At 63.9% G+C, this 55,987-nt stretch carries 52 protein-coding genes and 1 tRNA gene (2 of these 53 only partly in view); 29 read left to right on the top strand and 24 right to left on the bottom strand.

Going from position 1 to position 55,987, the window contains the following annotated elements:
- Window positions 1-498, top strand: the 3' portion of a protein-coding gene (locus ACYG9Z_RS15950; RefSeq protein WP_023752494.1) for an MATE family efflux transporter. The gene continues 906 nt to the left of window position 1, outside the view; 498 of the gene's 1,404 nt are visible here — the last part of the coding sequence; its start codon lies beyond the left edge, outside the window; it ends in the stop codon at window positions 496-498.
- Window positions 499-673: 175 nt separating this feature from the next.
- On the opposite strand, the gene ACYG9Z_RS15955 is transcribed toward ACYG9Z_RS15950, so the two are convergent.
- Genes ACYG9Z_RS15955 through ACYG9Z_RS15975 form a run of 5 tightly spaced genes read right to left on the bottom strand, consistent with a single transcriptional unit; the run spans window position 674 to window position 5,382 of the window.
- Window positions 674-1,594, bottom strand: a complete 921-nt coding sequence (locus ACYG9Z_RS15955; RefSeq protein ID WP_023752493.1) for a phosphorylase family protein — start codon at window positions 1,592-1,594, stop codon at window positions 674-676.
- A 14-nt stretch (window positions 1,595-1,608) separates the two neighbouring features.
- Window positions 1,609-2,400, bottom strand: coding sequence for an ABC transporter permease (locus ACYG9Z_RS15960; protein ID WP_023703703.1), 792 nt, complete (start codon window positions 2,398-2,400; stop codon window positions 1,609-1,611).
- On the bottom strand, window positions 2,393-3,280 hold the full coding sequence (locus ACYG9Z_RS15965) for an ABC transporter permease (protein ID WP_023752492.1): 888 nt from the start codon (window positions 3,278-3,280) through the stop codon (window positions 2,393-2,395). The genes ACYG9Z_RS15960 and ACYG9Z_RS15965 overlap by 8 nt, the downstream gene beginning before the upstream one ends.
- Window positions 3,277-4,314 carry an ABC transporter ATP-binding protein gene (locus ACYG9Z_RS15970; RefSeq protein WP_023700444.1) on the bottom strand — a complete coding sequence of 346 codons (1,038 nt, stop codon included), beginning with the start codon at window positions 4,312-4,314 and terminating at the stop codon, window positions 3,277-3,279. The genes ACYG9Z_RS15965 and ACYG9Z_RS15970 overlap by 4 nt, the downstream gene beginning before the upstream one ends.
- Window positions 4,315-4,341: 27 nt before the next feature.
- Window positions 4,342-5,382 carry an ABC transporter substrate-binding protein gene (locus tag ACYG9Z_RS15975; RefSeq protein ID WP_023829337.1) on the bottom strand — a complete coding sequence of 347 codons (1,041 nt, stop codon included), beginning with the start codon at window positions 5,380-5,382 and terminating at the stop codon, window positions 4,342-4,344.
- Window positions 5,383-5,577: 195 nt separating this feature from the next.
- On the opposite strand from ACYG9Z_RS15975, the gene ACYG9Z_RS15980 reads away from it, so the two are divergent.
- Window positions 5,578-6,576 (top strand): LacI family DNA-binding transcriptional regulator, encoded by a 999-nt coding sequence (locus tag ACYG9Z_RS15980; protein WP_023752490.1) that lies wholly within the window; start codon window positions 5,578-5,580, stop codon window positions 6,574-6,576.
- Between the two features lie 173 nt (window positions 6,577-6,749).
- Here the strand turns inward: ACYG9Z_RS15980 and ACYG9Z_RS15985 are convergent, their stop codons facing one another.
- The 8 genes from ACYG9Z_RS15985 to speB form a co-directional block, all read right to left on the bottom strand.
- Window positions 6,750-7,553, bottom strand: a complete 804-nt coding sequence (locus tag ACYG9Z_RS15985) for an ABC transporter permease (protein WP_023752489.1) — start codon at window positions 7,551-7,553, stop codon at window positions 6,750-6,752.
- Complete coding sequence (locus tag ACYG9Z_RS15990) at window positions 7,550-8,404, bottom strand: ABC transporter permease (protein WP_023671273.1); 855 nt, start codon at window positions 8,402-8,404, stop codon at window positions 7,550-7,552. The genes ACYG9Z_RS15985 and ACYG9Z_RS15990 overlap by 4 nt, the downstream gene beginning before the upstream one ends.
- Entirely contained in the window at window positions 8,401-9,438 is a 1,038-nt protein-coding gene (locus ACYG9Z_RS15995) for an ABC transporter ATP-binding protein (protein WP_023671274.1), read from the bottom strand. The genes ACYG9Z_RS15990 and ACYG9Z_RS15995 overlap by 4 nt, the downstream gene beginning before the upstream one ends.
- Before the next feature lie 77 nt (window positions 9,439-9,515).
- Window positions 9,516-10,604, bottom strand: a complete 1,089-nt coding sequence (locus ACYG9Z_RS16000; protein WP_023671275.1) for an ABC transporter substrate-binding protein — start codon at window positions 10,602-10,604, stop codon at window positions 9,516-9,518.
- A 64-nt stretch (window positions 10,605-10,668) separates the two neighbouring features.
- Window positions 10,669-11,316: an amino acid ABC transporter permease gene (locus ACYG9Z_RS16005; protein WP_023711356.1), complete on the bottom strand. Its 648-nt coding sequence runs from the start codon at window positions 11,314-11,316 to the stop codon at window positions 10,669-10,671.
- A complete protein-coding gene (locus ACYG9Z_RS16010; protein ID WP_023752488.1) occupies window positions 11,313-11,969 on the bottom strand; it encodes an amino acid ABC transporter permease in 657 nt (218 codons plus the stop codon). Before ACYG9Z_RS16010 ends, ACYG9Z_RS16005 begins: the two co-directional genes overlap by 4 nt.
- 6 nt (window positions 11,970-11,975) lie before the next feature.
- Window positions 11,976-12,770, bottom strand: a complete 795-nt coding sequence (locus ACYG9Z_RS16015; RefSeq protein WP_023752487.1) for a transporter substrate-binding domain-containing protein — start codon at window positions 12,768-12,770, stop codon at window positions 11,976-11,978.
- Between the two features lie 83 nt (window positions 12,771-12,853).
- The gene (gene speB / locus ACYG9Z_RS16020; RefSeq protein WP_023695895.1) at window positions 12,854-13,915 is read right to left on the bottom strand and encodes an agmatinase; all 1,062 of its coding nucleotides are present in this window, start codon (window positions 13,913-13,915) and stop codon (window positions 12,854-12,856) included.
- Window positions 13,916-14,120: 205 nt separating this feature from the next.
- Here speB and gcvA point away from each other — a divergent pair, with 205 nt between their 5' ends.
- From gcvA to ACYG9Z_RS16060, 8 genes are all read left to right on the top strand, one after another.
- Window positions 14,121-15,089 carry a transcriptional regulator GcvA gene (gene gcvA / locus ACYG9Z_RS16025; RefSeq protein ID WP_023671280.1) on the top strand — a complete coding sequence of 323 codons (969 nt, stop codon included), beginning with the start codon at window positions 14,121-14,123 and terminating at the stop codon, window positions 15,087-15,089.
- Between the two features lie 169 nt (window positions 15,090-15,258).
- Window positions 15,259-16,563 carry a nicotinate phosphoribosyltransferase gene (gene pncB / locus ACYG9Z_RS16030; RefSeq protein ID WP_023671281.1) on the top strand — a complete coding sequence of 435 codons (1,305 nt, stop codon included), beginning with the start codon at window positions 15,259-15,261 and terminating at the stop codon, window positions 16,561-16,563.
- 191 nt (window positions 16,564-16,754) lie between these two features.
- Window positions 16,755-18,197: a hypothetical protein gene (locus ACYG9Z_RS16035; protein WP_023752486.1), complete on the top strand. Its 1,443-nt coding sequence runs from the start codon at window positions 16,755-16,757 to the stop codon at window positions 18,195-18,197.
- Window positions 18,198-18,349: 152 nt separating this feature from the next.
- The gene (locus ACYG9Z_RS16040; protein ID WP_023671283.1) at window positions 18,350-19,654 is read left to right on the top strand and encodes an ABC transporter substrate-binding protein; all 1,305 of its coding nucleotides are present in this window, start codon (window positions 18,350-18,352) and stop codon (window positions 19,652-19,654) included.
- A gap of 159 nt (window positions 19,655-19,813) precedes the next feature.
- Window positions 19,814-20,695 carry a branched-chain amino acid ABC transporter permease gene (locus ACYG9Z_RS16045; RefSeq protein ID WP_023671284.1) on the top strand — a complete coding sequence of 294 codons (882 nt, stop codon included), beginning with the start codon at window positions 19,814-19,816 and terminating at the stop codon, window positions 20,693-20,695.
- The gene (locus tag ACYG9Z_RS16050; protein WP_023752485.1) at window positions 20,692-21,654 is read left to right on the top strand and encodes a branched-chain amino acid ABC transporter permease; all 963 of its coding nucleotides are present in this window, start codon (window positions 20,692-20,694) and stop codon (window positions 21,652-21,654) included. Before ACYG9Z_RS16045 ends, ACYG9Z_RS16050 begins: the two co-directional genes overlap by 4 nt.
- On the top strand, window positions 21,651-22,376 hold the full coding sequence (locus tag ACYG9Z_RS16055) for an ABC transporter ATP-binding protein (protein ID WP_023752484.1): 726 nt from the start codon (window positions 21,651-21,653) through the stop codon (window positions 22,374-22,376). Before ACYG9Z_RS16050 ends, ACYG9Z_RS16055 begins: the two co-directional genes overlap by 4 nt.
- Window positions 22,373-23,110, top strand: coding sequence for an ABC transporter ATP-binding protein (locus ACYG9Z_RS16060; protein WP_460222833.1), 738 nt, complete (start codon window positions 22,373-22,375; stop codon window positions 23,108-23,110). Before ACYG9Z_RS16055 ends, ACYG9Z_RS16060 begins: the two co-directional genes overlap by 4 nt.
- Here ACYG9Z_RS16060 and ACYG9Z_RS16065 read toward each other — a convergent pair whose 3' ends face one another.
- On the bottom strand, window positions 23,111-24,478 hold the full coding sequence (locus ACYG9Z_RS16065) for a sodium:proton antiporter (protein WP_050586861.1): 1,368 nt from the start codon (window positions 24,476-24,478) through the stop codon (window positions 23,111-23,113).
- Between the two features lie 85 nt (window positions 24,479-24,563).
- Window positions 24,564-25,178 (bottom strand): bifunctional nicotinamidase/pyrazinamidase, encoded by a 615-nt coding sequence (pncA, locus tag ACYG9Z_RS16070; RefSeq protein ID WP_023695900.1) that lies wholly within the window; start codon window positions 25,176-25,178, stop codon window positions 24,564-24,566.
- A gap of 282 nt (window positions 25,179-25,460) precedes the next feature.
- On the opposite strand from pncA, the gene ACYG9Z_RS16075 reads away from it, so the two are divergent.
- Genes ACYG9Z_RS16075 through ACYG9Z_RS16100 form a run of 6 tightly spaced genes read left to right on the top strand, consistent with a single transcriptional unit; the run spans window position 25,461 to window position 32,756 of the window.
- Complete coding sequence (locus ACYG9Z_RS16075; RefSeq protein ID WP_023745842.1) at window positions 25,461-26,324, top strand: FAD binding domain-containing protein; 864 nt, start codon at window positions 25,461-25,463, stop codon at window positions 26,322-26,324.
- An 11-nt stretch (window positions 26,325-26,335) separates the two neighbouring features.
- Complete coding sequence (locus tag ACYG9Z_RS16080) at window positions 26,336-29,299, top strand: molybdopterin-dependent oxidoreductase (protein WP_031244161.1); 2,964 nt, start codon at window positions 26,336-26,338, stop codon at window positions 29,297-29,299.
- On the top strand, window positions 29,296-30,837 hold the full coding sequence (locus ACYG9Z_RS16085) for a hypothetical protein (RefSeq protein ID WP_023739686.1): 1,542 nt from the start codon (window positions 29,296-29,298) through the stop codon (window positions 30,835-30,837). Before ACYG9Z_RS16080 ends, ACYG9Z_RS16085 begins: the two co-directional genes overlap by 4 nt.
- Window positions 30,837-31,721 (top strand): UPF0280 family protein, encoded by an 885-nt coding sequence (locus tag ACYG9Z_RS16090; RefSeq protein WP_023683556.1) that lies wholly within the window; start codon window positions 30,837-30,839, stop codon window positions 31,719-31,721. Before ACYG9Z_RS16085 ends, ACYG9Z_RS16090 begins: the two co-directional genes overlap by 1 nt.
- The gene (locus ACYG9Z_RS16095; protein ID WP_023683555.1) at window positions 31,714-32,298 is read left to right on the top strand and encodes an amino acid synthesis family protein; all 585 of its coding nucleotides are present in this window, start codon (window positions 31,714-31,716) and stop codon (window positions 32,296-32,298) included. The genes ACYG9Z_RS16090 and ACYG9Z_RS16095 overlap by 8 nt, the downstream gene beginning before the upstream one ends.
- Window positions 32,295-32,756 carry a MarR family winged helix-turn-helix transcriptional regulator gene (locus ACYG9Z_RS16100; RefSeq protein ID WP_023671294.1) on the top strand — a complete coding sequence of 154 codons (462 nt, stop codon included), beginning with the start codon at window positions 32,295-32,297 and terminating at the stop codon, window positions 32,754-32,756. Before ACYG9Z_RS16095 ends, ACYG9Z_RS16100 begins: the two co-directional genes overlap by 4 nt.
- A 4-nt stretch (window positions 32,757-32,760) precedes the next feature.
- Here ACYG9Z_RS16100 and ACYG9Z_RS16105 read toward each other — a convergent pair whose 3' ends face one another.
- Window positions 32,761-33,876 carry an aminomethyltransferase family protein gene (locus ACYG9Z_RS16105; protein ID WP_023752483.1) on the bottom strand — a complete coding sequence of 372 codons (1,116 nt, stop codon included), beginning with the start codon at window positions 33,874-33,876 and terminating at the stop codon, window positions 32,761-32,763.
- Between the two features lie 70 nt (window positions 33,877-33,946).
- Window positions 33,947-34,717 carry an ABC transporter substrate-binding protein gene (locus tag ACYG9Z_RS16110; RefSeq protein WP_023752482.1) on the bottom strand — a complete coding sequence of 257 codons (771 nt, stop codon included), beginning with the start codon at window positions 34,715-34,717 and terminating at the stop codon, window positions 33,947-33,949.
- Between the two features lie 254 nt (window positions 34,718-34,971).
- Between ACYG9Z_RS16110 and ACYG9Z_RS16115 the strand changes: the two genes are divergently transcribed.
- Window positions 34,972-35,862, top strand: coding sequence for an SGNH/GDSL hydrolase family protein (locus ACYG9Z_RS16115; RefSeq protein ID WP_023752481.1), 891 nt, complete (start codon window positions 34,972-34,974; stop codon window positions 35,860-35,862).
- A gap of 22 nt (window positions 35,863-35,884) precedes the next feature.
- Here the strand turns inward: ACYG9Z_RS16115 and ACYG9Z_RS16120 are convergent, their stop codons facing one another.
- Together ACYG9Z_RS16120 and ACYG9Z_RS16125 are read right to left on the bottom strand one after the other, a co-directional pair.
- Window positions 35,885-37,567 carry a hydantoinase B/oxoprolinase family protein gene (locus tag ACYG9Z_RS16120; protein WP_023752480.1) on the bottom strand — a complete coding sequence of 561 codons (1,683 nt, stop codon included), beginning with the start codon at window positions 37,565-37,567 and terminating at the stop codon, window positions 35,885-35,887.
- Between the two features lies 1 nt (window position 37,568).
- Window positions 37,569-39,653 carry a hydantoinase/oxoprolinase family protein gene (locus ACYG9Z_RS16125; protein ID WP_023752479.1) on the bottom strand — a complete coding sequence of 695 codons (2,085 nt, stop codon included), beginning with the start codon at window positions 39,651-39,653 and terminating at the stop codon, window positions 37,569-37,571.
- Window positions 39,654-39,873: 220 nt separating this feature from the next.
- Here ACYG9Z_RS16125 and ACYG9Z_RS16130 point away from each other — a divergent pair, with 220 nt between their 5' ends.
- The 5 genes from ACYG9Z_RS16130 (at window position 39,874) to ACYG9Z_RS16150 (ending at window position 46,582) form a co-directional block, all read left to right on the top strand.
- The gene (locus ACYG9Z_RS16130) at window positions 39,874-40,701 is read left to right on the top strand and encodes a ferredoxin--NADP reductase (RefSeq protein WP_023752478.1); all 828 of its coding nucleotides are present in this window, start codon (window positions 39,874-39,876) and stop codon (window positions 40,699-40,701) included.
- 217 nt (window positions 40,702-40,918) lie between these two features.
- On the top strand, window positions 40,919-41,968 hold the full coding sequence (deoC, locus tag ACYG9Z_RS16135) for a deoxyribose-phosphate aldolase (protein ID WP_031244160.1): 1,050 nt from the start codon (window positions 40,919-40,921) through the stop codon (window positions 41,966-41,968).
- Between the two features lie 225 nt (window positions 41,969-42,193).
- A complete protein-coding gene (locus ACYG9Z_RS16140; RefSeq protein ID WP_023752476.1) occupies window positions 42,194-44,566 on the top strand; it encodes an aldehyde dehydrogenase family protein in 2,373 nt (790 codons plus the stop codon).
- A 292-nt stretch (window positions 44,567-44,858) separates the two neighbouring features.
- Entirely contained in the window at window positions 44,859-45,590 is a 732-nt protein-coding gene (locus tag ACYG9Z_RS16145; RefSeq protein WP_023695912.1) for an SDR family oxidoreductase, read from the top strand.
- A 146-nt stretch (window positions 45,591-45,736) separates the two neighbouring features.
- The gene (locus tag ACYG9Z_RS16150) at window positions 45,737-46,582 is read left to right on the top strand and encodes a fumarylacetoacetate hydrolase family protein (protein ID WP_023752475.1); all 846 of its coding nucleotides are present in this window, start codon (window positions 45,737-45,739) and stop codon (window positions 46,580-46,582) included.
- An 81-nt stretch (window positions 46,583-46,663) separates the two neighbouring features.
- On the opposite strand, the gene ACYG9Z_RS16155 is transcribed toward ACYG9Z_RS16150, so the two are convergent.
- Together ACYG9Z_RS16155 and ACYG9Z_RS16160 are read right to left on the bottom strand one after the other, a co-directional pair.
- Window positions 46,664-47,683 (bottom strand): LLM class flavin-dependent oxidoreductase, encoded by a 1,020-nt coding sequence (locus tag ACYG9Z_RS16155; RefSeq protein WP_023745836.1) that lies wholly within the window; start codon window positions 47,681-47,683, stop codon window positions 46,664-46,666.
- Between the two features lie 82 nt (window positions 47,684-47,765).
- Window positions 47,766-47,963 carry a hypothetical protein gene (locus ACYG9Z_RS16160; protein WP_155923261.1) on the bottom strand — a complete coding sequence of 66 codons (198 nt, stop codon included), beginning with the start codon at window positions 47,961-47,963 and terminating at the stop codon, window positions 47,766-47,768.
- 60 nt (window positions 47,964-48,023) lie between these two features.
- Here ACYG9Z_RS16160 and msuE point away from each other — a divergent pair, with 60 nt between their 5' ends.
- The 5 genes from msuE to ACYG9Z_RS16185 are packed head-to-tail and all read left to right on the top strand — an operon-like array spanning window position 48,024 to window position 52,719.
- Window positions 48,024-48,581, top strand: coding sequence for an FMN reductase (msuE, locus tag ACYG9Z_RS16165; protein ID WP_023683545.1), 558 nt, complete (start codon window positions 48,024-48,026; stop codon window positions 48,579-48,581).
- Between the two features lie 58 nt (window positions 48,582-48,639).
- Complete coding sequence (locus tag ACYG9Z_RS16170; protein WP_023683544.1) at window positions 48,640-50,016, top strand: LLM class flavin-dependent oxidoreductase; 1,377 nt, start codon at window positions 48,640-48,642, stop codon at window positions 50,014-50,016.
- A 24-nt stretch (window positions 50,017-50,040) separates the two neighbouring features.
- Window positions 50,041-50,889: an ABC transporter permease gene (locus tag ACYG9Z_RS16175; RefSeq protein WP_023711343.1), complete on the top strand. Its 849-nt coding sequence runs from the start codon at window positions 50,041-50,043 to the stop codon at window positions 50,887-50,889.
- A 42-nt stretch (window positions 50,890-50,931) separates the two neighbouring features.
- On the top strand, window positions 50,932-51,930 hold the full coding sequence (locus ACYG9Z_RS16180; protein WP_023732650.1) for an ABC transporter substrate-binding protein: 999 nt from the start codon (window positions 50,932-50,934) through the stop codon (window positions 51,928-51,930).
- Window positions 51,931-51,954: 24 nt separating this feature from the next.
- Entirely contained in the window at window positions 51,955-52,719 is a 765-nt protein-coding gene (locus ACYG9Z_RS16185) for an ABC transporter ATP-binding protein (protein WP_023671311.1), read from the top strand.
- Window positions 52,720-52,767: 48 nt separating this feature from the next.
- On the opposite strand, the gene ACYG9Z_RS16190 is transcribed toward ACYG9Z_RS16185, so the two are convergent.
- The 3 genes from ACYG9Z_RS16190 to ACYG9Z_RS16200 all read right to left on the bottom strand — a co-directional run bounded on the left by ACYG9Z_RS16190 (window position 52,768) and on the right by ACYG9Z_RS16200 (window position 53,901).
- Window positions 52,768-53,103 (bottom strand): hypothetical protein, encoded by a 336-nt coding sequence (locus ACYG9Z_RS16190; protein ID WP_245259937.1) that lies wholly within the window; start codon window positions 53,101-53,103, stop codon window positions 52,768-52,770.
- A gap of 156 nt (window positions 53,104-53,259) precedes the next feature.
- Window positions 53,260-53,335: transfer RNA gene (locus tag ACYG9Z_RS16195), tRNA-Ala, on the bottom strand.
- A gap of 173 nt (window positions 53,336-53,508) precedes the next feature.
- Window positions 53,509-53,901: a TIGR02300 family protein gene (locus ACYG9Z_RS16200; RefSeq protein WP_023683538.1), complete on the bottom strand. Its 393-nt coding sequence runs from the start codon at window positions 53,899-53,901 to the stop codon at window positions 53,509-53,511.
- Window positions 53,902-54,107: 206 nt separating this feature from the next.
- On the opposite strand from ACYG9Z_RS16200, the gene aroA reads away from it, so the two are divergent.
- Both aroA and cmk read left to right on the top strand, forming a co-directional pair.
- Window positions 54,108-55,466 carry a 3-phosphoshikimate 1-carboxyvinyltransferase gene (aroA, locus tag ACYG9Z_RS16205; RefSeq protein WP_023671314.1) on the top strand — a complete coding sequence of 453 codons (1,359 nt, stop codon included), beginning with the start codon at window positions 54,108-54,110 and terminating at the stop codon, window positions 55,464-55,466.
- Between the two features lie 240 nt (window positions 55,467-55,706).
- On the top strand, window positions 55,707-55,987 hold the 5' end (the start) of the coding sequence (gene cmk / locus ACYG9Z_RS16210) for a (d)CMP kinase (RefSeq protein WP_023752474.1). It continues 364 nt past the right edge of the window; 281 of the gene's 645 nt are visible here — the first part of the coding sequence; its start codon is at window positions 55,707-55,709; the stop codon falls past the right edge of the window.

Below are 55,987 nucleotides of genomic sequence, written 5' to 3' on the forward strand. Positions count from 1 at the left end.
CTCAACCAGGCCGTCACCGTGCGCGTCGGGCTGGCCCACGGCGCCGGCAATCCGGCAGGCGTTTCGCGCGCCGGCTGGACCGCCTTCGTCATCGGCGTCTCGTCCATGGCGCTGATGGCGCTGGTGATGGTGCTGTGGCCGCATCTGTTGATCAGCGCCTTCATCGACATGACCGCCCCGGCCAACGCCAGGGTGATCGCGCTGGCCGTGTCGTTCCTGGCCTTTGCCGCGTTGTTCCAGATCTTCGACGGCGCGCAGGCTGTTGCCGCCGGCATGCTGCGCGGCCTGCACGACACCAAGGTGCCGATGATCTATGCCGCGATCGGCTATTGGGGCATCGGCCTGCCGCTCGGCGTGCTGCTCGCCTTCCATTTCGGCCTGCACGGCGTCGGCATCTGGATCGGCCTGGCCTCGGGGCTCGCCGTGGTGGCGGTGCTGCTGCTCGCGCGCTGGCTGCGGCGGGACCGCATCGCACCGCCGCTCGTCTTCAGCCATTGAAGACGCACCAAGCGGTCCGCCAACTGCCCGAAGCATTCACTGCAGAGCAGATGTCTGGTTGTCGCCTTTTGGACCGGAAGCGGCCGAACGCTTCGGGCGTGGGATCTTCAAAAGCGGACTCTCAGTTCGACGCGAGCATCGTTGCGAGTGAACGATCCCAGACTCTCGCTGCTTTTCAGAACCGGGTAGAACGCTCTGCCGGTTGGGGCGACTTCAAGCCGTGGCAAGAGCATTCCGGATTGGCCGGAAGTCGCGCCGCGGTCTCCAGCGCAACCCGCGAGGCTGTCATAGAGAGGCTCGGCAGCACGTGCTCCTGCAGCAATTTCTGGCGCTCGCGGTCCATATAGTCGTTGAAGCCGGCCGTGACGAACGCCAGGGGCACGAAACAGGCGCCGATCTCGCGCGATAAGGTGGCCTCAGGGGCGATCGAGTGGTTGAGCACGTCCGCTCCCATGTGTCGATACGCCAGAGCTTCGGCGGGAGTTGTCAGTCGCGGCCCGTAGCAGTGGGCAGCCACCAGCTGCTGCTCGATGCCATGGACGCGGCATCCGGCTGGCCAATGGCGCCGGGCGGTCTCGGCCAACAATGCCGCACATCTTGGACATACGATCTGCTTGCCCGAGCAGTCGAAGCTCTGGCGGCCAGGCAGAAGTGAAAACGGGGTCTGCGACAGTTCGATGATATCGGCGTTTACGACTATGTCGCCGGGCTGGATCGCCTTGTTGACGGCGCCAACGGTCGAGCAGGCCAGCACTTGCCTTACACCCGCTTTCATCAAGACCCAGAACGCGCGGCGATGACAGGAATGGTCGATATGGTCTCGGGGATTGCCGTGCGAATACATGCACAGGGCACGTTTCGTTTTGCCCTCGACGGTAATAGATGCATCGAATTCGAGCAGTTTCCAATTGTCGCTGGGACCGAAAGGGGTTTCGAAACTCATGTCTCGTTGCAAGGTGCGGACGCCATCGACTTCGACATCTTCCGGAAAGGCGAGACCCCAATTCGCCGAGCCGGTGATGATCGCCAACCCCACCTGGGGTATGTCCGTTGAATGATCCGCCAGATCGTCGGCTGCATGATGATTGTTGGGCATGTTTCCAATCTCGGTCAGGATTTTTGGCGAAGGGTCACGACGAGGACAACGACCACGACGATGACGGTCCACAAGGTCGAAATCGCCGCAATGGTCGGGTCGATCTGATCGCGCAGCGACAGGAACATGAGCTTCGGCAGCGTGCTGTTTTGACCACTCGCGACGAAGATCGAAATGACGGATTCATCGAGCGAGGTCAGGAAGGCCATCAGCGTGGCCGACAACAGACTTATCCGAAGTTGGGGGACAATTATTCCGCCAATGGCTCTTGCCCAGTTTGCGCCCAGGCTGCGCGCCGCCTGAACCTGGTTCCAGTCAAAGCGGGCCAAGGCGGGCACCAACACAATGCAGGCGACCGGAATGGCCAGCACCACATGTCCGACCAGGACACCGAACAGCGTTCCGACCAGACGTTGGGCCGCCAGAACAAAGAAGAGACCAATCGCGAGCAGGATTCCCGGCACGATAGAAGGGGTTAGCAGAATACCCTGAATGGCAATGGCGGCCTTTCCGCCGAGCCGATTTATCGAAATGCAGGCCAGCAGCCCCAGGGGCACTGCGATCATCGCCGTCAATGTGCCAAGGATCAGGCTCGTCCTGAGTGCGGCCATCCATGCCGCCGAACCGAAGAAAGCCTCGTACCAGCGCAACGAGTATGCGCGCGGCGGGAACTCCAAAAGATTGGACGCCGAAAAAGAGAGCGGCACGACGACGAGCGTCGGCAGCATCAGGAACGCCATAACGAGCGCGCAAAAGCTCCACAGGAGGATGCGGGCCAGCCTGCTATCTGGATAGGCTTCAAGCATGGGCTGTGCCGATGCTGCGTCCGGCAATCAGCCGCCGCGCAGCCAGGAACATCACCCCCACCAACGCCATTAGTACGAGGAGCAGGATGCCCAGGACGCTCGCCGAGCCCCAATCCTGGAAGGTCGATAGCGTGCGCTCGATCCGGGTGGAAAGAGGGTTTACCTTGCCGCCGCCAAGCACCGCGGGCGTGATGAAGAACCCTATGGTGTAAATGAAGACGATGATCGAACCCGAGAAGATGCCGCCGGCCGAAAGCGGCAGAATGACCGTGCGGATCGTTTGTCCGAGCGTAGCGCCCATGCTCGCCGACGCGCGAACGAGGTTTGCATCGATATCGCGCATCGCCGCATAAACGGGGAGCAGGAAGAGCGGCAGCATGTAGTGAACCATGCCGATGAGCGTTCCCGTTAAGTTGTAGACCAGCGGCAAGGGCTCAGCTGTCAGGCCTGAACCGGTCAAAGCCGCGTTGATCAGGCCATCGCGTCGCAACAGAACGAGCCAGCCATAGGTGCGCACCAGAATGGAGGTCCACAACGGCAGCATGACGAAGGCCATCAGCAAATTGGCCACCCTTGGTCTGGTGCTGGCCAGGGCGAGCGCCAAGGGGGTACCGAGTAGGATGCAGATCGCCAGCGTGCCCACGGACAGCTCAAGGGTGGTGACGAGTGCCGACCATGTCAGTCCGGTCGAAAGCACTTTCTCGTAGTTGCCGACGGTGTATTCACCCGCTGTGGTGAGGAAGGATTGCCGGATAATCCAGACGATGGGCAGGATCGCCGCCAGCCCAACGATCAAAAGCGCGGGCACTGAAAGCGACAGGAAGAACCGCCGCTCGCGTCGTGCGTCTGCCGCGAGCGCAGGATCGGTGATGACGGTCACGCTCCTGCTCCCGGTATCGCGTGAACTTTCGCTGCCGGTGCATATGCGGTCACTCGCTGACCGGTCGCAAGCTCGCCGCAGCCGCTGGCCATCGCCGCCGGAACGCAGACAAGAATCTCTTGCCCGCCGTCAAGTGCCAGCGTCAAAAGCCAGTTCTCGCCGCGAAACGCCTTGGCGCGCAGCGTTCCCTCGAGCGCCACCCCGTCTCGCCCGACGAGCTTCGCATCAAGATGGAAACTTTCGGCGCGGATCATCAGAGCTTCGCTTGATGCATCGGCGCCGTCTATTCTGCGCACCGCGCCCGGGGCCACAATGTTGGCCTCACCCATGAACTCCGCGACAAAGCGGGTCGATGGACGATCATAAATCCGCTGTGGCGTGTCGATCTGCTGAATACGGCCGGAATTCATCACCGCGACCCGGTCTGACATGATCAGTGCTTCGCGCTGGTCATGCGTCACATAAATCGTGGTGATCCCCAGATCGTCGTGCAGACGCCGGATCTCGTACTGCATGGTTTCGCGCAAATTCTTGTCGAGCGCCGACAACGGCTCGTCCATCAGCATCACGCGCGGCTCGAAGACGATCGCCCGCGCTAACGCAACCCGCTGGCGCTGGCCGCCGGACAATGCGGCAATGTTGCGCTCCGCCAAACCTTCGAGCTTCACGCGGTCCAAAGTGTCGAGCGCCCGCTGGCGGGCGTCGGCTTTCGGTACCTTGCGCAGCACCAGCGGATACTCAACATTTGCCAGAACGTTCATGTGGGGAAACAGGGCGTAGTTCTGGAAGACTATGCCGATGTTGCGCCTGTTCGGGGCCAGGCGGGTAATGTCGCGATCGCCCAACAGAAGTCTACCGGAATCCGGCCGGACAAAGCCGGCCAGAGCCATGAGCAGCGTGGTCTTGCCCGATCCCGATGGCCCCAGCAGCGTGAGGAATTCGCCAGCCCGAATATCGAGCGAGACATCGTCCAGCGCGACGTAAGATCCATAGGTCTTGCGCACGCTGTCGATGGTGATCGGGAGCGACTTCATCATGTGCTCAAGCCTTAGAGCTGAGACTCAGCGGGCCATCATCTCATCGAAGGCTTTTTGGGCAGCCTCGCCATTCCTGACCCACCATTCTGAATTCGAAAACACCGAAGTGCCGGCATTTTCAGGCGCGGTCGCCAGCGTCTTGAGACGGTCCTCGGGGATAAGGCCACCCTCATAGCCAGCAGGATTGACCGGGCCATAGGCTATGAAGTCGGTCAGCTTCGCCACGCGCGCGGGCTGTGTCATCGCTGCGATGAGCTTCATAGCTGCTTCCTTGTTCGGCGCCCCTTTCGGCACCGCAAGACAGTCGGTGCCAATGACGGAACCCTTGAACGTGTAGTCGGCCGCGCCGCCATCTGCTTTTACGGTTTGGGCCCGCCCGTTCCAGGTAACGACCAAATCCGCCTCACCATCTTTCAGCAACTGCGCCGACTGCGCTCCCGAGGTCCACCAAACGGCGACATTTGGCTTGAGTGCTTCGAGCCGCTTGATAGCGCGATCCAGACCCTCTGGCGTGCTGAGAACGGGATAGACGTCCGCCGGTGCTACGCCATCGGAGAGCAGCGCGATCTCGATCGAGTCCTGGGCATTGGCACGCAGCGCACGACGGCCGGGGAATTTGGCAACGTCCCAGAACTCCGCCCATGTCTTCGGCGGGTTTTCGCCATAGGTCTTGGTGTTCCACGACAAGACGGTGCCATAGGAGTCGAATGGATAGCAGTAGTCGGACTTTGCGCCGTCCGGCACGGCCTTTGGGTCGATGATCGTGTAGTCGAGCGGCTCCAGCAGCGACTGTGCGGCGGCCTGCGCGCCCTCCGGTGAGCCCAGGTGAATGACGTCGGTTGTGACCGCGCCCGAGGTAACCTGCATCTTCAGGGCGGCCAAGCCGTCGCTGAGGGTCTCCTCGCGGACAGCATAGCCAAGCTCTTTTGCAGCGGGGGCCCACATGGCTTCCTTCATGGCGTTGCCATAATCGCCGCCCGCGGTCGTGATGGTGACTGATTGGGCATAGACCGGCACGGCGGCCGAGAATGCGAATGCCGTCAATGAAATGCGTAACCAAGACATAGGTTCTCCTCCCTAGAATTTGTTGAGACGCGCTAAAAATGGCCAATTATTGCCAATCGTAACGTTACGATTGCATCCAATTGCAGGAGAGTCAAGCTGCTTTAGCGAGAGCTTGGATTGACCGTGAGGTGGAATTCGGTCACGTAGTGGAAGGCAGCAAATCAGCCGGCGCTTTCGCAAATGAGGTCGGGCGACATGACCAACCTGAAACAGATCGCGGCGGAACTTTCCCTTTCGGTGACCACCGTATCCCGCGCGCTGAAGGATGGGCCGGAGGTTCATCCCGCCACCATCGCTCGCGTCAAGGAAGTGGCGCAGCGGGTCGGCTATGTGCCAAATCATCATGGCTTCGCGCTCAAAACTGGCCGCACGCTGACGATGACAGCAATCTACCCGATGGAAACACAAGATCATCTGTCCGATCTGTTGAAGCTTCCGTTAATCGAAGGCATGACGCTGGCGGCGCGGCAAGCGGGTTATAGTCTATCCATCTACTCCACCACGCCCGATGATGACCCCATCGAGAGTGTGCAGCGACAGCTTCAGGCGGGCAGCACAGACGGACTGATTATCACGCGCATGGTCTCGGGTGATCCACGCGTTAAGCTATTGCTGGATAGAGGCATGCCATTCGTCGCGTTTGGAAGAACTGACCTGGATACAGCATATCCTTATGTCGACATCGACAATGAACAGATTGCCTACGAGGCGACCCGGCGGCTCATGGACAAGGGCTGCCGACGCATTGCGCTGCAACTTCTCGTTCCGGGCGACCAGGCGAGTGCCATGCGTCTTTCCGGGTATGGAAGGGCAATGGCCGAGGCTGGTATTCCGATCGACCAGTCGCTGATCGGTCATGGAATGTTCACCATGGAATCGAGCGCAGCCTGGTTCGATCGCATGCTGGCCTGGTCAGATCCGCCGACGGGCTTGGCTTGCGCCAACGAACTGGGCCTTCTGGGGGCACTACACGCTCTTGGCAGAAGAGGTCTCGCGCCCGGGAGTGACATCCACATTGTCACTCGGGACAGCACGCGGCTGTCACGTTTCTTGCCTGCGAAGATCGGCGTTCATTTCGTGGACATAGCGGGTGTCGGACGCAAACTTGTCGAAGTCCTGGAGAGCCGGATCGTCAATCCCCTCGGGCCGGTGAAGACAGTCTTGTTCAAAGGTGAGTTCGACCCTGGCGACTAGTCGGGCGAAGAAGTCAGTTGTCCGCTTTCGAGGAGCACTTAGGTTCACCCCTGAGTCCGAGATGAGGCGCGAAGCTGCCGCCTGCGCGAGGGTGCACTCAGCACCTTCATGGCATTGGTGGTCTGAGCAGCGATCGAGGGGTGCTGTACTGGTGCTGTTACAAATGAATGCGCTCAGCTCCCGTCCGACGACATCGCGCCGAGCAGCCTGCGTATATCGCCGAACCTGGCGATCGAGCCGAACACCAGTGCCGCCACCGCCACGAAGAACACCGACACCGAAGCCATGGTCGGCGTGTAGCCATAGCGCAGCGCGTTGAAGATCTTGATGGGCAGCGTCTCGGTGGTGAAGCCGATCGTCATGTAGGCGACGATGTATTCGTTGAGCGACAAGACGAAGGCGAAGGCGTAGCCCGAGACGAGGTAGGGCAGGATCAGCGGCAGCACCACGGTCTTCAGCAACGTGCGGTCGTCCGCGCCCATGGTGGCGGCGGCCTCTACCAGCGAGCGGTCGATCGAGGCAAAGCCCAGCGACAGCGTCACCAGCGGCAGCGTCACGAAGAAGATAGCGTGGCTGATGATGGCGGTGAAGAACTGGCCGAACAGCCCGACCGTCGCCCAGAAGGAGAGGAAGCCAAGCGCGGTGATGACCGGCGGCAGGATGAAGGGGGCAAGCCCCAGCACCTGAAAGATGTTTGCCCAGGGCGCGATGCGCCGCCACAGGAACCAGGCCAGCGGCAGCGCCACCGCCACGGCAATCGCCGCCGAGCAGACGGCCAGCGTCACCGAATGGATCAGCGCCAGGCGCCATTCCGGATCGGTGAAGATCTGGGCGTACCAGGCGAGCGAGAAGCCGACCGGCGGGAAGCTGAGCTCCTGCCGCGAATTCACCGACACGCCGGCGACGACGATCAGCGGCGCCGCCAGAAACAAAGCGACGATGGTGAAATAGACACGGCGCAGCAAGGTCGCGGTCATAGGGCGTTCTCCCTTCGTCCGACGAGCAGCGTCAGTCCGACCAGCGCCAGCGAGATCAGCACCAGGAACACCGCCATTGCGGCCGCGAACGGCATGTTGGACTGGTAGATCGCCTGGTCGGTGATCAGCACCGACAGCGTCCAGTGCTGCGGCCGTCCCAGAATCTGCGGCAAAAGATACGAGCCGAGGGCGAACACGAAGACCATGATCAGTGTCGCCACAATGGTGTTGCGCAATGCCGGCGCGACGACGTTGAAGAAGGCGCGGATCGGCGAGGCGCCGAGCGTGCGCGCTGCCTCGAGCAATGTCGGGTCGAGGCGCACGAGGGCGGGGTACAGCACCAGGATCGTATAGGGCAGCGCCTGGTAGACCATGCCGGTCAGCACCGCGCCAAAGGTCGGCAGCAGCGCCACCGGCTTGTCCATCAGCCCGATCGCCACGAACAAATTGGTGATGCCGGCGGTGCGCGAAAACAGCGTCGACCAGGCAAAGCCGATAATGACTTCCGACAGCGACAGCACCGACAGGAGGCCGACCAGCCACAGCGTCTGCACGCGGCGCGGCCGGCGGGTCAAAAGGTAGGTGAAGGGAAAGGCGATGGCCACGCAGCAGACGGCGACCAGCACCGCCAGCAGCAGCGAAAAGCCGAGCACGCCGCCGAAGAACACCGACAGGAAGCGGGCGTAATTGTCGAACACGAAGTCCGGCGTGTAGAAACCGGACGGGTTGCGTTTGAAGAAGCTGACCGCGATCATCGTCGAGAACGGCACGACGAAGAAGACGACCAGCATCAGCGCCGGAAAGAACAGCGGCGTGTAGTCGGCTATCGACTTCGGGGCTTCGCGTCTCATGCGCCGAGCACCACGCAGCTTGCCGGCGGCAATGTTACGCCGACCTTGGCGCCGACCGGCACGTCATGCCGCTCGCGCGGCGTCGTCACCGCAATGATGCTGGTGCCGCCGACGTCGACGAAGGTCTCGATGGTGCCGCCGAGATCGCGCACGAAACTCACCTCGCCGGTGATGGCCGAGCCGCCGGGGCTGCCGAGATGCACATCCTCGGGGCGGACCGATACAGAAGCTTTGGTCTGACCCGCCGGCATGGCAAGACCTGGAATGGCTGTGCCCAGAATGGTGGTGCGCCCGGTGCTGTCGATCTCGGCCGGCAGCAGATTGGTGATGCCGATGAAGTCCGCGACGAAGGCGTCGGCCGGCTTGCGGTAGATCTCGATTGGCGGCGCCGCCTGCAGGATCCTGCCGTGGCCCATGACGACGACCAGGTCGGCCATGGTCATGGCTTCGCGCTGGTCGTGGGTGACGACGATGGTGGTGATGCCCAACCGCTGCTGCAACTGGCGCAGTTCTACCTGCATGGCCTCGCGCAGTTTGGCGTCGAGCGCCGACAGCGGCTCGTCGAGCAGGAACAGTTTCGGCGACAGCGCCAAGGCCCGCGCAATTGCCACGCGCTGGCGCTGACCGCCCGATAGTTTGGCCACCGGACGGTCGGCAAAGCCGGTCAGATGGATGAGGCCCAGCAACTCGTCGACGCGTTTCTTCTGCTCCTCCTTCGAGGCGCCGCGAATGCGCAGCGCATAGGCGATGTTGTCGCCGACGGAGAGATGCGGAAACAGCGCCAGCGACTGGAACACCATGCCGAGATTGCGCTTGTGCGTCGGCAAAGGCGTGATGTCCTCGCCGTCGAGCACGATGGCGCCGCTGGTCGGCTCCTCCAGTCCGGCAATCATGCGCAGCAGCGTGGTCTTGCCGCAGCCCGACGGGCCGAGCAGACACACGAACGTGCCATGCGGCACGTTGAGCTGGACATTGTCGACGGCGGCGAAGTTGCCGAATTTTTTGGTGACGGCGTTGATGTCTAGTCCGGACATGCTCATCCCTTGGAGGGTTTGCTAAGGGGCCGCCGGACTATGCCGGCGGCCGCTGTGGTTCAGACGGATCGAACGGCTCAGCCGACGATCAGCTCGGTCCACTTCTGGTTGATCCAGTCGGCCTTCGACGTATAGAGGTCGTAGCGCGGGATGATCGGATCGATATCCGACGACACGGCTGCGAACTCTTCCGGCTTGAGGTCGAGCACCTCTTTCTTCAGCGTCGGCGTGGTTCCGACCTTGCGCGACATCAGGCCCTGCATCGACGGCTGGCTCATATAGTCGATGAAGGCATGCGCCTCGTCGACCTTGGTCGAGGCGCGCGACAGCACCCAATTGCCGGAATCCTGGATGCCGCCTTCCTTCGGGAAGGTCGAGCGGACATGGAAGCCGTCGGCGACCGCGAGGCCGGTGACGTCGTGATAATACTGGCCCATCGGGATCTCGCCCGACTTCAGCGCCTGCTCGAACTGCGCCTCGTCGCGATACCACAGCCGGACATTCGGCTTGAGCTCGGCGAGCTTTTCGAATGCCTTGTTCAGTCCGTCCTCGGTGTCGAGCGCATTGGTGCCGCCCATGAAGGTCTTTGCCGTCACTTCGAGCAGGAACGAGTTCGAGGCAAGTGCCAGAAGGCCAAGCTTGTCCTCATTGGCCTTGTCCCACAGCGTCTCCCATGAGGTCGGCGCATCTTTGTAGACATCGGTGTTGGAGACCAGCGTGATCCACCAGGCGACGGCGCCGATGCCGGCGACCCGGCCATCCGGATATTTGTTGACGAAGCGCGGCAAGAGGTCGTTGTAGTGCTTGAACTTCGACGTATCGAGCGGCGTCCATAATTCGGTCGACTGGCCCTTCAGCGTCGAGGTCTGCGACATCATCGAAAGGTCGGCCGGCGCCTGGCCTGCCTTGGACGCCTGTTCGAGCTGCACCAGCCAGGCTTCGCCGGTCGGCTCGGCGACCGATTCCACTGCAATGCCGGTGGCCTTGGTAAAATCTGGGAAGACGTGCTCGTCAAAGGATTTCTTGAAATAGCCGCCATAGACGCCGACCTTCAGCGACTTGTCCTGCGCGCGCAGGATCGACGGCATGGCGAGCACGCCGGCTGTAGCGAGGCCCGCACCAAGCACGCCGCGCCGTGTCAGGGATTTTCCGATCAGTCTGTTCATCTGGTTTCTCCTCAGTTGATGCCGTTCCCGGCAGGTTCCCTTCACGCACTGTCGCCCCCTGGCGTCAGTGGGCCGCCGCTCGTTGTTCGAGCGTACGGGCGTATTGCGTCAGTGGAAAGCACATGACGAAGAAGATCAGCGCCACCAGCCCGTAGACCTTGAACGGTTCGAAGGTGGCGTTGTTGATGGCGTTGGAGGTTCTGACCAGCTCCTCGAAGCCGATGATCGAGGTCAGCGCCGTCGATTTGATCAACTGCACCAGGAAGCCGACGATCGGCGCCCTTGTGATCGAGAACGCCTGCGGCAGGATGATCAGCCTGAGCTCCTGCAGGCGGTGCAGGCCGAGGCTGGCGCCGGCATCCCACTGTCCCAGCGGCAGCGCATCGACGCCGCTGCGCCAGATCTCGGCCAGATAGGCGCTGGCGAAGAAGGTCAGGCCGAGCACCGCTGCCGTCCATGGCTCGATGCGCAGGCCGAGCATCGGCAGGCCGAAGAACATCAGGAACAGCTGCATCAACAGCGGCGTTCCCTGGAACAGGGCGATGTAGCCGGAAGCGACCCGCTGGCTCCATTTATTCTCTGCGATCCTGAAGAACAGCACGATCAGCCCGACCAGCGCCCCGCCGACGAAGGCGGCCAGCGACAACAGCACCGTCCAGCGGGCGGCGAGCAGCAGATTGCGAACGATGTCCCAGAGGGTGAATTCGATCATGTGACACCTGCCCCCAATACGCGGCGCCCGCCTGTGACCAGCAGCCGGCGCAAGGCCATGGACAGGACGAGGTAGACCAGGGTCACGACGAAATAGGTTTCGAAGGAGCGGAAGGTGCGGGCTTGCAGCATGTCGGCCTCATAGGTCAGCTCGCGCACGGCGATCTGCGACACCACGGCCGATTCCAGCATCATGATGACGATCTGGCTGGTCAGCGCCGGATAGATCACCTTGAGCGCCTGCGGCAGCACGATCTTGACAAACACCTGGCGTGGCCGAAGCCCGAGTGCCAAGGCGGCTTCCGTCTGTCCGCCGGGCACGGCATCGAGACCGGCGCCGACGATTTCAATGGTGTAGGCCGCCATGTTGAGCGTCATTGCCAACATGGCTGCCAGGATCGGATCGAGCCTTATGCCGAGGCTGGGCAGTCCGAAGAAGATGAAGAACAGCTGCACCAGGAACGGCGTGTTGCGCATCACCTCGACATACACCGCGATGGCGCGCTTCACGAATACCGGGCCGTTGCGCCGGCCGGCAGCGCCCATGATGCTGAGCAGCGTGCCCACGAGCGTGGTCACGACGATCAACAGGATCGTCGTGGCCGCGCCGCGCGCGATGTCGCCCACAGCGCCTGGGAGCCAGGCAAAGGCCACGAGAACTCAATCCTTGAGGTTGTCGGGATTGAGCGGCGTCTTCAGCCAGGCCTTCGAGCTCTCATCGAGCTTGCCGTCGGCCAGCATCTTGGCAACCGCATCATTGACCGCCGTCTTCAGCCGGTCCTCTTTCTTGTTGAGGCCGATATGCGAAGGCGAGGTCAGAAGCTGGAACTTCTGCTCCGGCTTCAGCGCGTCCTGCTTGGCCAGCACCTGGGCGCCGACATCATTGCCGACCACCATCAGCTGGGTCTGGCCCGAGATGAAGGCCTGGATGACGGAATTGTAGTTGTCGAAGCGCTTGATGTCGGCCGATGCCGGCGCCGCTTCGGTCAGCGACGTATCCTCCAGCGTGCCGCGATTGACGGCGATCGACTTGTCGGCGAGATCTTCCTTGCCTTTGATCGAAAGCGCTGCCGGACCGATGACGGCGATGTAATAGGGCGCATAGGCGGCGGCGAAATCGATGACCTCCTCGCGCTCCTTGGAATAGCCGACGCTCATCAGGATATCGACGCGCTTGTCGGTGAGATACGGGATGCGGTTCTGGCCGGTGACGCTGACCAGATTGAGCTTCACCTTGAGTGAATCGGCGATCGCCTGCGCGACGTCGACGTCGTAACCCTTGATGCTCATATCGGCGCTGGCCGAGGAGAAGGGCGGAAAGTCGGAGAAGATGCCGACATTGATGGCGCCGGCCTTGGTGATGTCGTCGACGGCGTCGGCATTGGCCTGGGCGGCGAAGCCGAGGCCGGCGAGCATCAGCGCGGCGGCGATGGTTGATTTCATTTGGATTGTCATTGGTATTCGCCTTCTGGAAGCTTGTTTGTTTTGGAAACGGCCGCCGGCTCCAGCGCGGCGGCCGCCTTTGCATGTGAAATCCGTCAGGCCCCCTTGCCGGTGATCGCCGGGCTGAACACCATCAGGCTCAGGATCTCGAAAAGGACCTGGGCGCCGACATGGGCGGTGTTGGTGGTCGCGTCATATTGCGGCGCCACCTCGACGACGTCGCCGCCGACGATGTTGAGGCCTTTCAAGCCGCGCAGCAGTTCGAGCACTTCGCGCGTCGTCAGGCCGCCGATTTCCGGCGTGCCGGTGCCTGGCGCGAAGGCCGGATCGACACTGTCGACGTCGAAGGAAATGTAGGTCGGGCCGTCGCCGACTATTCTGCGCGCCTTCTCGATGATGGCCGGGATGCCGAGACCCGTCACCTCTTCGGCATGCACGACCGTCATGCCGGATTCATAGGTGAACTCCCACAGATACTCCGCCGAGCCGCGGATGCCGATCTGGATGGTGCGGGTGGGGTCGAGCACGCCGTCCAGCACCGCGTTGCGGAACGGTCCGCCATGATGGAACTTGGTCATGTCGAACAGCCCGCTTGTGTCGCAATGGGCGTCGATATGGATCATGCCGACCGGCGCCTTCTTGCCGACCGCCTTCAGGATCGGATGGCTGATCGAGTGGTCGCCGCCGACCGAAAGCGGCAGCACGCCGGCATCGACGATCTGGTTGGTGCGGCGCTCGATGTCTTCGTGGCTGACCTCCAGCCGGTAGCGGCTGCGGAACGGCGTATCGCCGATGTCGGCGACGCGCAGCTCATGCGTCGGCGCGCATTCCAGCACATGATTGTAAGGGCCGATGCGCTCGATGGCGCGCAGCGCCCTTGGCCCGAAGCGCGAGCCGGGCCGGTTGGTGACGCCGAGATCCATCGGCACGCCGATGATCGCCACCTGCAAATCGCCGAAATCCGGATTGTCGGCAGCGATTTCACGGTAGGGCGCGGCGAGGAAGGTCGGGATGCCGGCATAGGGCGCGAGTCGGGTGCCGCTCTTGGAGAAGATCTTGTCGGCGACCTTGCGGAACTTCGGGTCGAACATCTCGCCGCCATGGCTCTCGCCATATTTGCGGCGCAGCGCGTCGAGCTTGCCTCTGTCATAACCCATGTCGGTCTCCTCCTGCCGGGCTGGTGCATGCGGCAGCGTCTGCAAACACCATCATCCGGCCGGGTCGCTGTCCCGCTGGCTGCCTGTAGATTTCACGTCATTAATGCTGTTGACCTGCCAAAGTGTCCGGCAGCCGCATTGAAAAATCAATTGATATTGTTACGGTGCTGATTGTGAGAAAATCTCACAGAGTATCCGGTTGCGCATGGCCAAGCGTCTGCCCCCCTTGAATCCCTTGCGCGCCTTCGAGGCGACGGCGCGGCATGCCTCGCTGACCAAGGCGGCGAGTGAGCTCAACGTCACCCACGGCGCGATCAGCCACCAGATCAAGGCGCTCGAGCAATCACTCGGAGTAAAACTGTTCGAACGCACCGGACAGCGGGTAAAGCTCACCCCGCACGGCGCCGAATTGCTGCCGGCGGTCTCGACCGCCTTCGACGGCATCGCCGCCGCCACCCAGCGCATGACCAGGCCAGCCAGCGCCGGTACACTGTCGGTGTCCTGCGTGCCGGCGCTGCTGCTTCTATGGATGACGCCGCGGCTCGGCAGCTTCATGGCGCAATACCCCGACATCAGGCTGACGCTGATCCCGTCCAACGACCCCAAGGACATCCGCGCCCCACAGGTCGATGTCTGCGTGCTCTATGGCGACGGCAGCTGGACCGATTGCTGGATGCGCAAATGGTCGGGCCTCGAACTGTTCCCGGTGGTCAGTCCGACGCTGATCAACAACCGGCCGCTCCGCATCTGCCGGGATCTTGCTGGCCATGTCATCCTGCATGGCGATGATGGCCGCGAATGGCACACCTGGCTGGCCGCCGCCGATGGGCTCGACCTCGAACGTGGCCGCCGCCACCATCTCGGCGACGCCCGTACGGCGATCGAAGCCGCGGTGCACGGACATGGCGTGGCGCTCGGCGATTCCGTCACCGCCAGCATGCTGCTCGCCAGGGGCCTGCTGGTGGCGCCGTTCAGCCTGTCGGTGCCGGCAGTCGACGATTTCTACGTCGTCTGCCGCAACGAGATGCGTTCGGCGCCGATCGTGCAATTGTTCGTCGACTGGCTGTTTGCCGAAAAGGAACAGGCCGACAGCCGGGCCGACGCGCCGGTGGCCGGCCGCATCGGCAGCCGCCGGAAGCGTCCGGCGCTGCGGGTGGTGGGCGCCAAGAGTTGAGGCTGGACCGGAGCGACTGCTTTTTGTCGGGCCAGCCCGGAAAGCGGGAAGCGCTTTCAAAAATTCAATGCTACTAAGCTCTTGCCAGGCAATTCCAGGAAACGAGTGCGGCGGTTTTCCGTCCGGAATTGCGTAAGACAGACGTGAGCAGCGAAGGCGACGGCAGGACATGGCAAGAACCGATATAGCGCGGCGCGTTTACAACCACACCTGGAAGCTGGACCCGATCGTCCGCAGCCTGCTCGACACCGATTTCTACAAGCTTCTGATGCTGCAGATGATCTGGGGCATGTACCCCAAGGTCGACGCCACCTTTTCGCTGATCAACCGCACTACCTCGGTGCGGCTTGCCGACGACATCGACGAAGGCGAATTGCGCGACCAGCTCGACCATGCTCGCACGCTGCGCTTCTCCAAGAAGGAGATGATCTGGCTTGGCGGTAACAATTTCTATGGCCGCAAGCAGATCTTCGAGCCGGAATTCCTCGGCTGGCTGGAAGGTTTTCGGCTGCCCGACTACGAGCTGTCCAAGCGCGACGGTCAGTACGAGCTCTCCTTCAGCGGTCCCTGGATGTACACCACCCTGTGGGAAATCCCGGCGCTGGCGATCATCAATGAGCTTCGTTCCCGCGCCGCCATGCGCGCCTTCGGTCCCTTCGCGCTTGACGTGCTCTATGCACGCGCCAAGGGGAAGATGTGGGCCAAGACCGAACGCTTGAAGGCGCTGCCCGGCATCCGCATCTCCGATTTCGGCACCCGCCGCCGCCATTCCTTCCTGTGGCAGCGCTGGTGCGTCGAGGCGCTCAAGGAAGGCATCGGCGAAGCCTTCACCGGCACCTCGAACGTGCTGCTGGCGATGGACAACGACCTCGAAGCGCTCGGCACCAACGCGCATGAATTGCCGATGGTTTTTGCCGCCCTTGCCAAGTCGGAAAAGGAATTGAAGGAATCGCCCTACAAGGTGCTGCAGGACTGGCAGCGCTATTACGGCGGCAACCTGCTGATCGTGCTGCCCGACGCTTTCGGCACCGCATCCTTCCTGCGCGACGCCCCGGACTGGGTCGCCGACTGGACCGGCTTCCGCCCCGACAGCGCGCCGCCGATCGAAGGCGGCGAAAAAATCATCGACTGGTGGCGCGAGAAGGGCAAGGACCCCAGGCAGAAGCTGCTGATCTTCTCCGACGGTCTCGAGGTCGAAACCATCGAGGAGACCTACAGGCACTTCAAGGGCAAGGTGCGCATGTCCTTCGGCTGGGGCACCAACCTCACCAACGATTTCGAAGGCTGCGCGCCGACCGAAACCAACAGCCTCGATGCGATATCGCTGGTCTGCAAGGTGACGGAGGCCAATGGCCGGCCGGCGGTGAAGCTGTCGGACAATCCGGCGAAAGCGACGGGCGACAAGAAGGAGATCGAGCGCTATCTCCGGATTTTTGGGGCGAAGGATCGCGTGGAGCAGCTGGTCAAGGTTTGAGGGTCGGCGGGTGCCTTGCTGGACGAAATGGAAATCGCGATAGCGTGAGTTCCCGCCCACCCCCCTCTGTCCTGCCGGACATCTCCCCCGCAAGGGGGGAGATTACCCCGTCATCTCCGCCTTCGCTAATCTCCGACGTTGCAAAGGAAGCGCCGGCAGGGCAACTGCCAATCTCCCCCCTTGAGGGGGAGATGTCCGGCAGGACAGAGGGGGGCGTCGTAGAGCGCGGCTGTCACCGGCCAACCCTTATCACCACCACCCTCACACTCCTCCCCACCCCCGCCCTCGCGCACGCCTCCGACCGCGGTCACGTCCTCCTCCTGCCGACCGGCTACTACATCGCCGGCGGCGCGCTCGCCGTCGCGGTAAGCTTCCTCGTTCTCGCCCTGCTGCCACCCGCAACCCTCCACCGCTTCTGGCGCCGCCGCCTGCCGCTCTTCCCATTCGCCGACACCCCTCGCACAATCATCAGCGTCATCTCCTTTGCCGGCTTCGCAACGCTCAACGCCGCCGGCCTGTTCGGCAGCCGCGATCCGCTCTCCAATCCGCTGCCGCTAACCATCTGGACGCTGCTCTGGGTCGGCCTTGCCATCGCGCAAGGCCTGTTCGGCGATCTCTGGTCGTGGCTGAATCCATGGTATGGCCCGCGGCGGATCGAAAGCCGCCTGTTCAAGCTTCGTGGCGGTGAGGGACAGAAATCGCGTTTGCCTTCATGGCTCGGCCGCTGGCCGGCCGTTATCCTGTTCTTCGCCTTCGCCTGGTTCGAACTGATCTATCCGGCGCCCGACGACCCGGCGCGGCTGGCCTATGCCGCCGGCCTCTACTGGTTGCTTACCTTCATCGCCATGCTCGCCTTTGGCTACCGCGATTGGAGCCGGCGCGGCGAATTCCTGACGATCTTTTTCGCCATGGTGGCTCGTTTCGCCATCGTCGAGCGCGATGAACACGGTCGCCTCGCTCTCTGCTGGCCGGGCTCAAAACTGCTCGGCGCAGCGCCCCTGCCGGCAAGCGGTATCGCTTTCCTGCTGCTCAGCCTGTCATCGGTGTCCTTCGACGGCCTGTCGAAAACCTTCTTCTGGCTCGGCCTGTTCGGCATCAACCCGCTGGAATATCCCGGCCGCACCGCGCTCATCGGCATAAGCAGCTTTGGCCTCGTGCTGACCTTCGTCCTGCTCGCGGCGGCATTCCTGGTGGCCGTCATACTCGGCCAGCGCCTTGCCGGCAGCCGACATTCCCACGGCGAGGCCGCCGGGCTGCTGGTCTGGTCGATCGTACCGATCGCGCTCGCCTATCATGTCGCGCACTATCTGACGGCGCTGCTGGTCGACGGCCAGTATGCGATTGCCGCTTTGTCCGACCCGTTCGCGCTGGGATGGAACCTGTTCGGCGCCGCCGAAATGCAGATCGAGGCCGGCCTCGTCGCCGGGGCCCACTCCGCCTGGTGGCTGTGGAACCTGCAGGCCGGCATCATCATCGCCGGGCACATGCTGGCGGTGCTCGTTGCCCATGGACTGGCCTGGCGACTGCACCAGGCGCCATCGCGCGCCGCCCTCAGCCAGTTGCCGCTCACCATGCTGATGATTGCCTACACGATCTTCGGCCTGTGGTTGCTTGCCACGCCGACGGCCGGATGAGACAAGCTGATCCACATGCCTTTGCGGAAAGCCCGCTTGCAAGCTCTGTGCTTTGGTGATTTAGTTTGTACACATGCAATTTCTGCCCCTCCTGCAAGGGAGTGGCCTTGCCTCGTTACAGACAGTCAAAACTCAAAAACAGGGGAACTGCCGTGACTGACAAGAATGGGTTTTTCGATCTCTCCAAATCCACCCTTAGCCGCCGCACCGCGCTGAAAGGTCTCGCCGCCGGCGCCGGGCTGACGCTCGCGCCCGGCTTCGTCCGCTACAGCCAGGCGCAGAGTTCGGCGCCAATCAAGATCGGCTTCCAGTCGCACCGCACCGGCATCGGCGCCGCCTATGGCCGCTGGTATGAAAAGACCAGTGCCGCCGCGGTCAAGGCGATCAACGACGCCGGCGGCATCAATGGCCGACCTGTCGAACTGGTGATCGAGGATGACGGCACCGATCCCGGCCGTGGCGCCGAGGTGGTCGGCAAGTTCGCCACCCAGCACAAGACCGACATCGTCTTCGGCACGCTGTTCTCGCATGTGGTGATCGGCTCGGCGCCGGCCGCCGGCGAAAACAAGATCCCTTATTTCGTCGTCAGCGAAGGCCACCACGTCGCTTCGACCAAGCTCAACCGCTATGTCTTCCAGCCTGGCATCACCGATGTGAAGAGCCAGATCCAGTCGATGGCGCCATGGATCGCGGCCAATGCCGGCAAGAAGGTGACGCAGATCTTCCCCGATTTCGCCTTCGGCTACGACCATCGCGACTACCTGCCGCCGGCGCTGAAGGCGCAAGGCGCCGAGGTCATCGCCCAGATCGCCATCCCGCCGACAGAGTCATCTTTCACGAAATACTTCCCGCAGATCCCGGCCGAGACCGAAGTCATCTACCACGTGATGGTCGGCCCGGCCGTGCTCACCTTCGTCAAGGAACTCGGCGAGTTCTACGGCTCCAACCGGCCGCAACTGTTCGGCTTCATCGATTCGCTCGAAGCCACCGACATCAACAGCCCCGGCCTCGAATTTTTGGACGGCAGCCATTTCTGGGAAGGTTCGCCGCGCTATGCGCAGGCCAATGACTCGGCCGCCCAGAAAGCCTACCGCGCCGCTGTCGGCATCGACGACAATGGGGCTGCCGTCGGCGACCCCAAGGACGTCTCCACCGCCGCCCACATGTTCGGCTGCTGGGAGACGCTCTATGTCGTTAAGAAGGCGATGGAAGATGCCGGCTACAAGGGCCCGGAAGACCGCGCCAAGCTGGTCGAGGCGACCGAGGCTCTGACCGAATTCGCCGAAGGCCCGGAGCATCCGCAAGGCCCCAAGACCTTCAACGGCAAGATCCACCAGTGTTTTGGCATCCAGAACATCTCCAAGGTCGAAGGCGGCAAGATGAAGGTCGTCCACAAGACCAAGATCGAGGACGGGCTTTACGAGGCCGAAGGGGATTATACGACGCAGGCGCTGTGAGGCGCCTTACCCTCCCCCTTGTGGGGAGGGTCGGCACGCAAGCTTCGCACTTTTGCGAAGCTTGCGAGACGGGGTGGGGGTCGCGACGGCCCGTGCCCAACCCCCACCCGACCGCTGCGCGGTCACCCTCCCCACAAGGGGAGGGTAAGGGCGCCCTGAATGCATTTCGGACCCCACCTCCTCCTCGCCGCCCTCGAAGGCCTTGTCACCTCCGCCGTGTTGGCGCTGACGGCGCTTGGGCTGTCGCTGGTGTTCGGCGTCATGCGCGTCGTCAACGTCGCCCATGGCGAGTTCTTCATGCTGGGCGCGGTGCTGGCCTGGGCGATCTCGACGGCGATACCCGGCCATCCCACGCTCGGCTTCCTGGCGGCGCTGGTGATTGCGCCGCTGATCGTCGGCGCCATTGCGCTGGTAGCCGAGCGGCTTGTGCTGCGCCGGCTCAATTACAATCCGGAAGCCACCATCGTCGCCACGATCGGCATGCTTTACATCATCCAGCAGCTGGCGTTGAGCTTCTATGGCCCGGAAGCGCGCCCGGTGGAGCCGCCCTTCAGCTACCGCATCCTTTTGCCCTGGTTCGGCTATTCCGGCTACAAGCTGTCGATCATTGCCGCTTCGGCCCTTCTGCTCATCGCCACCTGGCTGGTGCTGACGCGCACCAAGATCGGCCTCATCATGCGCGCCACCCAATATGACAGCGAGACGGCGCAGGCCTTCGGCATTCCGGTCGACCGCGTCTATGCCGGCGTCTTCGGGCTCGGCGCCATGCTGGCGGCCATCGCCGCCGTGCTGATCGTGCCGATCAGTCAGGCGCATTATCTGATGGGACAGGACCCGCTGCTGTTGTCCTTCATCGTCGTCATCATCGGCGGCCTCGGCTCGCTGCGCGGCACCGTCGTCGCCGCCGTGCTGATCGGCCTGTCCGACGGCATCATCTCGGTGTTCTTTTCGCCGACTTTGGCCAAGATCATCGCCACGCTGCTGGTGGCCATGGTGCTGGTATTCCGGCCGCAGGGCCTGTTCGGGCAGGCGTCGCGATGAGCGAAGCTTCGCCGGCAAAAGCCTATGCATTGCATCTCGGCGTCATCGCGCTACTGTTTGCGCTGAGCTTCGTCCTGCCCGACTACCATCATGGCCTGCTGGCCCGCATCATGGTGCTGGCGGTGTTCGCCATGGGCTACAACATGCTGTTCGGCTATGTCGGCCTGCTCAGCCTCGGCCACGCCATGTTCTTCGCCGCCGGGCTCTATGGCGCTGGTCTCGCGGTCATCCATCTCGGCTGGAGCGTGCCTTTGGCTTTCCTCGCCGGCATCGCCTGCGGCGCGCTGCTGGCACTGGTGATCGGCCTGCTGGCGCTGCGCACCACCGGCGTCGCCTTCATGATCGTCACCATGATGTTCGCGCAGGTGTTTTACCTCGTCATCCTCTATTTCGCCGCCTGGACCGGCGGCGACCAGGGTCTGGTCGTGCCGCAGCCGGCGCGGGTTCTGGCCTTCGGCGCGACATCGCTCGACCTAACCAACCCGACCGTGCGCTACATGAGCGCGCTGGCGCTGTTCTCGGTCGTGCTGCTGATCACCCTCGCCATCGTCCGCTCCCGCTATGGCCGCGTGCTGGTCGCGGTGCGCGAGAACGAGGAGCGCACGAAAATGCTGGGCTACGACACCTTCTCCAACAAGCTGATCGCCGTCGTCGTCTCCGGCACCATCTGCGCCGCCTCGGGTGCGGCCTATGCGCTGCTGTTCGGCTATGTCGGCTCGAGCTTTGCCTCGGTGCAGTATTCCATCCTGCCGGTGCTCTGGGTGCTGCTCGGCGGCGCCGCCACGACGCTGGGCGCGCTGCTCGGCACGGTGTTCATGTACTATGTCATCGACACCGCCAGCGGCTACACCTCCGCCTATCTCCTGATCGTCGGTATTGCGCTCATCCTGCTGGTGCTGTTTTTCCCCAAAGGCATTCTGGGCACCATCCGCCAGCGCTGGCTCGGGTGGCTCCCATGATGCCGTTGCTGACCACCAAAGGCCTGGCGCGCAGTTTCGGCGGCCTGCGCGCCGTCGACGGTGTCGATTTTCAGCTGATGCCGGGCGAGATCCGCGCCGTCATCGGCCCCAATGGCGCCGGCAAAACCACCTTCGTCAGCCTGGTCAGCGGCCGCATTCAGCCATCGTCCGGCATGATCGTCTTCGACGGCGCCGACATCACCAGCCAGCCGGCCTATCTCAGGGTGCGCCGGGGCATCGCCTACACCTTCCAGATCACCAGCGTCTTCGCCAACCTCTCTGCCTACGATAATGTCGCGCTGCCGGTGCAGCGCACGCTGACCGATGCCCGCTCGAAAGGTGCGGTGCGCACCGGCGTCATGGCCGCGCTGGAACGCACCGGACTGGCCGGCCGCGCCCATATGCCGGCCGGCCAGCTTTCCTACGGCCATCAGCGCCTGCTGGAAGTGGCAATGGGCCTGGCGCTGAAGCCGCGGCTTTTGATCCTCGACGAGCCGACGCAAGGGCTGGCCGACAGCGAGATCGACAATTTCATCGACCTGGTGCGCGAGATCGCCAAGAGCGCCACCGTGCTTTTGATCGAGCACAACATGCCTGTCGTCATGCAACTGGCCGACCGCATCACCGTCTTCAACGCCGGCAGGATCCTGGCCGAAGGCACGCCCGAACAGGTCCGCGCCAACACACAGGTGCAGGAAGCCTATTTGGGGACGGCGCCATGAGCGAAGCCCACAAGACTGAGGCCCACGAGACTGAAGCGCTGACCATCTCCAGGCTCGACTGCTTCTATGGCGAGGTTCAGGTGCTTTACGAGCTTGATCTCGTGCTCAACAAGGGCGAGGTGCTGTGCCTGTTCGGTCGCAACGGCGCCGGCAAGACGACGGCGCTGAAAGCAATCATGGGGCTGGTTCCGTCGAGCGCCGGTTCGATCCGGCTCGCCGGCAAGGAGTTGACCGGCCTGCCGGCGCATGAGGTGCCCAAGGCCGGCGTCGCCTATGTACCGCAAGGCAGGCGGCTGTTCGCCGAGATGACGGTGGCGGAAAACATCGAGATCGGTCTGATGGCGCGCGGCAAGGGCAGAGCGACGCGCGAGAGCGTGCTCGACCTCTTCCCGCTGCTGCGCCAGCGGCTGCGGCAGCGCTCCGGCACTTTGTCCGGTGGCGAGCAGCAGATGCTGGCCATGGCCCGCGCGCTTTGTCTGGAGCCGCAGGTGCTGTTGCTAGACGAGCCGACCGAAGGGCTGATGCCGTCGATGATCGCCAAGATCCGCGAGACGGTGGTGAAGCTGCGTGAGCTAGGTGTCTCCACCATTCTGGTCGAACAGCGCGTCGACGCCGTGCTGTCGGTCGCCGACCGCGTCTGCTTCATCGAGAACGGCCGCAACCGCGAGACCGTCGATGTCGAGCAATTGCGCGCCGACCCATCGGCAGTCAGGCGCTATGTCGGCGTCGGCTGATCAGCCGAAAAACAGGAACCCGGCGATCAAAAAGATCGGGATCAGCACCAGCCCTGACCATGCCATGTAGCCGAAGAAGCCCGGCATCTTCACACCGCGGTGTCGGGCGATGGCGTAGACCATGAAGTTGGGTGCATTGCCGATATAGGTGTTGGCCCCCATGAACACCGCGCCGGCCGAGATCGCGGCCAGCGTCGAGGCCGCCTCCGTCATCAGGTGCCGCGCGTCGCCGCCTGCGAGTTCGAAGAACACCAGATAGGTCGGCGCATTGTCGAGGAAGGACGACAGCCCGCCGGTCAGCCAGAAATAGGCGAGATCATTGGGCTGCCCGGTGGGTGACGTCACCAGCGCGACCAGCGGCGCCAGCGCGCCGTCATGGCCGGCGCGAAGGATGGCAATGACCGGCACGATGCAGATGAAGATGCCGGCAAACAGTTTTGCCACCTCCGCGATCGGGCCCCAGGTGAAGCCGTTGGCCTCGCGATGGCTCTTGAGGGAAACGACAAGCGACAGCCCGGCGAGCGCCAGGATGATGGCATCGCGCACCAGGTTCTGCAGTTCGAGGCCGACGCCGAGGATGGAGAAAGTCACGCCCGGCTTCCAGGCAGCTGAAAGCAGGATCGCGGCAATGACGCCGGCCAGCAACGGCAGATTGGCCAGGCCGCGAAGGCGCACCTTCGTATCCGGCGTCGGATCCTTGATCTTCGGCGCGCCGCCTTCACGGCGATGCAGCATGATGTCGATGGCCAGGAAGACAAGCAGCACCAGGCCGCCGGTAAACAGCGTCTCGCGCCAGAGGTTCGCCGACGTCCAGAAGAAGTCGACGCCGCGCAGGAAGCCGACGAACAATGGCGGGTCGCCCAAGGGCGTCAACGAGCCGCCGATGTTAGACACCAGGAAGATGAAGAAGATGACGACATGGGCGTTGAACTGCCGGTTGTCGTTGGCGCGCAGCATCGGCCGGATCAGGATCATCGAGGCGCCGGTGGTGCCGATCACCGAGGCCAGCATCGCCCCGACGAGCAGCAGCCCGGCATTGACCAGCGGCGTGCCATGGATGTTGCCGGCGACAAGGATGCCGCCCGAAATGGTGTAGAGCGCGAACAGCAGGATAATGAACGACATGTATTCGGTGAGCAGCGTGTGCAGCACGGCTTCACCGGCTACCGGAACGCCGAATGCAACCATCAGCGGGATGACCGCCAGCGCTCCCCAGCCGGCGGCGATCTTGCCGTAATGATGCTCCCAGACATGGTGGAACAGCAGCGGTCCGGTGGCGATCGAGAGCAGCAGGCCGGCGAAAGGCAGCGCCCACCACAGCGACATGGCAGCATCGGGCAGGCCGCGGGCCTCGGCCGCGAAGGCCATTTGCGGAGACACAGCGGAAGCGAGTACACCTGCCGCGAAAGCCTTCCCCAACTGTGTGCAGCCCCCTCGCTGCGTCACGATCCAGTCACTCCGAGATCGGGTCTTCGAGCTTCACCCCGGCATCGCGCATCCTCTTCAGCATCGCCTCGACCGAACCGTTTAGATCGATGCCGCGGCACGCGTCGAGCCGCACCGTCGTCTTGAAGCCTTGCTTGACCGCGTCGAGGGCCGAAAAGGCAACGCAGAAGTCGGTCGCCAGGCCAACCAGGGTCACACTGTCGATGCTGCGCTCCTTGAGGTAGCCGGCGAGCCCCGTCGGCGTCTTGTGGTCGTTCTCGAAGAAGGCGGAGTAGCTGTCGATATCAGGGCGAAATCCCTTGCGGATTACCAGCTCGGCCTTGGTCCAGGCGAGCCCCGAGTGAAAATCCGAGCCGAGGCTGCCCTGGATGCAATGGTCCGGCCACAGCGTCTGCGGCCCATAGGGCATCTCGATCGCGCTAAAGGGCTGTGCCCCCGGATGGTTGGAGGCAAAGCTCGAATGTCCGGCCGGGTGCCAGTCCTGCGTCAGCACGACATGCTCGGCATGCCGAATCAGATCGTTGACCAGCGGCACGATTTCGTCGCCGCCGGCAACCGCCAGTGCGCCGCCGGGGCAGAAGTCGTTTTGCAGGTCGATGACAACAAGCGCTTCGTCGGCCATGGCGCCTCTCCTCTTCTAGTCTCGAACGGGGGATCGAGTGAAATACGCCGCTGATGCGACCGGATGCTGAAACTTGACCGGATGGCCGCCTGCGTCAACCTCTGCAAGCGTAAGAAATGCTTGGCGGCCGGGTTCCCTTAAACTCCGGCTTTGACAATTTCCGCCAGCTTGATATCATTTGCATACGAATGAATTTGGCCTGATCAGACATTGGCGGGGTTCGGGAAGACCCCACCTTTTGAAGGTCCCAATGGGAAGGCCTATTTTTTTGGAAGGCAAAGCGTGATCCGTTACGCGAAACCCGCCACGCTCGACGAGGCGCTCGCTCTGCTGGGCGAGGGCGCCTGGCGCGTGCTTGCCGGCGGCACCGATTTCTATCCGGCGCAGGGCGCCAAACCGTTCCGCGACAATGTTCTCGATATTAACGGCCTGGTCTCGCTGCGCGGCATTGCCGAGACCGAAACCCATTGGGTTTTGGGCGCCCGCACCACCTGGACCGACCTTGTCCGCCATCCATTGCCGGCGGCTTTCGATGCGCTGAAGCAGGCCGCGCGCGAAGTGGGCTCCCTGCAGATCCAGAATGTCGCCTCGATCGCCGGCAATCTCTGCAATGCTTCGCCTGCCGCCGATGGCGTTCCGGGACTGCTGGTGCTGGACGCCGAGGTCGAGCTGCGCTCTGCAGCCGCGACGCGTCATCTGCCGCTGCAGGAGTTCATTCTCGGCAACCGCCGCACCGCTTTGCTGCCGGGCGAACTGGTCACCGCCATCCGCATCACGAAGCGGGCCTCTGCCGGCACGTCGGCCTTCGTCAAGCTCGGTGCGCGGCGCTACCTCGTCATCTCCATCGCCATGGTGGCGGCGCGCCTCGTTGCCGAGAGTGGCATAGTCATGGAAGCCGCTGTCGCGGTCGGGTCCTGCTCGGCCGTCGCCAGGCGGCTCGCCGCTGTCGAAGCCGTGCTGGTGGGCAAGCCTGTCGGCCCGGCACTCGCCGATGCTCTCCTGTCCGCGCCGATGGCCGAGCTCTCGCCGATTGCCGACGTGCGCGGCAGCGCCGAATACCGGCTCGACGCAGCGCGCGAGCTTGTCGCTCGCGCCGTGCTGGGGGCCTGCGGGCTGACGAACGACAACAGCATGGTGGCGGCATGAGCCACTCTGAGATGATTGAAGCCCTGCCCGACCTCGTGCCGGGCCTCGGCATCGAGCGCGCCGAGATCGCCTTCGCCGTCAATGGCGCCGCCGTCTCGGTCAATGTGCCGCCGCTGCGCCGGCTGTCGCAGGTTTTGCGCGACGAATTGCAGCTGACGGGCACCAAGGTTGGCTGCGATGCCGGCGATTGCGGCGCCTGCACAGTGCTGGTCGACGGCGACGCCGTCTGCGCCTGCCTGATGCCGGCGGCCTCCGCAGCCGGGACGTCCGTAACGACCGTCGAAGGCCTCGCCGATCGCCGGCTGTCGGCGCTGCAGGCGTCTTTCCTGGCGCATGGCGCCGCGCAATGCGGCATCTGCACGCCGGCGCTGCTGGTCGCGGCAACGGCGCTGCTGGATGGCACGCCGAATCCGACCGAGACCGAGGTGCAGGATGCGCTGGGCGGCATCCTCTGCCGTTGCACCGGCTACAGAAAGATCATCGCGGCAGTGATGGATGCGGGACGGTTCGAGACGTCGACCGACGGCGCTGCCCCTCATCCGCCTGCCGGCACCCTCACCCCGTATAGTGACGGGGAGAAGGGAAGTGCTCCAGCGCCGACGCTCCCCGCTCCCCGTTCTTCACGGGGAGAGGGTAAGGGTGAGGGGCAGCGCCAACGTCATTCGTTGGAATTCAACTTTGAACGTAGAATGCCAACCACAGGGAATGCTGTAGGCGCCTCCCCGGTCCGGCTCGACGGCGTGCCAAAAGTCACCGGCGCTGAAAAATTCGGCGGCGATTCCTTTCCCGCCGATGCGCTGGCTGTGCTGGTGGTCCGCTCGCCGCATTATCATGCCGGCTTCGCCTTCGGCGACCTGGAGGGCTGGGTGAAGTCGCATCCCGGCATCGCCGGCGTCTTCACCGCCGCCGACATCCCGGGAAAAAACTGTTTCGGCGTCATCGGCCCGTTTGCCGACCAGCCGGCGCTGGCCGAAGGCTTTGCGCGGCTGCGCGGCGAGGCAGTGGCGCTGGTCGCCGGCGAGCGCGAGGCCATGCTCGATCTCGACCTCCAGGATTTCCCGGTCCGCTGGACCGAGCTGCCGCATTTTCTGCAGCCCGGCGACGCGCAGGCAGAAGGGGCTGCGCTCATCCACGCGAACCGCCCGGCCAATTTGTTGACCAAGGGCTTTGTCGAGCGCGGCGACCCCGAGGCGGCGCTTGGCGAGGCTGCTTACACGGTGTCCGGTGCCATCGACACCTCCTATGTCGAGCACGCCTATATCGAGCCGGAAGCCGGCCATGCCTACATGGACGGCGACACGCTGGTCGTCGTCGCCTGCACCCAGGCCCCCTATATGGACCGTGACGAAACGGCAAAGGTGCTCGGTCTTGCCGTCGACAAGGTGCGCATCGTGCCGACCGCGACCGGCGGCGGCTTCGGCTCGAAGCTCGACGTGTCGCTGCAGCCGCTCATCGGCCTTGTGGCACTGAAAACCGGCCGGCCGGCGGCGCTTGCCTACACCCGCACCGAATCGATGATGTCGACCACCAAGCGCCACCCCGCCGAGATGAAGGCGACCATCGGCACTGACGCCGAAGGCCATGTCACCGGCATGATCTTTTCCGGCGATTTCAACACCGGCGCCTATGCCAGTTGGGGGCCGACTGTCGCCAACCGCGTGCCGGTGCATGCCTCCGGTCCCTATGCGACGCCGAATTACCGCGCCGAAGGCCGCGCCATCCACACCCACGGGCCGATTTCCGGCGCCTTCCGTGGCTTCGGCGTGCCGCAGGCGACGATCATGCAGGAGACGCTCTATGATGAGCTTGCCGGCAAGCTCGGCATGGACCGGCTCGATTTTCGCCTGAGAAACTGCCTTCGGAACGGATCCGAAACGGTTACCGGACAGCGACTGGAGTCGGGAGTCGGTATCTTCGAGTGCCTCGACTCCTTGCGGCCGCATTGGGCTCGCGCGAAGGTCGACGCAGATACATTCAACAATGCCAATACGAGCAAAAGGCGCGGCGTCGGCATCGCGTCCTGCTGGTATGGCTGCGGCAACACCTCGCTGCCCAATCCGTCGACCATAAGGGTCGGTATCTCGCCAGACGGCGACGTCATCCTGCACCAGGGCGCCGTCGATATCGGCCAGGGCTCCAACACCGTCATCGCCCAGATCTGCGCCGACGCACTCGGCCTGCCGCTGGAAAAATTCAAGCTGAGAAGCGCCGACACCGCGATCAGCCCGGACGCCGGCAAAACATCGGCCTCGCGCCAGACTTTTGTCACCGGCAAGGCGGCCGAAAAAGCCGGCCGCGCCTTGCGCGAAAAGATCCTGCGTTTTGCCAATGTCTCGGAGAAAGCTGCCCTGCAATTGGACGGTCCGGTGATCGTCATTCGCGAGGGCGAAGCCACTCGGCGCATCGATCTCCCCGCCCTCGATGTCGATGCGGGCGGTTTCGTCTTCCGCGCCGAGGAGACCTACGATCCGCCGACGCTGCCGCTCGATGCCAAGGGCCAGGGCAAGCCTTACGCCGTCTATGGCTATGGCGCGCAGATCGCCGAACTCGAAGTCGATCTCAAGCTCGGCACGGTGAAGCTCTTGAAAATCACCGCCGCGCACGATGTCGGCAAGGCTATCAACCCGCTGCTGGTCGAAGGCCAGATCGAAGGTGGCATCGCGCAAGGCATCGGCATGGCGCTGATGGAGGAATACATCCCCGGTCGCACCGAGAATTTGCACGACTATCTCATCCCGACCATCGGCGATGTGCCTGAGATCGAGCACATATTGATCGAGGTTCCCGATCCGGAGGGACCGTTCGGCGCCAAGGGCCTGGGCGAGCATGTGCTGATCCCGACCGCACCCGCCATCCTCAACGCCATACGCCACGCCACCGGCGTTCTCATCACCAAGGTTCCGGCGACGCCGGCGCGCATCCGCGCCGCCATCCGCGAAAAAGATGGCATCCGCGACAAGGAGGCACGCCGATGAGCGAGCTTGCCGAACGCTTCGAAACCCACGATCCGGGCGAAAAGCTGGTGGCGGAAAAGATCCGCTGCGATGCCTGTCCGGTGATGTGCTACATCGCCGATGGCCGCACCGGCGCCTGCGACCGCTACGGCAATGTCGGTGGCCGCATCGTGCGTATGGACCCGCTGACCATCCTCGACCATGCGGCAGAGAGCGGCGCCGCGGTCGTGCCTTTCACTGCCGAGGGCGAGCAATGGGACGGCGAACTGGTCAACACCGGCCGCCGCTTCGTCACTGCAATCGGCGCCGGCACCACCTATCCCGACTACAAGCCGGCTCCCTTCATCGTCAGCCAGGAGGTCGAGGGGGTCGATCTGGTGACCGTGGTCACCGAAGGCATTTTTTCGTACTGCGGCGTCAAGGTGAAGATCGACACCGACCGCCATCTCGGTCCCGAAACGGCAATCGTGCGCGCGCAAGGCGAGCCGATCGGCCACGTCACGACAGGCGAATACGGCTCGCAGATGCTGTCGCTCGGCGGAGTGCATCATTTGACCGGTGGCTCTAAGGCCGAAGGCCGGGCAACCTGCGACGCGATGCTCAGTCTGTGCAATCGCAAGCCGGTCGAACTGACCATCGATGGCGGCGCCACCATCATCGTCGAAGCCGGCAAACCACCTGTCATCGACGGCAAGCAGGAACACCGTATGCGGGTCGGCTGCGGGTCGGCCACCATCGGCATGTTCGCCACGCAATGGCGCGGCCTTGTCGACGAGGTGGTGGTGGTCGACGACCATATCACCGGCGTCGTCTCCGAGCATCAGGCCGGCAAGGTGCTGGGCTGGCAGGATACCGGCATCAAGATCATCGGCCGCCGTTCGACGCCGGGCCGCTATTTCAAGGTTTCCGAGCCCGGCCTCGGCTGGGGCGGCACCTCGATTTCCGACCCGCTGTCGATCCTCGGCGAATGGAACGCCAAGAAGGGCGCCCGCCCCGGCCTGTCGCTGCTGATGGTGTCGACCACCGGCGAGCAGTTCGCCTATTACGAGCTCGACGACGAGTTGAAGCCGGTGGAAAAACCGTTCCCCGAGCGGCTGCAGAAATCGGTCGGCCTGATCGAGGACAATTGCGAGCCGGCGCTCTGCACCGTGCTGTTCATCGGCGGCGCCGGCGGTTCGCTGCGCGCCGGCGTCACCGAAAACCCGGTCAATCTCACCCGCTCGGTGCAGGGCTTGAATACCTATGTTACCGTTGGCGGCGCGCCGGTCTATGTCTGGCCGGGCGGCGGCATCACGCTGATGGTCGACGTCATGCGCGTGCCGGAGGGCGCCTTCGGCTATGTGCCGACGCCGGCGCTGGTGGCGCCGATCGAATTCACGCTACGCCGCGACGACTATGTCCGGCTGGGCGGCTACGAGGCCGAGATACGCAGCGTCGAGGATATCGTTGCCAAAGGCGGCGAATATCTCAACCCGCGCCGCGGCTCAGGCGCCGAGGCCCACAATCCATGGCCGCCGCTGGCGCAGTTGCGCCGCGTCGGCTCGAACGGGGCCTCTTGATGCAAGGCCCGCAAGTCCACTGGCTGCAGGACGGCAAGCGGCTGCACCTCAACCACGGGCCGATCGACCTGATCGTCGAGGCCTTTGGTGAGGCGGCTGAGTGTCGTGCCGCCTACGATCAGGCGATCGAGCGCTTCCAGACGATCCTGATCGAGTTGGTCGAGGAGCTTCCCGAATTGCGGCTGCCGGCATTTTTCCTGGCGCCGCGCACCTTCGCCGGCCCGACGGCGCGGCGCATGGAAGCAGCCGTCATGCCCTTGGCGGAATGCTTCATCACGCCGATGGCCGCCGTCGCCGGATCAGTAGCCGACGAAGTGCTCGCGGCGCTGCTTGCCGGTCGCAAGCTCGACCGCGCCTATGTCAACAATGGCGGCGACAGCGCCCTCCATATCGGCAAGGGCCAGTCGATGAACCTGGCGATCGCCGGCACCGGCAACGGCATGGCCGACCGCCTCACCATTCGCTCGGCGGACGGCGTGCGCGGCGTCGCCACCAGCGGCTGGCGCGGCCGTTCGTTCTCGCTTGGCATTGCCGACGCCGTCACCGTGCTGGCGCACACCGGCGCCGAGGCCGATGCGGCCGCGACACTCATTGCCAACGCCGTCGACCTGCCCGGCAATCCCGCCATCAAGCGCATTCCCGCGCAGGACTTGGCGCCCGACAGCGATCTCGGCGCGCGGCTGGTGACACAAGCCGTCGGCATGCTCGCGCGTGGCGATGTGGAGCGGGCGCTGGACAATGGCCTTGCCGTCGCCGAAGATTTTCGCCGGCGCGGCCTGATTGCCGCATCGGCGCTGTTTCTAGGTGGGGAAGCCCGCATCAGTGGTTCCATGGCGCTTGCCGCGCCCAACAAAAATCCAGGGAAGGAAGTTGCCCATGCCTGAGTTTCCGATCCGCAAGATCGCGGTTCTGACCGAAGAGATCTTTCACGATGGCGGGCCGGTCGCTGCTCTGCCGCGCCGCCGCGCTGCAGCCGTGGCCCTGGTGAAGAACCCGTTCGCCGGCCGCTACGTCGAAGAACTGCAGAGCGCCATGGACGATCTGAAGCCGCTCGGCCTGCTGCTCACCGACAAGCTCATTGCCGCATTGGGCGGCGACATCAAGCAGATCGACGCCTACGGCAAGGGCACCATCGTCGGCTCGTCAGGTGAACTCGAACACGGCGCGCTGTGGCACGTTCCTGGCGGCTACGCCATGCGCGAGCGGCTGGGCGACGCCAAGGCGATCGTGCCGTCGGCAACCAAGGTCGGCGCGTTCGGCTCGCGGCTTGACGTGCCGCTCGGCCACACCAACGCTGCCTATGTCCGCAGCCATTTCGACGCCATGGAGGTCGGTCTCAGCGACGGGCCGCGCGCCGACGAAATCCTGTTCTGCCTCGCCATGAGCTGCGGCCCCCGCGTGCACGACCGCATGGGCGGCCTGGCGGTCGGCGACATCAAGGCCTGGGACGGCTTGCGATGAGCGGCGGGGACAATCTTCTCAAGCTCGTCGAGGCCGAAGAGCCCGACGAACATGATTACCGCCTGCAGGAGCAGGTCGGCTTCATCCTGCGCAAGGCGCATCAGCGCCATGTCTCGATCTTTGCCGCCCAGATCAGCGACCTGACGCCGCCGCAATTTGCTGCACTTGCCAAGCTGCACGATGTCGGCGAGACCTCGCAGAACCAGTTGGGCACGCTGATCGCCATGGACGCGGCGACGGTCAAGGGCGTCATCGACCGGCTGAAGGCGCGAGGCCTGGTAGACCTGACCAAGCACGAGGTCGACAAGAGGCGGCTGCTGGTCAACCTCACGCCAGAGGGACGCGAGGCGATCGAACGGCTGATCCCGTTGGCCCGCGCCATCACCCAGGAAACGCTGGCGCCGCTGACCGCCAAGGAAGCGGCCACCTTTATGCGGCTGCTGGCAAAGTTGGCCTGAGCAATCAGGCGCGCAGCCTCGCGCCTTCGGGATCGAAGAACGGGATCGGCGCCACCACCGCCCGTGTCGGCTTGCCGTCGATGTCGATGCTGAGCTCGGTTCCGATGGCGGTGAACGGCAGCCGCAAATGCGCCGTCGCCAGAACTTTGCCTAAGGAATAGCCGTGATCGCTGTAGGTGACGACGCCGGCATCCTCGCCGTCGGCGAAAACCCTGGCATCCGCCGCGGCCGGCTTGTCACCGTCGAGAATCAGCCCGGTCCAGCGTTCGTCGAGCCCCTTGCCGCGAATTGTGAGCAATGCCTCGCGGCCGATGAACTCGCCCTTGTCGAACTTGATCCAGCGATCGAGCCCGACATGGAAGGGCGTACGGCTCTCGTCCATGTCGATGCCATGCGCCGGATAGGCCTTTTCCAGCCCGAGCGTGAACATGGCCAGCACGCCGTATGGCTTCAGGCCGAAATCGCTACCGGTCCGCATCAGCGCGTCCCAGACGGAAGTGGCCTCGTCCGCCGGCACGAACAGTTCGAAGCCGAGCTCGCCGGTCACCCCGGTGCGTGAGATCAGGACTTTGGTCTCGCCGACGCGCCCTGAAGTGAACGCCCAGCGTTTCAACTCATCGAGATCGGCATCCGAAACCAGTGCTTTCAGCAGCTCGCGTGAACGCGGCCCCTGTATCGTCGGAAAGGCGACGGCCGCCGTGATGTCGGTGACATAGGCCTTTCGCGCTTCAGCATGATGTTGCAGCCAGGGCAGCATCTTCAGCCGGTTGACCGAGCCGGTCACCAGCATGAAATGCTCAGGCGCCAGCCGGAACACGGTGAGGTCGTCCATGATGCCGCCATCGTCGCGGCAGACGGTGGAATAGCGCACCTGGCCGGGGCTCATCGCGGCCGCATCGTTGACGATGATGTGGTTGACCAGCGCCTCGGCTTCCGCCCCCTTGATGTCCATCTTGCCCATGGTGCTGAGATCCTGCACGCCGACATTCTTGCGCGTGTTCAGATGCTCGTCGGCGATGCCGGAATAAGTTTTGGCCGAGACGAAGTCGCCGCCGACCCGGCCCATCGCGGCGCCGAGGCCAACGATGCTGGTGTAGAAAGGGGAGCGCCGCTCAACCAAGAAACTTCTCCGTCATCTCATGAAAACGGCAGCGCCTGATGGCGCTGCCGAGGTAGGAGCGGTGAAGGGGTTAACTTCCGTAGACGTCGAACGAGAAGTATTTGTCGTTGATTTCCTTGTACTTGCCGCTGGCACGCAGGGCGTCGATGGCGGCATTGAACTTGTCGGCCAGTTCCTTGTTGCCCTTTTGCAGGGCGATGCCGACGCCGGGGCCGTGAATGGCCGGATCGGCGGTCAGCGTGCCGAGCAATTTGCAGCAGGCGCCATCGGGCTTCTTCAGCCATTCGGTCAGGATGATCGAGCCGTCCATCATCGCGTCGAGCCGGCCATTGGCCATGTCGGTGCGGGCGTCGTCGCCCGTCGGATAGGCTTTCACGGTCGAGCCGGAGTATTTCTGCTCGGCGAAATTCTGGTGGATGGTTGCGCTCTGCACGCCCAGCACCTTGCCCTTCAGATCGTCCGGCGATGTGCCGACGATGGTCGAATCCTTCGGCACGGCGATGGCCGGCGGCGTCTGGTAATATTTGTGGGTGAACTCGACCTTCTCGGCCCGTTCCGGCGTGATGGTGATGTTGATGATGGCGTCGAACTTGCCGGCCTGCAGCGCCGGAATGGAACCATCGAAATCCTGTACGGAGAATTCGCACTCGGCCTTCATCTCGGCACACAGCGCCTTGCCGAGGTCGATGTCGAAGCCGCCCAGCGTGCCGTCCGAATTGGCATAGTTGAAGGGCGGATAGGCGCCCTCGGTCCCGATCCTGAGTTTCTCGGCGGAGGCAGCACCGGTCCCAAGCAGCAGGGCGGCGGAAGCGGCAAGCACGAAACGACCGAAAAGACGCATGTTCCTGATCTCCGTTGACTAAGCAATTCCAGGGAAGGTGTTGGCGGTTTCCCGTCCGGAATTGCGCGAAAACAAGGATAGAAGTCTATGGTGTTTTGCAGGCCCCACGGAGACGGAAACGACATGCTCTGCGGCGATCACGGCGCGGCAAGCCGTCCTTCCCCAGGAATCTTACTGTGATCTAAATTACAGACCGATCATGGACATCGGCGCATGCTCAGCCGGACATAGGCGGTCATGGGAGGGACCTGGGGATGGACCAGCAGGAATTCGTGCAGGAAGCCGCGCAACGGCGCATCGACGACGACATCGCCAAGCGCATCAGGGTTCACCAAGCCAACATCGAGCGGCTCGAAACCGCAAGGGAAAGCGCCGGCAATCTCGAGGCGGCCGTCGCCAACCGGCCGCTGGTGATGCTGGCGCAGGGCGATTCCTGGTTCGACTATCCGCTCACCGGTAACGGCTTTCCGTTCGTCGACACCGATGTGATCGCGCAGCTGCGACGCATCGGCTCGATGCCGCCGACCATCCTCAACCTTGCCCATCATGGCGATGCGGCGACCGACGAGATGTCGCTGCCCAAGCAGCAGCGCATGATCGCCGCCCTGCGCAACAAGGCCAACTGGCTGGACGGCAAGCCCGATGCCATCCTGTTCTCTGCCGGTGGCAACGACATTGCCGGCGACCAGTTCTGCATCTTCCTCGACTTCAATGACGGCCACGCCCCCGGGCTGAACAAGAACCGCTTCACCAAGGCGCTCGGCATGGTCGAGGCCTGCTATCTCGATTTATTCGCGCTGCGCGACCGCGTCGCGCCAGGCGTGCCGATCTTTGGCCATTGCTATGATTTTCCGATCCCGAACGGAGCGCATCCGTCCTGTGTCGGCCCGTGGCTGAAACCGTCGCTCGATTTCTGCAACTGGACGGTCGCCAAGGGCACGGTCATCGTCCACGACGCGCTGGCGGCGTTCCGCGATGTGGTGAAGCGCCTGGCCGACGAGCCCAGCAACAATTTCCATCTGGTCGACACGCAGGGAACGTTGAAGGTGGCCGACTGGGCCAACGAACTGCATCCCGATCCCGCCGGCTTCAAGAAGATCGCGCAGAAATTCGCCGATGCGCTGAAGGCCAAGCTGCAGACCTGATGCGGCTCGGGCCTGTCGGCTGTCAGGTTCCGAACAGCTCTTTGGCTTGTTCATCCGTGTAGTAACCAAGCCTGATGTCTTCGGCGACCAGTTTCGGGTCGCGCTCACGCGGATCACCATAGCCGCCGCCCCCGGGCGTGCCGACCCTCACGCGGTCGCCGGCCTTGAGCGCGATGTCCTGTTCCTTGGACAGATGCGGCGGCACATGTGCCTCGCCGTCGCGGAACACGGTCACCGTGTTCACCGCGCCGTCCTTGCCGCCGAGCGCGCCTTGCGGGCCGAAACGGCCATGGTCCATGACGAAGGACGCGCGCGCCTCTCCTCGCAATATCTCGACCTCATAGGCGAGGCCAAAACCGCCGCGCTGCTTGCCGGCGCCGCCCGAGCCTTCGCGCAAGGCATAGTGGCGGTAGAGAACCGGAAAGGCCTGCTCCATAATCTCGACCGGCGGCGATTTCGAAATGCCGATGGTCGAGCAGCCATTGGTCAGGCCGTCATGGCCGGAATTGCCGCCATAGCCGCCGCCGGAGATCTGATACATCACATAGTCGCGGCCGCGCGCCGGATCGTTGCCGCCCAGCGCGAAATTGCCGCTGGAGCCGGCGGGTGCAGCCGTCACCTTTTCCGGCAGCGCCTGCACCATCGCCGCGAACACCGCCTCGGCGATGCGCTGCGAGACTTCAGCCGCGCAGCCCGAGACCGGCCGCGGGTATTTGGCGTCGAGGAACGTGCCTTCCGGCCGCTTGACGATCAGCGGCTCGAAAGCGCCGGCGCTGATCGGCACATCAGGGAAAATATGGCGCATGGCGAGATAGACCGACGACAAGGTCGTCGCCAGCACGCTGTTCATAGGCCCCGCGCATGGTTTTGACGAGCCGGTAAAGTCGAAGGTCAGCGTGTCGCCCTGCTTGTCGACGGCGAGCGCGATGGTCAGCGGCTCGTTGACCACGCCGTCCGAGTCGACAAAGGCCTTCGAACTGTATGTGCCATCGGGAATGGCGGAGATGTTGGCGCGCATCTGCTCGGCGGCGCGGCGACGCAGTTCGGCGATCGCCTCGACAACAGTTTCGTCGCCGTAACGATCGAGGATTCCATTGAGCCTGTCCTGGCCGATCAGCAATGCGGCGGCCTGCGCCCTTATATCGCCGATGCGCTGGTCGGCGACGCGGATGTTGGAGCAGATGATGGCGTAGATTTCCGTGTCCAACACGCCCTTCTTGAACAGCTTGACCGGCGGCAGCCGCAGGCCTTCCTGCTCGACGGCTGTGGCGGAAGCGGAGAAGCCGCCCGGCACCGAGCCACCGATATCGGGCCAGTGGCCGGTATTCGATAGCCAGCAAAATATCTTGCCGTCGCGATAGACCGGCATGGCGAAGCGCACGTCCATCAGATGCGTGCCGCCGAGATAGGGATCGTTGACGATGTAGATGTCGCCGGGTTCCGGGGGCAGGCAGCGGCCGTCGGCGATCATCTCGATCACCGTTTTGGTCGAATACTGCATGACGCCGACGAACACCGGCAGGCCCTGGCTGCCTTGTGCGATCAGCGAGCCGTCGACGGCCGAGTAGATGCCGTCGGAGCGGTCATTGGCTTCGGCGATGACCGGCGAGAAGGCCGCGCGGGAGAAAGTGAGATCCATCTCGTCGCAGACCTGCTGCAAGGCTGCCTGCAGGACCGAAAGCGTGATGGCGTCGAGCTTTTGCATCTCAGGCCTCGCCGATATCGATGATGATGTTGCCGTCGGCGTCCGATCTTGCGCGGTCGCCGGGTTCGAGCACTGTGGTCGCATCCATCTGTTCGAGGATCGCCGGCCCTTCGATGACGGCATCGGGCGGCAACTTTTCGCGTGCGTATATCGGCGTATCGTGCCAGCGTCCTGCGTACCAGACAGGCCTTGTTTCGCGCAGCGCCTCGTCTAGCGTCTTTGTACGTCCGGCCGGGTCGATCAGCCGTGACAGGTCGATCGCCGGCCGCACGCCCGTCACCGACGTGTTGAGGTTGACCAGATTGGCGCGGATCTCCGGCAACTCGACCTTGAAGCGGGCGAAATAGGCTTTTTCGAACAGCACCTGCAACTCCTGCCTTGTCACCGATGAAGACGGCAACGGCACGTTGATGATGTGGGTCTGGCCGACAAACTGCATGTCGGCGGAGTGCGTAACGCGGATCGTTTCCGGCTTCACCGCTTCCTTGCCGATCAGTTCCTCGCCTTCCCCGCGGTGACGTTCCAGCACCTCGCGAAGCCGGGCTTCATCAAGCACGGCGACCGGCTGGTTGATGGTGTTGACGAAGTCATGGCGCAGATCGGCCACGACGCAGCCGAGCGCGTTGGTGATGCCCGGACGGGCCGGCACCAGCACGCGGGGCAGGCCGAGTTCGCGCGCCAGCGCGGTTGCATGCAGCGGCCCGGCGCCGCCGAAGGCGAACAGTGCGAAATCACGCGGATCATGGCCGCGCGACACCGAGACCATGCGGATGGCGCCGGCCATCTTCATGTTGCCCAGGCGCAGCACCGCGCCCGCCGCTTCGACGCCGGAGAGGCCGGTGGCCTTGCCTATTCTGTCTTCGAAGATGCCGGTGACGCGCTCGACGGTGACCGGATTTTCGACCGCCAGCAGTTTTTTCGGCGCCAGTCGCCCGAGCACCAGATTGGCGTCGGTGATGGTCGGCTCCAGGCCGCCGCGGCCGTAGCAGATCGGGCCGGGATTGGCGCCGGCACTTTCCGGGCCGATCTGGATCAGGCCGGCCGCATCGACGCGGGCGATGGAGCCGCCGCCGGCGCCGACCGTATGCACCGCCACCATCGGCACATGGATCGGCATCGCATATTCGATCTCGATCTCGTTGGAGACGGCGGGCTCCGCATTGCGGATCAGCGCCACGTCGGTCGAGGTGCCGCCCATGTCGTAGGTGACGAGGTTTTCAAAGCCGGCGCGCTTGCCCGTGTAGGCCGCGGCAATGACGCCCGAGGCTGGTCCGGACATCACGGTCTTGGCCGATTCCCTGGTGACGAAACGGGCCGAGATCATGCCGCCATTGCCGTTCATGATCAGGAAGTCGCGGGCATAGCCCTTGGCGGCCAATTCCTTGCGCAGCCGCTCGACATAGCGCTCGAGGATCGGCTGCACCGAGGCGTTGACCGCGGCGGTCACGCCGCGCTCGAATTCGCGGGCTTCCGACAGCAGCGCATGGCCAGTCGTGATGTAGCCGTTCGGCCAAAGCTCGGCAGCGATTTCGGCGGCGCGCCGCTCATGCCCAGGGTTGGCGTAGGAATGCAGGAAATGGATGACCAGGGACTCGCAGCCGAGGTCGACCAGTGCCTTGACTGCCGCGCGCATCTCGGCCTCGTCGAGCGGCGTGCGCACCGCGCCCGACGCCTCGACGCGCTCCGACACTTCGAGCCGGAGATCGCGCGGGATGATCGGAACGAAGCTTCCGGTCATGCCGTAGGGCTGCGGCCGTGTGCGGCGGCCAAGCTCGATCACGTCGCGAAAACCGCGCGTGGTGATCATGCCGGTTTTCGCCAGCCTGCGTTCCAGCACCGCATTGGTGGTGGTGGTCGTGCCATGCACGATGAGGTCGATGCCGTCTATGGCAAAGCCTGTGGCGCCCAGCGCTGAAACCACGCCGAACGCCTGATTGTCGACCGTCGTCGGCGTCTTGGCGATATGCACCTTTCCGCCATCTTTGCCGTCGATCAAAATGAGGTCGGTGAAGGTTCCGCCGACATCGATGCCGGCAACGACGTCGCCCGCGGAATCCGGTTGTTGCACCGAAAAATTCTCTTTCATTGTCGAAATCCGAAATGGCGGAACTACGAATATGCCGCAGTTTGGAAAGCTGTTTTAGCGTGGTATCTTGACACAAATATCGTTTGTATACTAATAAATTTGGGACACAAGAGCTCACTGCTTTGGAGTGTGTGAACGGCTCGCCGGGACCTGAATGGTCTGGGCGCGCAGGAAACGGTTTGGCGCCCGCACAGGCGTGGGCAAGACAGAGTTGGATTTGATGAACACCACATCCGCACTCAACACAGCCGGCGCCCGTCCGCTGCAGTTTCCGATTCCGGCCAATGTCTATGCCGAAACCGTCGTCTCGGTGAAGCATTACACCGACCGCCTGTTCTCGTTCCGCATCACCCGCCCGCAGTCGTTGCGCTTCCGCTCCGGCGAGTTCGTCATGATCGGTCTGCCCAATGCCGAAAAGCCGGTGTACCGCGCCTATTCGGTGGCCAGCCCGGCCTGGGACGAGGAGCTGGAATTCTTCTCGATCAAGGTGCCGGATGGTCCGCTGACCTCCGAACTGCAGAAGATCCAGGTCGGCGACACCGTCATCATGCGGCAGAAGTCGACCGGCACGCTGGTTGTCGACGCGCTGACCCCGGCAAAGCGCCTGTTCATGATCTCGACCGGCACCGGCATTGCGCCCTTCGCCAGCCTTCTGCGCGACCCCGATACCTACGAAAAATTCGATCAGGTCATCCTGACCCACACCTGCCGCGACAATGCCGAACTGACCTATGGCCAGGAGCTGTTTGCCGCGCTCGAGAACGATCCGCTGATCGGTGAGCTGACCGGCGGCCGCGTCACCCTCTACAATTCGACGACCCGCGAAGAATCGGCGCGCATGGGCCGCATCACCGCGCTGATCGGCTCGGGCAAATTCTACGCCGACCTCGGCATCGAGAAGCTCAATCCGGAGACGGACCGCATCATGATCTGCGGCTCGATGCATATGCTGAAGGACGTCAAGGAAATGGCCGAAAGCCTCGGCTTCCATGAGGGCTCGCTCAGCCATCCCTCGACCTTCGTCGTCGAGCGCGCTTTCGTCGGCTGACATCAGCCGGCGCCTCGGCGCCTGCTTCTTTATTGGAATTTTGACCATGCGGTCAAAATCAGCTGTTTTCGCCGCCTTTTTCCGCTATGACCGCTTGAAGGACTCGTGAAGCGATGCTTCACGGGCTATCTTCGGTGTGCGTCGCCTAAAACCGCCATGCGGTCCGGGAGCAACGACACGCACCACGACGTAAAATCGTCGAGCGAAAGGGCAGGAGATGAGCAGCACAATCCGCGAAGCCGATCTCGGCGGGTCCAAGGTCACGCCGCTGCCGGCGCGTGCCGCAGCCAACACGCCCGTTCCGCAATCGCATGGCATCGCCCGCAACACCGGCATGCGGCTCGATCTCGGCTTCATGGAATCGGTGCGCTCGGTCAATCGCTCGGCGCTGGAGCGCCGCGTCGCCAGCCTGACCAAGCGTCGTTCGATCAAGGCCGACAACCAGGCGGCATGGCTGCTGCGCGCCGTCTCCTGCATGGATTTGACGACGCTGAATTCCAACGACACCGAAGAGCGCGTCCGCCGCCTGTGCGCCAAGGCGATCAACCCGTTCCGCCGCGACATCGTCGAGGGGCTTGGCATCGAGGGCGAAAAAATCCGCCCGGCGGCGGTCTGCGTCTATCATCCATTCGTCGCGACGGCTGTTGATGCCGTGCGCGGCGCCGGCATCCATGTCGCCGCCGTCTCCACCGCTTTCCCGCACGGCCTTGCGCCGCTGTCGACCCGCCTGCAGGAGATCGAGGCATCGGTGCGCGACGGCGCGGACGAGATCGACGTCGTCATCCCGCGCGGCCTGGTCTTCGGCGCCAAGTGGCAGGAGCTCTACAACGAGATCGTCTCGATGCGCGAAGCCTGCGGCGATGCGCATCTCAAGGTTATCCTCGGCACCGGCGACCTCGCCACGCTGCGCAATGTCATGCTGGCCTCGATGGTGGCGATGATGGCGGGCGCCGATTTCATCAAGACCTCGACCGGCAAGGAAAGCGTCAACGCCACGCTGCCCGTCGGCCTCGCCATGGTGCGCGCCATCCGAGCCTATTTCGAGGAGACCGGCTTTCTCATCGGCTTCAAGCCGGCCGGCGGCATCTCTACAGCCAAGGCTTCGCTCGACTGGCTGGTGCTGATGAAGGAGGAGCTCGGCCGGCCATGGCTGGAGCCAGACCTGTTCCGCTTCGGCGCCTCGAGCCTGCTGACCGATATCGAGCGCCAGCTCGAGCATCATCTGACCGGGCATTATTCGGCCAACCACCGCCATGCGATGGCGTGAGGCGGAGAAGGCCTTGAACGTCGAGTTCCTTCGCGCCTCCCTCTGTCCTGCCGGACATCTGCCCCACTTGGGGGGAGTTTGGCTAACGTCGGCGATTTCGCCAATTGTCGACGTTTCAGAGCCGACAGGCGCGAAGGCTAATCTCCCTCCTTGTGGGGGAGATGTCCGGCAGGACAGAGGGGGGCGCCACAGAGCGCCTGCCAAGACGATTATCTGGAGCGCGTCATGAACATTCTCGAACGCTATCACGCCATGGAATACGGCCCGGCGCCGGAAACCCGCACCGAGGCCGATGCCTGGCTTGCCGGACGCGATTTCGGCAAGGCGCTGTTCATCGACGGCGGCTGGAAGGCAGCAGGCGGCGGCAAGACCTTCGAGACCAGCGAACCCTCATCCGGCAAGCTGCTGGCCAAGATCTCCGATGCCGGCGCCGCCGATATCGACGCAGCCGTCGCCGCAGCCACCAGGGCCTTACCGAAATGGTCGGCATCCCCGGGCTACCAGCGCGCAAAAGTGCTTTACGCCATTGGCCGCGCGATGCAGCGTCATCAGCGCCTGTTCGCAGTGCTTGAGTCAATCGACAACGGCAAGCCGATCCGCGAAAGCCGCGACATCGACGTGCCGCTGGCCATCCGCCATTTCATCCATCATGCCGGCTGGGCACAGGCGCTGGACAAGGATTTCCCAGGCCACAAGGGTGTCGGCGTCGTCGGCCAGATCATTCCGTGGAATTTCCCGCTGCTGATGCTGGCCTGGAAGATCGCGCCGGCCCTCGCCGCCGGCTGCACGGTGGTGCTGAAGCCGGCCGAATTCACCCCCCTCACCGCCATCCTGTTTGCCGAGATCTGCGAGCGCGCCGGCGTGCCCAAGGGCGTCGTCAACATCGTCCAGGGTGGACCTGAAGCGGGCGTCGCCATCGTCAACCATCCCGGCGTCCAGAAGATCGCCTTCACCGGCTCTTCGGAGGTCGGCAAGATCATCAGGAAAGCCACGGCTGGATCGGGCAAGAAACTGTCTCTGGAGCTCGGCGGCAAGTCGGCCTTCATCGTCTTCGAGGACGCCGATCTCGACAGCGCCGTCGAAGGACTGGTCGACGGCATCTGGTTCAACCAGGGCCAGGTCTGCTGCGCCGGGTCACGGCTTCTGGTGCAGGAAGGCATTGCCGATGCCTTGATCGCCAAGGTCAAGGTCAGGATGAGCCGGCTTCGCGTCGGCAGCCCGCTCGACAAGAACACCGATATCGGCCCGCTGGTCGACGCCACACAGCTCGACCGCGTCAAGGGTCTGGTCGCCGAAGGCGCCAGGCAGGGCGCCGTCTGCTGGCAGCCCGATGCGGTGCTGCCGTCTTCCGGCTACTACCACCTGCCGACGCTCGCCACCGGTGTTTCGCCGGCAAACATACTGGCGCAGGAAGAGGTGTTCGGTCCGGTTCTGGCCACCATGACCTTCCGCAACACCGAGGAAGCGATCGAACTCGCCAACAACACGCGCTATGGGCTGGCCGCCTCGGTGTGGAGCGAAAACATCAACCTCGCGCTGCATGTCGCGCCGCAGCTGAAGGCCGGCGTCGTCTGGGTCAACGGCACCAACATGTTCGACGCCGCCTGCGGCTTCGGCGGCTATCGCGAAAGCGGCTTTGGCCGCGAGGGCGGGCGCGAGGGCATGTTCGAGTATCTCTCGGCAAAGCTGCCGCTCGGCCCGGTGATCAAGCCGACGGCGTCTTCGGCGCAGCCGGTCGAGCAATCGGATGGCGGCGCCATCGATCGTACCGCAAAGCTGTTCATCGGCGGCAAGCAGGTGCGGCCCGACGGCAATTATTCGCTGGCGATAGCCACTGCCAAGGGCAAGCTCGCCGGCGAAGTCGGTCTCGGCAGCCGCAAGGACATCCGCGACGCCGTTGCCGCCGCCCGCGCCTGCAAGGCCTGGCCGGAGGCGACCGCCTACAATCGCTCCCAGGTGCTATATTATCTCGCCGAAAATCTGTCCGGCCGTGCCGGCGAGTTTACCGCACGCTTGACCGAACTGACCGGCGCCAACGCCAAGGCCGCGCGGGAGGAAGTGGAACAATCGATCGAGCGCCTGTTCCTCTATGCCGGCCTTGCCGACAAGTATGAGGGCAGGGTGCATCAGCCACCGGCCCGCGCCGTCACGCTCGCTTTGCACGAGCCGGTCGGCGTCGTCGGCATCGTCGCCCCGGACAGCGCGCCGCTGCTCGGCTTGATCTCCCTGATCGCACCTGCGCTTGCCATGGGCAACACGGTGGTGGCCGTGCCGTCGGAAAAATACCCGCTGCTCGCCACCGATCTCTACCAGGTGATCGAATATTCCGACGTTCCGGCAGGCGCCATCAACATCGTCACCGGCCGCACGGCGGAGCTTGCCGGCGTGCTGGCCAAGCATGACGATGTCGACGGGCTCTGGCTGTTTGCCGATGCCGACACTTGCGCCAAAGCGGAGGCCGATTCCATCGGCAATCTCAAGCGCGTCTGGACCGGCAACGGCCGCAGCCTCGACTGGGCGTCCGACGAGGCCGCCGGCGATGCCCTGCTGCGCCGCGCCGTCGAAGTGAAGAACGTCTGGGTGCCATACGGCGACTAATGCCGCCGAAGCGCGCTGTGCTTGAGTGAACCATGGCAGCGTGACTCGTTGTCCGGTTGTCATACATGTTGTTGCATCAGAGCAAGCGATGTGCATTACATCAGCCGTCGCGAAGGTGATCGCGTTCGGGCTTGACGCTTGGACATGTGTTCTTTAACCAGAAAAAACATTTGTTATTTAAGGACTGATGGATTGTGCAGGCCGCATAGTCGCGCCTGTCTGGCACAGGACGCCCCAGTCAGCCGGCAGTAAATCGGGCCGAGCAGTGGCCAAAGAGGGCGAGGAGAAACGCATGGCGGATCTAGCAGGCAAGGTCGTTGTCGTCACCGCGGCGGCACAAGGCATCGGCAGAGCGAGCGCATTGGCCTTCGCCAAGGCAGGTGCCATCGTGCACGCCACCGACATCAACGAGGCGCTGCTGGCCGAACTCGCCAAGACCTCCGGCATCAAGACCCGCAAGCTCGACGTTCTCAACGACGATGCGGTGGCATCCGGCTTCGCCGAAATCGGCCGCGTCGACGTGCTGTTCAACTGCGCCGGCTTCGTCCATTCCGGGTCCATCCTCGAGATGAAGGATGCCGATCTCGACTTCGCCTTCAACCTCAATGTCCGCGCCATGATCCGCACCATTCGGGCGGTACTGCCCGGCATGCTGGAGCGCGGCGATGGCTCGATCATCAACATGTCGTCCGTCGCCGGCGCCGGCAAGGGCGTGCCCAACCGCTTTGCCTATGGCGTCTCCAAGGCGGCCGTGATCGGTCTCACCAAGGCGGTTGCCGCGGACTATGTCGCCAAGGGCATTCGCTGCAACGCCATCTGCCCCGGCACCGTCGAGAGTCCGTCGCTGCAGGACCGCATGCATGCGCAGGGCGATTACGAGGCGGCCCGCGCAGCCTTCATTGCCCGCCAGCCGATGGGCCGTCTCGGCACGCCCGAGGAAATCGCCGACCTTGCCGTCTACCTCGCCGGCGCCACGTACACCTCGGGGCAGGCCTATAATATCGACGGCGGCTGGTCGATCTGAGCATAGTCTCGATACGCAGGTTCCGGGTCGACCAGTCCTAAAGTCCGGCTTGCCCCAGGTCGCATCCGTTAGCCAGAGTCGGCCAGTCCTCGTCGCTTTGGCAGAGTGAGTTGAAAACGGCCTTGGGCCGCAATTTGGAGAGCAAGATGAAACTGCTGCGCTATGGCGAGATAGGGAGCGAACGCCCCGGCCTGCTCGATGCGGATGGAACGATCCGCGATCTTTCGGGTCATGTCGCCGACATTGCCGGCAAGGCGCTCGATCCGGCGTCGCTCGATGCGCTATCGAAGCTCGACCCGAAGTCGCTGCCGGCCGTACCCGGAAGCCCGAGGCTTGGCGCCTGCGTTGCCGGCACAGGAAAATTCATCTGCATCGGCCTGAATTATTCCGATCATGCCGCCGAAACCGGCGCCACCGTGCCGCCGGAGCCGATCATCTTCATGAAGGCGAGTTCGGCCATTGTCGGCCCCGACGATGATGTGCTGATCCCGCGCGGCTCGGAAAAGACCGACTGGGAGGTTGAACTCGCCGTGGTCATCGGCAGAAAAGCCAAATATGTCAGCGAGGCCGATGCGCTGGATTATGTCGCCGGCTATGCCGTTGCCCATGACGTGTCCGAGCGAGCCTTCCAGGCCGAGCGCCAGGGCCAGTGGACCAAGGGCAAGAGCTGCGACACGTTCGGTCCGACCGGGCCGTGGCTTGTCACCAAGGACGAGGTTGCCGATCCGCAGAACCTCAAAATGTGGCTGACGGTCAACGGCAAGACGATGCAGAACGGCTCGACCAGGACCATGGTCTACGGCGTCGCCTATCTCGTTTCCTATCTCAGCCAGTTCATGTCGCTGCATCCTGGCGACATCATCTCCACCGGCACCCCGCCCGGCGTCGGTCTCGGCATGAAGCCGCCGGTGTTCCTGAAGCCCGGCGATGTGGTGGAACTGGGCATCGAGGGGCTCGGCCAGCAGAAGCAGACCTTCAAGGCGGATGCCTAGCCGCCTCTGCCCTTAGAGCGTTTCACCGTTTGCCGGCGAAACGGTCTATCTCTTTGTTTGCCGGGCGGCTGGCGCCTCTTGTCAGCGCCAGCCCAGAGCCGGCGCGACGTGCTTCAGGATCGCCTCGATGACGTGGGCGTTGTACTCGACGCCAAGCTGGTTGGGGACGGTCAGAAGCAGCGTGTCGGCCTCGGCGATCGCTTCGTCCTCTTTCAGCTGATCGATCAGCACATCGGGCTCGGCGGCATAGGAGCGGCCGAAGACGGCAAGCTTCTCAGGCTCGATATAGCCGAAATGATCTTCGCTGCTGCCGCCGCCGAAATAGGCGCGGTCGCGGTCGTTCACCAGCGCAAAGATGCTGCGGCTGACCGACACGCGCGGCTCGCGTGTGTGGTCGGCCGCCTTCCACGCCGCGCGATAGGCGCGGATCTGTTCGGCCTGCTGGATGTGGAGCGGCTGGCCGCCCTCATCGAACTTCAGCGTCGAACTTTGCAGGTTCATGCCGAGCTTGCCCGCCCATTCGGCGGTCGCGTTGGTAGCGGCGCCCCACCAGATCCGGTCGCGCAGGCCGGCCGAGAACGGCTCGAGCCGCAGCATTCCCGGAGGATTGGGGAACATCGGCCGCGGATTGGGTTGCGCGAAACCTTCGCCGCGCAGCACGTCCAGAAACACCTCGGCATGGTTGCGCGCCATGTCGGCATCGCTTTTGCCGTCCTGCGGCACGTAGCCGAAGTAGCGCCAGCCGTCGATCACCTGCTCCGGCGAACCGCGGCTGATGCCAAGCTGCAGCCGGCCACCGGCGATCAGGTCGGCAGCACCCGCATCCTCGGCCATATACAGCGGATTCTCATAGCGCATGTCGATGACGGCGGTGCCGATCTCGATGCGGCTGGTGCGGGCGCCGACCGCGGCCAGAAGCGGAAACGGCGAAGCGAGCTGGCGGGCAAAATGATGGACGCGGAAATAGGCGCCGTCCGCGCCCAGCTCCTCGGCGGCGACGGCCAGGTCGATCGACTGCAGCAGCGCGTCGGACGCCGAGCGCGTCTGCGATTGCGACGAGGGCGACCAATGGCCGAAGGAAAGAAAGCCGATCTTCTTCATGCGCGCATCCTGTTCTTTGATTCCAGTTGCCTACTTCGTCGCCCACGCGATCGGGTTCAATCGACACTCACACAACGCAGTGTCAATGCCGCCGGCCCTTGACGGTTTCGCAACGATACCCATCGGTGCGCAAAGGACCAAGGCCATGGTCCCCGGCGATGCCTTGCGCGACCGCGTCAGCATCTGCCGCGGCGCTTTTGGGGCCAAATGAACCAACCAAAGGCGATGTACCGCAAACTCCATTCGCTTCAGAGCCCGGTTTTGAAATCTTCTCGCTCATTTAATTCTACAAAATCGGTAGGCTTAATGCGGATAGTGCGTCTGCGAGAAGGAGCCTCGGATGTCAAAAAAGCTGGTGGTGGGGTTGTCCGGCAACCTGACCCGTCCGTCCAAGACGAAGGCATTCGTCAGCCACATCGCCGGTGAGGTGGCGAGCCGGGCCGGCTCGGCTTTGAGCGTTTTCGACATCGAGGATCTCGGCCCGTCCTTTGCGCCTGCAAGACAGCTTGGCGATCTCGATCCGGCGGCGCGCGGTATTATCGAGCAGCTGCTCGGCGCCGACGTGCTGGTGGTCGGCTCCCCGACCTTCAAGGGCAGCTACACCGGGCTGTTCAAGCACTTCTTCGACCTGCTCGACCCGTCGTCGCTGCGCGGCAAGCCGATCATCCTGGCGGCAACAGGCGGCGGCGAGCGTCATTCGCTAGTCGTCGAACACCAGTTGCGGCCGTTGTTCGGCTTCTTCGAGGCGCAGACCCTGCCGACCGCGATCTACGCCTCGGACAAGGACTTTGCAGATGGCGTGCTGGTGTCAGAGGCAGTCAAGGCGCGAGCCCGGCAGGCGGTCGCCGAGGCATGCCGGGTGGCCGGCGTGCCCTACAGCGTCGTCCTTGCCGCCTGAAAACCAACGATCCGCGACGCAACATTCCATCCCGCATAGACCAGAAGGACGCCTGCAAATGACTCGAGCCAGCAAGTCCGATAGCAGGCCGCGGCAGATCAAGCTCGGCGCTTTCCTGCCCGGCGGCGGGCAGCATATCGCCGCCTGGCGTCATCCCGATGCGCCGGCCGACGGGGCCACCAATTTCGAGTTCCACAAGCAACTGGCGCTGACCGCCGAGCGCGGCCTGTTCGACGCCTATTTCCTGGCCGACAACCTGACCGTCGGCCTCGGCGCCCGCGAGGGCGGCAATGCCAAGATCGCCGGTTTCGAGCCGGTGACGCTGTTTGCGGCGCTGGCGCCGCTGACGACGCATCTCGGCTTCATCGCAACGGCGTCCACCACTTATGAGGAGCCTTACACGCTGGCGCGCAAATTCGCTTCGCTCGACCTGTTGTCGAACGGCCGCGCCGGCTGGAACGTGGTGACCTCGGCCGGCGACGAAACGGCACGCAATTTCAACCGCGACGTCCAGCCCAGCCATGCCGAGCGCTATGCCAGGGCGCATGAGCATGTCGAGACGGTCAAGGCGCTGTGGGACAGCTGGGAGGATGACGCCTTCATCCGCGACAAGCAGTCGGGCCGTTTCTACGACAAGGACAGATTGCACGACATCGACCACAAGGGCGAGCATTTCAGCGTCAAGGGTCCGCTCAACGTGCCGCGCCCGGTGCAGGGGCATCCGGTTGTCGTACAGGCCGGGCAGTCGGAAGACGGACGCGGGCTTGCCGCGCACTCGGCCGAGGTCATCTTCACCGCCCATCAGAAGCTCGAGACGGCGCAGGAATTCTACCGCGACATCAAGGCGCGCGTGGCTGAAGTCGGCCGCGATCCCGACCAAGTGCTGATCATGCCGGGCGTCGCGCCCTTCGTCGGCCGCACCGAGGACGAGGCCCGCGCCAAATACCAACAGCTCAACGACCTTATCCTGCCCGAGGACGGTGTTGCGCTCCTCAACGGTCTTGCCGGCCAGACGCTCGACATCAGGGGCTATCCGCTCGACGGCCCGTTGCCGCCGAGCAAGGAAACCGAAGGCATGAAGAGCCGCCAGGCGCTGATCCGGCAGATTGCCGACGAGCACAATTTCAGCATCCGCCAGCTTTACCAATGGGTAGCGACGGCGCGCGGCCACTACACCATCGTCGGCAGCGTCACGCAGGTCGCCGATCAGCTGGAGGAATGGTTCACCAGCGAGGCGGCTGACGGCTTCAACATCCTGCCGCCTTGGCTGCCCGGCGCGCTCGACGATTTCGTCGACCTGGTCATTCCCGAACTGCAACGGCGCGGCCTGTTCCGCACGGCTTACGAAGGCCGCACGCTGCGCGAGAATCTCGGCCTCAGGCGCCCGGAAAATCCATGGACCGTCGCCCGCTCGACCGTCCTTGCCGCCGAATGACCTTGGCATCGAAGGGGTGAAGCAATGACGCTGCAGCACATCGATCGGCAGATCACGGTTCGCCGCAGTGGTGGCGAAACCGGGCTCGGCACCGACTTCCTGAACCTCGGCAGCAAGGCGGCTGTTCGCTTCCTGAAGCGCTACGGCGTGCTTGCCGGCTTCCTGGCGCTCTGGCAGGTGGCGAGCAGCGTCGGCTGGGTCAACGCGGCGGTGCTGCCGCCGATCGACATGATCGTCGTCGCACTCTGGAAGGGGCTTGCCGGCGGCAGCCTGCTCGGCGACATCGCCATCAGCCTGCAACGCGCCGGCATCGCCTTTGCGGCGGCTGTCGCCGTTGCCATTCCGCTCGGCCTGTTCATGGGCCAGGTGCGCCCGGTCGAAACCGCGCTCGATCCGATCCTGCAGGTGTTCCGGCAGACGTCGGCGCTGGCGCTCTATCCGGTGTTCATCCTGCTCTTGGGACTTGGCGAGACCTCGAAGATCTTCGTCATCTTCTGGGCGACGCTGTTTCCGCTGCTGCTCAACACCACCAGCGGCGTCAAGGAAGTCGATCCCAAGCTGCTTGAAATGGCGCGCGTCTATGGTGCGAGCCGGCTCACCGTGTTTCGCCGCGTCGTACTGCCGGGCGCCGTGCCGTCGATCTTCGTCGGCTTGCGGCTGAGCGCCACCACGGCGCTGCTGCTGCTGATCGCGTCCGAGATGATCGGTGCCAACAAGGGCATCGGCTTCCAGGTGATGAACGCGCAGTACAATTTCCAGATCCCGCTGATGTTTGCGGCAATCGTCATCCTCGCCGGGCTTGGCCTGATCGCCAACCAGGCATTGGTCACCCTGCAGCGGCGGCTCTGTCGCTGGAGCAATCCTGTCAACTGAGCAGTCCGCCCCTCACCGTTTACCTCCAGGAAGGACCCGATCATGAAAATCACCCGCCGTTCGCTGCTTGCCGGCGCGCCGCTTGCCGCCGGCCTCATCGCCGCCGGCCTGCCGCGCATGGCCTTTGCGCAAGCCGCAGCCGTCAAGTTCCGCTACCTCGCCAGCCGTGGCAGCATCTCCCCGCACGAGCTGGCCGACGAGCTTGGCTACTTCAAAGGGCTCGGCGTCGAGCTGGAGAATGTCGGCTATTCCTCGGGTGGACCGGAATCGCTGTTTGCGCTGTCTTCCGGCAGCGTCGACATCGGCTCGGCCGCCACCGCGGCGGTGATCAACTCGATCTCCGGCGGCAACGACTTCGTCGCGGCGTATCCGAGCAACGGCATCAACAAGGATGTGAAGAGCGTCTTCTACGTGCTGGAAGACAGCCCGATCAAATCGATCGCCGACATTGCCGGCAAGACCATCTCGGTCAACACGCTCGGCGCTCATCTCGACTATACGGTGCGTGAGGCCCTGCACAGCGTCGGCCTGCCGCCGACCGCCGCCAACCTCATTGTCGTGCCCGGCCCGCAGCTTGAGCAGACGCTGCGCTCGCGCCAGGTCGACATTGCCGGCCTCGGCTACTGGCAGGCGACCTTTGCCGGCGCGCTGGTCGCCAACGGCGGCGTGCGCGGCGTGTTCGACGACACCCAGGTGCTCGGCGAACTCGCCGGCGGCTTCGTCGTACTCAGGCGCGACTTCATTGCCGCCAACCCGGATGCGGCGCGCAACTTCGTCGAACAGTCGGCGCGCGCCTCGGACTGGTCGCGCCAGAACCCGGACGAAGCCCGCAAGGTGCTGGCCACTATCCTCGACAAGCGCGGCGAAAACGGCGATCTCGCCCGCTACTGGACCGGCTTTGGTCTGCGCGAAGGTGCGCAGGCGACCGATCGCGACATCGACTTCTGGGTCGCCGTGCTGGAGCGCGACGGCCGTCTAGCCAAGGGCAAGCTGAAAGCCGCCGACATCCTGTACCGGCCCGGCGAAACCAAGATCAACTGAGCTTTGAAATAGCTGAGAGACAAGATGGCCGGTTCCAACCGTGGCGGAGAGGTCTCGATCCGCGACCTGTCCAAATCCTTCAGCCTCGGCGGGCGCCAGCTTGCCGTGCTGCGGACGCTCAACCTCGACATTCGTTCGGGGGAATGCCTGGTCATCGTCGGCGCCAGCGGCTCCGGCAAGACCACGCTGCTGCGTATTCTGGCCGGGCTGGAGGCGGCCGACAGCGGCGGTGTCGCGATCGACGGCCAGCCGGTGCATGGCGTCGGCGCCGAGCGTGCCGTGATTTTCCAGGAGCCGCGGCTGCTGCCGTGGCTCAGCGTGCTCGGCAATGTCGCGTTCGGCCTCGAAGTGCGCGGTGTTCCCAAGAGGCAGGCCGAGGAACGCGCCCGCTTCTACGTCGCACTGGTCGGTCTTGCTGAATTCGCGGATGCTTTTCCGAGCCAGCTTTCCGGCGGCATGGCGCAGCGCGTCGGCATCGCCCGGGCGCTCACCGTGCAGCCCGAAATCCTTCTGCTCGACGAGCCGCTGGGGGCGCTGGACGCCATGACCAAGATAGGCATGCAGGAGGAACTGGCGCGCATCTGGAGCGAGGAGAACGTCACCATGGTGATGGTCACCCACGATCTGGAGGAGGCGATCTATCTTGCCGACCGGGTGCTGATCCTGCCCAAGGAGAAAGGCGGCGCGGCGCGGTTGATCGACATCGACCTGCCACGCCCGCGCGAGCGCAGCGAGAGCCGCTTCGTGCGCTATCGCGAAGAACTGCTGCGCGAATTCGGCCTGCACTGATCGGGGAAGGGGCCAGCCGTGGCTCCCCCGGAAGATTAGCTCTCGCGATTATTGCTTGGTGAACGTGCCCGTATAGGTTCGGTCGGCAAGCCCATAGGTGACGGCCAGCGTTCCGTCCGCCTGAATGACCGCGCTGACGTCCGCGCCATTGGGAAGGCGCCGCAGTTTCAACGTGTTGCCGAAAATCTTGCCTTCGCCGTCGGCCACGCCCGGTTTGTTGTCGGCGACATCGCCCCAGGCATAGGTGGCGGTGACATTGCCGCCGCGCGTAATCGTCAGCACGGCGAGCTTGCCGTCATACATCCCGTCCAGCTGTCCGCCCCATATGCCGGAAAACGCGACATATTTGGCCGGGACGCCTTCGCCGGGCGGCATAACCCGCACGGATGGATCGAGGACCGCCGCACCATCAGGAGCAGAGATCGCGGCAGGGGCCATGTGCTGAGGTGCGGGCGCTGGCGGCGGCGATGATGGTTCAGGCGCCGACTGGCAGGCGACAAGCATGAATGCCGCGAAACCGAGCGTCGGAAAGAGACTGTTTGGTGGAGCCAATCGGGATCGAACCGACGACCTCTTGAATGCCATTCAAGCGCTCTCCCAACTGAGCTATGGCCCCACTCCGGCAGTCAGCCGTCGCCGTTGCCGGCGAGAGGTCCGGCGCGGGTTTCAGGACCGCGCCGTTTAGTGCAGGCGGCTTCTAACCCCGCCTTCCCTGAAGATCAAGCCTTCGAGGCCCGCTTTTTCATCATAGCCCGTGAACGCCGCTAAATGCATGCGTTCGAAGCGTTCCTAGACTTCGTCGTCGTCGTCGCCGACGCCGATCATGTCGGCGACGTCGTCGTCTTCTTCCTCTTCGTCGGCAAGGAAAGTATCGTCCTCATCGTCGCCTAGATCGACATCGTCCTCGTCGTCGCCCAGGTCGGGAAGCTCGTCGCCGGCCTTGACGTCTTCGTCGGCCTCTTCAAGCGAGACGACTTCAACGCCTTCTTCTTCCTCGGCGTCCACTTCCTTCTCGGCCACTTCCTCTTCCTCTTCGAGGGCGGCGATCTTGCCGTCCTCGAAATAGGAACGCGGATACGTCTTGCCCGTATAGGGCGAGACGATAGGGTCCTTGTTCAGGTCGTAGAATTTTCGGCCCGTTTCAGGGTCGACACGCTTTGTGCCAAGTTCGTTTTTTGCCACGTCAAGCCTCGTCAGTAAAAGAGTGGTCCCCTTAACCACAGTTTACCGCGCTGTCAAAGCGAAAAGCCGGCGTCACAAAACCAAGCACTGAAAGGCCTCGCGCCAAGCGACGACCATGGGGATGACCATTCGTGCCCGCCGTGATACGAGACCGCCGCAACAAATGAAAAGCGCCGGTGCGCCGGCATTCCGTCCAGGGAAATTCCATGTCTCACGCCGCCGCTGCCAAGCCGGCCACCGCCCGCAAATCATCCGCCCTTTCCGGCACCGCTCGCGTGCCGGGCGACAAGTCGATTTCGCACCGTTCCATGATGTTCGGCGGCCTTGCCTCCGGCGAAACCCGCGTCACCGGCCTGCTCGAAGGCGAGGATGTGATGCGCACGGCGGCCGCCATGAAGGCGATGGGCGCGCATATCGAGAAGCGCGGCGCCGAGTGGGTGATCCGCGGCACCGGCAATGGCGCGCTGCTGCAGCCGGAAGGCCCGCTCGATTTCGGCAATGCCGGTACCGGCTCCCGCCTCACAATGGGCCTCGTCGGCACTTACGACATGGAAACGACCTTCATCGGCGACGCATCGCTGTCGGGACGGCCGATGGGCCGCGTGCTCGAACCCTTGCGCCAGATGGGCGTGCAGGTGCTGAAGGCGACGCCGGGCGACCGCATGCCGATCACGCTGCATGGGCCGAAACACGCCGCACCCATTACCTACCGCGTGCCGATGGCCTCGGCGCAGGTGAAGTCGGCCGTGCTGCTGGCAGGCCTCAACACGCCCGGCATCACCACCGTGATCGAACCGGTGATGACGCGCGATCATACCGAAAAGATGCTTAGGGGATTTGGCGCCAATCTCTCGGTCGAGACCGACGAGCGCGGCGTGCGCCACATCTTCATCGAGGGCCAGGGCAAATTGACGGGGCAGACCATCGCCGTGCCCGGCGACCCCTCCTCGGCCGGCTTCCCGCTGGTCGCGGCACTGATCGTGCCGGGTTCGGACATCGTCATCGAGAACGTGCTGATGAACCCCACCCGCACCGGCCTGCTTCTAACGTTGCAGGAAATGGGCGGCCAGATCGACATCTTGAACCCGCGCAATGCCGGCGGCGAGGATGTTGCCGATCTGCGCGTGCGCTACTCCGAGCTCAAGGGCGTCACCGTGCCGCCCGAGCGGGCGCCGTCTATGATCGACGAATATCCGGTGCTGGCGGTTGCCGCGAGCTTCGCCGAGGGCGAGACGTTGATGCAGGGGCTGGAAGAGCTGCGGGTGAAGGAATCCGACCGACTGGCAGCGGTTGCCAATGGGCTGAAGCTCAACGGCGTCGACTGCGCCGAAGGCGAAGCTTCGCTCGCGGTGCGCGGAAAGCCCGGCGGCAAGGGGCTGGGCGGCCATCCCAATGGCCAGGACACGACGGTGCAGACGCATCTCGACCATCGTATCGCCATGAGCTTCCTGGTAATGGGGCTGGCAACGGAAAAGCCGGTGACCATCGACGACGCCGCCATGATCGCGACGAGTTTCCCGGAGTTCATGGGTCTGATGACGGGGCTCGGTGCGGAGATCGGGTAGGTTGATGCCAAGCGCAAAGCAAGCAGAGATGTCGGCGGGACAGCGCCCCCCTCTGTCCTGCCGGACATCTCCCCCTCAAGGGGGGAGATCGGCCGTCACAGCGGCTTTCGCCAGTTTTCGAAATTGCAGGAAAGAGTGGGGCGCAGAAGCTTCTGATCTCCCCTCTGGAGGGGGAGATGTCCGGCAGGACAGAGGGGGGCGCGAAGGATCGCGGCGTCTGTCTTTCGTGTTGGCCCGCCAATGACCTTCACCATCGCCATCGACGGTCCCGCCGGCGCCGGCAAAGGCACGCTGGCCCGACGGCTGGCCGACCACTACCGCCTCAACCTGCTCGACACCGGCCTCACCTACCGCGCCGTCGCCTATGCGTTGATCCGGCACGCGCTGCCACTCGACAATGTCTCAGCAGCCGAAACCGCCGCGCGCCAGGTCGACCTGGCACAGCTCGACCGGGCGGTGCTGTCGGCGCATGCGGTTGGCGAGGCGGCCTCGAAGGTCGCGATTTACCCTACCGTCCGGCG

The organism is Mesorhizobium sp. RSR380A (genome assembly GCF_054719385.1).

Coding starts and splice junctions, on each gene's coding strand:
- ACYG9Z_RS16050 (WP_023752485.1), top strand. CDS start 20,692: ATGAGCGAAGCTTCGCCGGCAAAAGCCTATGCATTGCATCTCGGCGTC.
- ACYG9Z_RS15955 (WP_023752493.1), bottom strand. CDS start 1,594: ATGCCCAACAATCATCATGCAGCCGACGATCTGGCGGATCATTCAACG.
- pncB (WP_023671281.1), top strand. CDS start 15,259: ATGGCAAGAACCGATATAGCGCGGCGCGTTTACAACCACACCTGGAAG.
- ACYG9Z_RS15975 (WP_023829337.1), bottom strand. CDS start 5,382: ATGTCTTGGTTACGCATTTCATTGACGGCATTCGCATTCTCGGCCGCC.
- ACYG9Z_RS16065 (WP_050586861.1), bottom strand. CDS start 24,478: ATGGCCTTCGCGGCCGAGGCCCGCGGCCTGCCCGATGCTGCCATGTCG.
- ACYG9Z_RS15960 (WP_023703703.1), bottom strand. CDS start 2,400: ATGCTTGAAGCCTATCCAGATAGCAGGCTGGCCCGCATCCTCCTGTGG.
- ACYG9Z_RS16085 (WP_023739686.1), top strand. CDS start 29,296: ATGAGCGAGCTTGCCGAACGCTTCGAAACCCACGATCCGGGCGAAAAG.
- deoC (WP_031244160.1), top strand. CDS start 40,919: ATGAGCAGCACAATCCGCGAAGCCGATCTCGGCGGGTCCAAGGTCACG.
- speB (WP_023695895.1), bottom strand. CDS start 13,915: ATGGGTTATGACAGAGGCAAGCTCGACGCGCTGCGCCGCAAATATGGC.
- ACYG9Z_RS16120 (WP_023752480.1), bottom strand. CDS start 37,567: ATGCAAAAGCTCGACGCCATCACGCTTTCGGTCCTGCAGGCAGCCTTG.
- ACYG9Z_RS16055 (WP_023752484.1), top strand. CDS start 21,651: ATGATGCCGTTGCTGACCACCAAAGGCCTGGCGCGCAGTTTCGGCGGC.
- ACYG9Z_RS16005 (WP_023711356.1), bottom strand. CDS start 11,316: ATGATCGAATTCACCCTCTGGGACATCGTTCGCAATCTGCTGCTCGCC.
- ACYG9Z_RS15985 (WP_023752489.1), bottom strand. CDS start 7,553: ATGACCGCGACCTTGCTGCGCCGTGTCTATTTCACCATCGTCGCTTTG.
- ACYG9Z_RS16180 (WP_023732650.1), top strand. CDS start 50,932: ATGAAAATCACCCGCCGTTCGCTGCTTGCCGGCGCGCCGCTTGCCGCC.
- ACYG9Z_RS16140 (WP_023752476.1), top strand. CDS start 42,194: ATGAACATTCTCGAACGCTATCACGCCATGGAATACGGCCCGGCGCCG.
- pncA (WP_023695900.1), bottom strand. CDS start 25,178: ATGGCCGACGAAGCGCTTGTTGTCATCGACCTGCAAAACGACTTCTGC.
- ACYG9Z_RS16175 (WP_023711343.1), top strand. CDS start 50,041: ATGACGCTGCAGCACATCGATCGGCAGATCACGGTTCGCCGCAGTGGT.
- ACYG9Z_RS16150 (WP_023752475.1), top strand. CDS start 45,737: ATGAAACTGCTGCGCTATGGCGAGATAGGGAGCGAACGCCCCGGCCTG.
- ACYG9Z_RS16035 (WP_023752486.1), top strand. CDS start 16,755: ATGTCCGGCAGGACAGAGGGGGGCGTCGTAGAGCGCGGCTGTCACCGG.
- ACYG9Z_RS16155 (WP_023745836.1), bottom strand. CDS start 47,683: ATGAAGAAGATCGGCTTTCTTTCCTTCGGCCATTGGTCGCCCTCGTCG.
- ACYG9Z_RS16185 (WP_023671311.1), top strand. CDS start 51,955: ATGGCCGGTTCCAACCGTGGCGGAGAGGTCTCGATCCGCGACCTGTCC.
- ACYG9Z_RS15990 (WP_023671273.1), bottom strand. CDS start 8,404: ATGAGACGCGAAGCCCCGAAGTCGATAGCCGACTACACGCCGCTGTTC.
- ACYG9Z_RS16160 (WP_155923261.1), bottom strand. CDS start 47,963: ATGAGCGAGAAGATTTCAAAACCGGGCTCTGAAGCGAATGGAGTTTGC.
- aroA (WP_023671314.1), top strand. CDS start 54,108: ATGTCTCACGCCGCCGCTGCCAAGCCGGCCACCGCCCGCAAATCATCC.
- msuE (WP_023683545.1), top strand. CDS start 48,024: ATGTCAAAAAAGCTGGTGGTGGGGTTGTCCGGCAACCTGACCCGTCCG.
- ACYG9Z_RS16145 (WP_023695912.1), top strand. CDS start 44,859: ATGGCGGATCTAGCAGGCAAGGTCGTTGTCGTCACCGCGGCGGCACAA.
- ACYG9Z_RS16095 (WP_023683555.1), top strand. CDS start 31,714: ATGCCTGAGTTTCCGATCCGCAAGATCGCGGTTCTGACCGAAGAGATC.
- ACYG9Z_RS15995 (WP_023671274.1), bottom strand. CDS start 9,438: ATGTCCGGACTAGACATCAACGCCGTCACCAAAAAATTCGGCAACTTC.
- ACYG9Z_RS16100 (WP_023671294.1), top strand. CDS start 32,295: ATGAGCGGCGGGGACAATCTTCTCAAGCTCGTCGAGGCCGAAGAGCCC.
- ACYG9Z_RS16000 (WP_023671275.1), bottom strand. CDS start 10,604: ATGAACAGACTGATCGGAAAATCCCTGACACGGCGCGGCGTGCTTGGT.
- ACYG9Z_RS16015 (WP_023752487.1), bottom strand. CDS start 12,770: ATGACAATCCAAATGAAATCAACCATCGCCGCCGCGCTGATGCTCGCC.
- ACYG9Z_RS16080 (WP_031244161.1), top strand. CDS start 26,336: ATGATTGAAGCCCTGCCCGACCTCGTGCCGGGCCTCGGCATCGAGCGC.
- ACYG9Z_RS15980 (WP_023752490.1), top strand. CDS start 5,578: ATGACCAACCTGAAACAGATCGCGGCGGAACTTTCCCTTTCGGTGACC.
- ACYG9Z_RS16170 (WP_023683544.1), top strand. CDS start 48,640: ATGACTCGAGCCAGCAAGTCCGATAGCAGGCCGCGGCAGATCAAGCTC.
- ACYG9Z_RS16090 (WP_023683556.1), top strand. CDS start 30,837: ATGCAAGGCCCGCAAGTCCACTGGCTGCAGGACGGCAAGCGGCTGCAC.
- ACYG9Z_RS16060 (WP_460222833.1), top strand. CDS start 22,373: ATGAGCGAAGCCCACAAGACTGAGGCCCACGAGACTGAAGCGCTGACC.
- ACYG9Z_RS16045 (WP_023671284.1), top strand. CDS start 19,814: ATGCATTTCGGACCCCACCTCCTCCTCGCCGCCCTCGAAGGCCTTGTC.
- ACYG9Z_RS16125 (WP_023752479.1), bottom strand. CDS start 39,653: ATGAAAGAGAATTTTTCGGTGCAACAACCGGATTCCGCGGGCGACGTC.
- ACYG9Z_RS16110 (WP_023752482.1), bottom strand. CDS start 34,717: ATGCGTCTTTTCGGTCGTTTCGTGCTTGCCGCTTCCGCCGCCCTGCTG.
- ACYG9Z_RS16130 (WP_023752478.1), top strand. CDS start 39,874: ATGAACACCACATCCGCACTCAACACAGCCGGCGCCCGTCCGCTGCAG.
- ACYG9Z_RS15970 (WP_023700444.1), bottom strand. CDS start 4,314: ATGAAGTCGCTCCCGATCACCATCGACAGCGTGCGCAAGACCTATGGA.
- gcvA (WP_023671280.1), top strand. CDS start 14,121: ATGGCCAAGCGTCTGCCCCCCTTGAATCCCTTGCGCGCCTTCGAGGCG.
- ACYG9Z_RS16115 (WP_023752481.1), top strand. CDS start 34,972: ATGGACCAGCAGGAATTCGTGCAGGAAGCCGCGCAACGGCGCATCGAC.